This window comes from Pseudoalteromonas sp. L23 (genome assembly GCF_021728455.1).
In the GTDB taxonomy this organism is placed as follows: domain Bacteria; phylum Pseudomonadota; class Gammaproteobacteria; order Enterobacterales; family Alteromonadaceae; genus Pseudoalteromonas.
This window is the reverse complement of record NZ_JAKKCW010000011.1, coordinates 115,343-173,013: the sequence shown is the minus strand read 5'-3', so window position 1 is coordinate 173,013 and position 57,671 is coordinate 115,343. Positions and strand designations below refer to the sequence as shown.

Genomic DNA, 57,671 nt, shown 5'->3' with positions numbered 1-57,671 from the left:
CATCAAGCCCTGCAGGTGATCACAAACACTGAAATGTATCAACACTTACTACAAGGACTCGAGGTCGAAATCGCGAGCTTAAAAGAGGCATTTTTATATGTGTGATTTCTTAAAAAAACTGCCACATCAAGACAGTGATGTGATTTTACAACAAGGGCAAACTCGTCTCACTTTTGCTGAGGTAAAGTCTTACACGCAAGCATTGGCTGAGCGCTTTATTGTGATGAGTGGCGAGAGTGTTGCGGTCTCTCTAGACAACTCTATCGCTTGGTTATTGGTAGATTTTGCACTATTACAAGCGAATAAAGTGTCTATTCCAGTACCTCATTTCTTTACCACAGCGCAAGTTGAACACACCCTTGAGCAGTCAAAAGCAAACTGGTTGATCAGCGATACCAAGCTTGAAAATAGCGCTGAATATTCGGTGTTAGATGTCTATGGTCAAGCAATCTATGTATATCAAACTAGGTGTGAAAGCACGGGAGCCTATTTTCCTAAAACGCAAAAGATCACTTATACCTCAGGTTCAACAGGCGCACCAAAAGGCGTATGTCTGTCGGTTGAAAACCAGCTTGTTGTGGCGAGCAGTTTATGCGAAACCATCGCACTTAATCGGCCTAAGCACTTATGTTTATTGCCGCTACCAGTGTTGCTAGAAAACATCGCGGGTGTGTATGCGCCGCTACTCAGTGGTGGCATGGTTGAGGTAACCGAACTTGCGTCGCTAGGCTTTTCGGGGAGCCAGTTGCTATATCCACAAAAGTTGCTGCAAAAGATAAGTGAAGTACAACCAAATAGCTTAATTTTAGTGCCTGAGCTGCTGCGTTGCCTGATAAGCGCTGCACAGCAAGGGTGGCAACCCCCTGCAAGTTTACGCTTTATTGCGGTCGGTGGCGCTAAAGTTGACACTGAACTGCTACAGCAAGCTAAACGGCTGGGCTTACCTGTGTTTCAAGGGTATGGGCTTTCCGAGTCGGGCTCTGTTGTTGCATTGAATACTGGTGAGCAAGATGGCAGCGTTGGTAAGTTACTGCCTCATATTCAGGCACGTATTGTGGCAGATGAGTTAGAGATCAAAGGTAATAACTTTTTAGGTTACTTAGGCGGCGAAGCGATAGCCCAAGATGCGTGGTTAAAAACCGGCGATAGAGTGTCCAAGCGTGAGCAGCATTTTGTCATCGAAGGTCGGCTAAAAAATCTTCTGATCAATAGCTTTGGACGCAATATTTCTCCCGAGTGGCCGGAGTCCGTTTTGCTTGCTTATGTACCTTTACTGCAATGCGTGGTGGTGGGTGATGGCAAGCCATTTTTAACGGCGCTTATTTACACCCCGACACAACTAACAGCTGCTGTGATTGATAACGCCATTGAGCTTGCCAACCAGCAACTCCCTGATTACGCCCAAATAAAATGTTATGTGCGCGTAGAGGAAGCCTTTTCGGTAGGTAACGGCATGCTTACCGCGAACGGGAGACCTAAACGCGACGTGATTTTAGCTAATTTCGCGCAGCAAATTTCAGCGCTTTACTCCCAGAATCAATACGAAGCGGCAGAGCCCATAGCTTCGGTTTAAAAGGAAAACGACAATGAGTAACTTTTACCAAACCCTACAATCCGAAACGGAACAAGCGCGCCAATATCTTCTAAGCGCACCCATTATTCATGATGTTTTTCATGGTCAGATCACCAAAGGCCAATACGTTTCATTTTTACAGCAGGCGTTTCATCACGTAAAGCACACAGTACCACTCCTTATGGCGTGTGGCGCAAGACTAGATGACAGTAAAGAATGGTTGCGAGAAGCGATAGGGCATTACATCGAAGAAGAAATGGGACACCAAGAGTGGATCCTTAATGATATTGCCGCCTGTGGTGTGGATAAAGAAGTAATACGTCATAGCATGCCAAGCTTCGCAACTGAAATGATGGTGTCTTATGCGTACGACAGTATCGCTCGTAAACATCCATTGAGCTTTTTTGGCATGGTTAATGTGCTTGAGGGCACTTCCATCGCACTTGCCGATGATGCAGCTCGTCAAATTGCGAAGAAACTTGGTCTGCCTCGTAGCGCATTTTCCTATTTAACATCTCATGGCGCGTTAGATGTTGAGCATATTGACTTTTTTGCAGGGCTGATGAACAAGATCAGCTGTGAAAAAGAGCAAGCGGTCATTATTCACAGCGCTAAACAGTTTTATCGCTTGTACGGCGACATATTCCGCAATATTGAAGCGGTGCCTGCAGGTGTTGAATTTGCGGAGGTAGGTTGATGAAAGCAACAAAACTTGCCGTTATCACCGGGGGATCTCGGGGGATCGGTCGGGCCATTAGTAAACAGTTGGCCATGCATAATTGGCGTTGTTTGCTGATTGGTCGAGACAGCGAAAAATTAAAGCAGGTGATAGCGGGGTTATCCGGAGAACACGATTATCTTGCTTTGGATATCACCGCTGAGGACGCTGCGACACAAATCGCGAGAAAAGCGGCGACTATGGGTGGGGTTGACTTACTCGTCAACAACGCGGGCATTAACACCATGGCTGGGTTTGCTGAAATTTTACCAACTGACTTAAAAAAGCAGATGGAGACGAATTTATTGGCGCCCATGCTAGTTAGTCAAGCCTGTTTACCACAACTGATCTCAAGTCATGGCACCATAGTTAACCTAGGTTCAGCGTTTGGCTCTATCGGCTTTCCATATCAAAGCAGTTATTGCGCAAGCAAGTTCGGTTTGCGTGGTTTTACAGAGGCACTGACGCGGGAGCTCGATAACCAAGTAGCGGTTAAATATCTCGCGCCACGCGCAACCACAACTGAAATGAATGACGACCGCGCGACAGCTGTAAACCATGCACTCGGCAATCAGATGGACTCGCCAGAGGTCGTCGCACAAGCCTTTATGAAATTGCTCCATAGCAACACCAAACGTGCTGCCATTGGTTTTCCTGAACGATTTTTTGCGAGACTCAATGGCTTGCTACCAGAGCTTGTTGATAACGCATTAATCAAAAAAGTGAAAACCATCCAAACCATTTTTTCCACTAAGGAGTCATTACGATGAACGCACTAAAAACCTTGTTAGCTTCAGCAACATTACTGGTATTCAGTCAAGGTGCTTGGGCAGCATTTGACGATGATCTTAGCCAAGTCCAAACTAAATGGGCAACGGTAAATTATGAAACCGAAGGCGATGCCCAAGAAAAAGCATTTGAAGAGCTGGTTAAGCAGTGCGTGGCATTTGTTGAACAATATCCAGATCGCGCTGAAGCTTACATCTGGCGTGGTATTGTGCAGTCGAGCTTTGCAGGAGCGAAAGGTGGCTTGGGGGCGCTTGGTCTTGCCAAAGATGCAAAAGCCTCATTCGAAAAAGCCATTGAACTTGATAAAAACGCACTGTCTGGTTCTGCATTAACGAGTTTAGGCACGCTCTATGCTCAGGTCCCAGGCTGGCCAATTGGGTTTGGCAGCGATAAAAAGGCGAAAAAGCTGTTCCAAGAATCATTAGCGATCAATCCGGCAGGAATTGATGTAAACTATTTCTATGCACAGTTTTTATATGACGAACGTGATTATAGTGCCGCACTTGCGCACTTAAAAAAAGCGCAGAATGCGCCAAGCCGTCCGGGTAGAGAAAAAGCCGATGAATACCGTCAAGAAGAAGTGGCACAGCTACTGGCTAAAGTCGAAAAAAAGCTAAAAAGAAGGAATAAATGAGGCTATTACTTGTAGAGGACGATGAGCTACTGGCACAGGGGCTCATCGCATCACTCAAAAAAGAAGGGTATGCCATTGAGCATGCGTCGACGCAAAGACAAGCAATCAGTTTTGTTGAATCTGGTGAATTTGAGCTGGTGGTGCTTGACCTAGGTCTACCCGACGGAGATGGTTTAGCGGTACTCAGGGCGCTAAAAAAAACCAAATCGCAAACCGCTGTGCTCATTCTAACGGCGAGAAATAGTCTTGATGATAAAATTGCAGGGCTGGATTTAGGGGCTGATGACTATTTGGCTAAGCCGTTTGAGCCAAAAGAACTGTTTGCGCGTTTACGGGTGATTGGTCGACGCTTCACCAAACAAGTGAGCAGCACCTTGAGCTGCAACGATGTCGTGTTAGATCTTGCCAGTCACGAGGTGCTTGTAAGTGGTAGCGCTCAAGAATTACCTCGTAAAGAATATATGCTACTCAAGGCGCTGATGGAAAACAGCGGCCGTGTGCTGTCTAAAACTCAGTTAGAATCTAAGCTCTATGATTGGGGAGAAGCTTTGGGCTCTAATGCTATTGAGGTGCATATTCACCACCTCCGCAAGAAAATGCCCGACGGATTTATCAAAACGCTGCGTGGCATTGGCTACGTGGTTGGCAAGGGGGCTTAGTGGGCACGAGAAGCTCGCTTGGAGGTGCTTCAATAACGAGAAAGTTGACCCTAATTTTAGTGTCAGCTTTGGTGCTGACTGCATCCATGGCCCTGCTACGGGGTTATCATTCCAGCATGGCGATGGCACAAGCACAATTAGACAGCCATTTAGAGTCCATCGCAACACTCGTTAATACTCAAGTTACTGCGACTACCTTGCCCAGTAGTGTGGGTAACAACGCATTTTACTTTTTAGTGCTTGAGCACAATCAAGTTGTTGCGGGTAGTGAGCTACTTGCTAAGTACAAGAACAAGCTTAAATATCATGCTGGGTTTAGCACCCAAAATGTGGGGGCGACTAGACTCAGAACCTTCAGTGAAGCGTTTGGCGAAAGGCAAATACTGGTGGCTGAGCCGGTACAAAAGCGCTTTGCCCTTGCTGAAGGCATGATTGTCTCCGCAATGACGCCATTGGTGGTGATCATGCCGTTTCTTGCGGTGTTTATCGCATGGATTATTTATACGGCGTTAAAGCCTTTACGAGATCTTTCTAGAGAGCTTAGACGACGTAACCCCAAAGACTTTACGCAGCTGGCAGTGCAAAGCGACAAAGCGGAAGTGGCAATCGTTATCGCGACGCTAAATGACCTCTTTCAAAAAGTTGAAGTCGCGTATCTTAAAGAGCGTTATTTTGCTTCCGATGCCGCTCATGAGTTAAAAACGCCGATCGCAAGCTTAAAAATCCACCTGCATAATTTAACGCACGATACTAAGCATCCCAGTGCCATTGCTATGTCAAAAGGGCTTGAGCAGCTAAACCATGTGGTTGAGCAAATGCTGACGTTAGCGCGTACAGAGCCAGAACTGTGGCATAAGCAATTTGCGCAGCAAGACTTAGTGGTATTAACTCAAGACTTGATTGCTAACTGTTACCCGAGAATTGAACAAAAATCACAAAATATCAGCTTAGAAGCGTCAGAAGCGACCATAGAGGGCTGTGAGTTCACATTAACCACATTATTTTCTAATCTAATTGGTAATGCTATTAAATACACGCCAATTGAAGGTGACATAGAAGTAAAAATTCAGCAGCATGCGCAGCGGGTTGTATGGCAAATCGATGATTCGGGTTGTGGTATGTCGGATGCGGAAATAGAACGAATTTTTGACAGATTTTATCGCGTTGGTGGAGATAAACACCCTTCAGGGGAAAAAGGGGCAGGTTTAGGAATGGCGATAGTCAATCATATAATTGCAATTTACCATGCAGATATCTCTTTTGCTCGTAGTCATTTAGGCGGGCTTAGAGTTTGTGTAAATTTACCGAGGGGGCTGGATGCTAAGGACTAAGGTCTCTTCGCTGTCTTTCGCGCTTGGTTTGCCTTTGGCGACCTGTAGTTTCGCCTTGTGGGCGGAAGAAAGTTATACCGTTATTCTTAAAAATCATTTGTTTACACCTGCACAAGTTGAGGTTCCTGCAAATCGTAAAGTAAAGCTCATCATCGAAAATCAAGACCCTCAAGTTGAAGAGTTTGACAGTTTTGATCTTAATCGTGAAAAAGTGCTTTTTCCGAACCGTAAAAGTGTGATTTATATCGGCCCGCTAGCACCCGGTGAATATAGTTTTTTTGGTGAATTTTCACCAAATACAGCACAAGGTATCGTTATCGTGAAGGAGCCAGACAATGCTTCTTAATGCGGTGGTGGTGAGCGTGAACCAATTATTACCAGTAACTGTACTTTGGGTACTATTAGCACAATGTACCAATGCTGCTTTACCGCTTAAAACGACACTCATCGCGTTAAGTGCGGGGCTAATTGGTTGTTTTGGCATATGGTTTTTGGGTGGGGAAATAGCCTCGAGTTTTGATTATCGCGGGTTCGAGTTATTGCAAATAGGTCTGTTACTCAGTTTATTTTGCTTAATGATTGCAACAAAGCGCACCGGACATACGGCACTTGCTGCCTTGGCCTTTGGACTTGCTGTGGTACTGTATTTGCACCATTTGGCAAGCTTTGCGTTCTCTTATTCAAAGCCAGCGGATGGTCAAACCCTCGCTATTGGCACCTCGCTTGGTGTGGGGATCTGTTTGAGCTTTTCTATTCTACTCTTTTTTTTCCTTGATTGGTTGAAGAGTAAGCACTTACCTTGGTTGTTGCTGTTGTTATTGGCTTTACACGGTGCGAGTAAGGTGTCGATTGCATTGGACTTGGCGCTTCAAGTGGACTTAATTAGTGCCGCCAGACTTGAAATAGACTTGCGACAGATTGTGGACGAACACAGTGTTGTTGGTCGAGTGCTAAGAGTATTAGTGGGGTATGAAGCAACACCAAATGCTGCGACGCTTGCAGGGTTTGGAGGCGCGTTGATTACGTTCTTGGGATGTACATATTGGAGAACAGCGCATGCGAAATAATGTTTTACTCGCGCTGCTGGTGAGTTTCTTTGGGATTGTAGCGTTTAGTGCAAAAGCGGATGGTATGGTGGTGGACAAAGTTTATCATCCATACGTTTTACCGCTTGAACGTGAGTTGGAGTGGCGACTACTATCTCGCCAAACCGAGCAAGGGAATGTGTTGGCACAGCGTTTAGGACTTGGTTGGAGCCTCACCGAGACAATGACCATCGAAGGTTACGCAATAGGTGAGCGTGACGATGAGGGCAATTTTGACTTGGCAGCTTACGAGCTAGAGTCGCGGTGGCAATTTGTAGAGCAAGGGCGCTACTGGGCGGATATAGGCATGTTGTTCGAGCTTGAAAAACGCCATAAATTCGATGCCTATGAAGCAACCGCAGGGTTTTTATTTGAGAAGGAATTTGGCCGCACGAGCCTTACCATGAATGCATTTTTGGTGAGGGAGTGGGGTAAGGACATTGAGGATGAATGGGAATCTGAGTTTAGAGCGCAACTGCGCTACCGCTTGTATAGTGCTTTTCAGCCTGCAATTGAAGTCTATGTCGGAGAAGACTTTTTTGGTGTTGGTCCGGGGTTTATCGGATTGCATCGATTCGAAGGTCAAAAACAGCTGAAATGGGAAGCGGGTTTTATTTCGGAGATCAGCCAATCCGGCAAAGATCATAGCTTTAGACTCGCATTGGAATTTGAGTTTTAAGCGCCGCTTTTACTTTGTTTAAATAAAGGGGGAGATGCAGCAAAAATGTCATTAGCTTATGGTGCATCTAGCTGCTAACTTTAGAGTCGAACTATAGATATCAAGGAAACGATATGTATCGCACGCTAACTTTATTGGGGTTGTTGTTCGTTAATAGTGCTTATGCACAGATTGCACTTGAACGCGATATTCAAGAGCACATCGTGGTTGCGAACAAAGTATCTTTGCAGGTTTATCATGTTGCGGGCAATGAACCTGCCGTTGTTTTTGAAAGTGGCTCTGCAGCGCCTGCCATTTATTGGACACCAGTAATGATGGGTCTCGCGCAGCAAGTACCCAATGCATTGGTGGCCTATAACCGTGAAGGTTATGGCAAAAGCGAGCTTAGCCGCAGAGCTTATAGTATTGATACGGATAATCGTAATCTTCGTGAAGTGTTGAGAACGCTTGATATTCGGCCGCCATTTATTTATGTCGGTCATTCATACGCATACTATGTAATGCAAAACTACATCACCTATTATCCAGATCAAGTTGCAGGCTTGTTATATGTTGACCCTGTGACCGTTTACTTCATCGATAAAACCCATGCCTTAGCGCAGGATAAGCTACTAAAACCCTTGAGTACTCTGCCAGAAAATACCTTCGGTGAAGCTCTGCGCCGGGAAACTCAAGCGCTAAGTGAAACCGTTGCGAGTGTTCGGGCGCATCAAGCACCTGATCATATACCGTGTCGTGTTATCGTTGCCCAAAGACCATTTGATCCAACTCAGCGCGATGTTAAAGCATGGCGAGAAGGACAAGAAGCGTTGGCATCACATTGTGATTCTGAGCTAATTATAGCCAAGGGGAGTGACCACACGGTACCTATGAATGCCCCGCAAGTGGTTGTCGAGCAAGTGGTGCAATTAATTCGGGAATTAGAGTCAAAAAAGCCTCTCTAGCTTTATGAATATTTTATTGCAATCTCTATTATTTACACAGGGTTAGGGGAATAATGTGTTTAAAAAATAGGGTGTTGAAAAAGCCGTGAAAAAAATATTGATATTTGTCATTAGCAAGTCATATTGATGATTAAAAATACATTGACTTAGGGCGGAATCCCTATATGATGTTCATAGACAGAATTTGAGTCAGTGTTTTAAAATCTCCATTACGTTGTTGTATAAGTGTTTGCTTGTAGTAGTACCGTCCTGAAGTTTTATCCACTCTACAAATTTAGGTCTATGCGCCCACATGGGCATAGCTCATCAATGCGCAGCATTGGTTTTTGTTTTTATATCAGGATTAGTATTATGTCTAACACTCTTACAGGTACCGTTAAGTGGTTTAACGAGTCTAAAGGTTTTGGTTTCATCGCTCAAGAAAATGGCCCTGACGTGTTCGCACACTTCAGCGCAATCAAAGGTGACGGTTTCCGTACACTTGCTGAAGGCGAGAGAGTAGAATTCACAGTTACTGACGGCCAGAAAGGTCCTCAAGCTGAGAACATCGTTAAGCTTTAATCGCTTAATTGATGAAGAAAAAGCAAGCTAAGGCTTGCTTTTTTTGTGCCTAAAATTTTGCTATTTGCTCCCTCGGGTTGAGTGAATAATGAACAAGCTTGTATAGCGCGGCTAGACAGATTAACCCCTCAAATTAGCATTGTATTTCTGTGTGTCTTGGCGAGATGTTCAAGCGTATTGATCGCCGAAGCATAAATCTCTCGCGATGTTTTATTGAGCCCGCCGCTAGCTGCTGAGATTTCAAATGTACGCTTCATATCACCAAGTAAATTGATTTTTTCGTGAGGATTTTCAGTTATTGATATTGGCGCGCCGATAGCCATCATTTGGCCTGAATCAATAAATCCTCCTTCGAATAGTTCTCGGGACATAGCCCGTACTTCCGCAGCTGAAATGTTGTGAACGTTGTAGTTAGAGGCAATAGTTTGCCAATTATGTTCGGCACAGTTTGCGGTTTGGCTAATGGAGACTCGGGTGTCTTTCTGTACTGCCTGAGCCTCTTTTGGTTGATGCGGGCTATGGCTGCTATAAGTTTCTGGTGATCCAACCTCCTGGGTTTGGCTAACAAGCATAGGTAATCCTTTAGATGATGAAATGTAGATCAATAATTGAGCAATTATCGTGCCGCAACATTTTGGGTAGCTGTTCTTAATTCAATAGCGAGTTAAAGAAGAATATAGAGGACGCTCCACTCACTTTTACAGTATCATATGTCCATGATACACAGTCTTAAAAGTGATACGGTTAATTATGTCTTTACCACCTTGCCCCAAGTGCAATTCTGAATATGTTTATCAAGATCAAAGTCAGCTAATATGCCCTGAATGTGCTTACGAATGGGATCCAAACGCGACTGCTACCGAGGACGACATTCAAGTAAAAGATGCCAATGGCACACTATTAGTGGATGGCGATAAAGTCACTGTGATTAAAGATCTTAAGATTAAAGGCAGCTCACAAGTCATTAAGATTGGCACCAAGGCTTTGGTAAGGCGTGTGCTGGATAAAAAAGACCACGAACTTGACTGCAAGGTTGATGGTGTTGGTGAAATGATGGTGACAGCGAAGTTTGTTAAGAAAGCAAATACTTAAGTGGATAAGTGTTCAGAAGTTATGGAGTTTTAAAGTTGCTCCAGTGGGCTGAGGGTGGTGCCGAATCTTGTGCCAATAACATGAGTATATCTTTCAGTTGTACGAATATCAGTGTGGCCCAAAAGCTCCTGAACAGTTCTGATATCGGTTCCGTTGATTAATAGTTGTGTTGCAAACGTGTGTCGGAAAGTATGAGCTTTAACTTGTTTTGGGATATTGCATTGCTTAACGGCGCTCCTTAGCTGTTTTCTAAAAGCGGTTTCGTGTATGTGATGCCGGCAAATATAGCCATCATGGGGGTGCTGACAGCGAGTAGTGGAAGGAAAAAGGTACTGCCATGAAAGATCTTTAGCTGCATTTTTATATTTTTTGATAAGAGATACAGGCAAAGATGTAAAACCAAAGCCCGCTTTTATATCTTGCTGATGTACCATGGTTGCATATTCGATTTGCGTCGTTAATTGCGAATGCAATGACTTGGGCAGCAGCGTATATCGGTCTTTTTTGCCCTTTCCTCTAAATACAAATAGAGTGCTATTAGTAAAGTTGATATCTTTTATTCTCAGGTGTAAGGCTTCGTTTATTCTGAGCCCACAACCATAAAGAAGAGATGCGACTAATTGATACTTGCCATGTAGCTTAGAGATAATCATCATTGCCTCCTCATGAGTTAGTACACATGGGATTGCTTGCTCTTTTTTAGTTAGCGTGTATTTTAACCCTTGAATTTCCCGCTGTATCACATAGCGATATAAAAAAATAAGGGCACACAACGCTTGGTTTTGCGTTGCGCTACTAACTTGCTTGTTGACCGCAAGGTGGTTTAAAAAACGCTCAACTTCTTGATTGCCCATTTGCTCAGGGTGCTTTTTATCATTAAACAAAATGTAGGACTTAACCCAAAATAGGTAGGACTTCTCTGTTCTGATGCTATAGCGTTTTGTTCTAAGCTCTAGCCTAACAGACTCTAAAAATGGTGATCTAGGCATTTTGAATCCTTTGTTTACTGTTTATTTATACAGTTATAAGTGACAGGTAACAAAATTGCAAGGTAAGCTGCCTAATGTTTTAAGAAAAGATCAATAACGAGAAATAAAAAGGCTCGGATATCTCGTAAGTGCCATTTAAAACTGAGTATTTTTAATATGTTAGCTATTTGCAACTTGTTCTTAGCGAGCCAATTTGTGGCTCGGATAAGTCCCAACTCGTTTTTTCAGGTAGTTTGCATGTTGAAATGACAAAGTTTGGCTGGTAACTTACTAAAAATATTAAATAAAGTTAGCTTGAATGTTGTATTCATTTCTCTTGTGGATAAGTGAGATATTCAGGAATTCATGCTAATAAGCTGTTATATGAACTTTGAGGTCTGAGTGTACTTACCAGCTAGTGTTTATAAAAATACATTGCGCCTAATTGGTGTTTTATTTATATGTGTAGGAGTGCTCTTAGGTTACTCAGCTTTTGAAGCATTATTTGACCCTAATGTAACCATTAATTTAAATGGTGTTGAGAGGAGTGATGCTGAAGCCAAAATGTTCAGTTTGATTTTACCCATAGTATTAATATTAGCTGGATCAGGACTTTGTATTTCAAAAGGTGAAAATTTAACGAGTCTACATAAAGCCAGAGAAACCTTTTGGGCTATTTTTCACGGTAAATAGTTCATATAACAAGTGCCTAAACCAAAGGACGCAAAACAGCAGGCTTGCGCTCCTTCGTCGCTAATTTTAGCCTGCTATTTTGCGCCGGTTAGGCAAGCGTTATGTGCAAGGAGTAACATGACACAGCAGAACAAATTTGAGATACTCTTATCTGTTTCAAAGCATGAACTTGGTCACTGGATTTCTGCAAAATCATTTAATTTTAATGAAGACTACATAAGAATTCTTTATAGATCACATTGGAATGGAAATATTTACCCCGATGCATATTGTAAGAGCTTTCCGCAGGCTGATTGTCCCGATATTGAATCCGTATATCAATATTTAGAAAATAGAATAGTATGCCTTCAATCTGGGGTTGCTTCTGAGTTTATGATATCAAGTGACGGAAAGATAGATATCTCAAAAGTTGAAGAAGCATACAAAGATAGCGCGTCCAATGATAACAAACAGATAAACGAATTGATCAATATTGCTCGTGGAATAAGGTTTGCTGGAGAAATTGATTCAAAGTATGAGATGAACCAAAAGCAAACAATAGCTGATGAGTGCTGGAGAAAAACAGAAGAAATAATAGTAGAACATTATTTCTTCATTTCAGAAATGTCTAAATTGATGGCAGATGAACTTATCATGTCTACACATGGTGTTAAGTTTGAAAGAACGAGAATTGAGCATATCTATCTGCAGCACATAACAAGTCAATCCAGCCGACCGCCTTCGGCGGCGGCTGATTGAGGCGTTATGGTGCGGGAATGAAAATCCTAATAATTCTATCGCTTTTGTTATGTTCATTTACGGGTAAAGCATATGATTATATTTCAAATGTGGAATGCTCCAATAACCTTGAATTAGAAATCATAGCTAAAAATAAAGTGTCAACGTTCAGTTTTTGGGATAACTTTAAGTTTAATAATGATTTACCATTAGTTTTTGGCAGTCTAGTAGTTAATAATCCAACTAAAAATCACAATATATTTACTACTAAGTCCATAATATTGAATATAAATGGGGTAACAAGTAGAGCCTATGAGAAAACTAATGCATCTGTTGCAATTGATCATGCTGGGGTTACTATAGAACCTGGCGGTTTTTTAAGTTTGTCGGTTTATTGGCCTGTAAGCGAACCTATAGATAAAGTGCTTAACAAAATGAGTATTGAGTGCGTAGATGCACCATAACAAGCGCATTAAGTACGGGACTGCTAACAGTTTGCTCGGTTCCGCTTCGCTTCACATTTTAGCAAACTATTATCAGCCCCTTATGCGGGCGTTATGAATCACATGGAGTCATATGAAAACGGATAGATTTTTTAAATGGATTTGGAATTTTAATGGGTTAGTTTTATTCATTGGAATCGTTTTAGGGACACTTTTTATTTCCTATCAAATAGCCTCAGTCTTTTTTAAAGATGATGTTGTAGAACAGCCAACATTGAACTTGGCTCAGGACGATAAGAAAGAAGAAAAATGGAGTTTGGGTTACCCACGAAAAGTTGGTAATACTGATTTCCATTTTATCCCGCTAGAATCAGAGAAACTTTCTGTAGAGAAAAAAGAACGAGGCAGAATGTATGAAAATTTTAGTGGTGGCAGCTATACGCCTACTCGGTCTAAGAATGTTCTTCTAATAAATGGAAATACAAACCAAGCCGCATGGTTATTTGATTCAATTGAACAACTAATTATTGATATTAAGCCATTAGTTAATAATGAATTTAACAAAAACTCAATTACTCGTGGAATATCCTATGAGGTTATAAATAGCGATACAAATAAAGATAGTAAGTTGGACTATACAGATAAACGTACCTTTGCTTTAAGTAAAGTAGACGGCTCAGGATACACAGAAATTATTTCAGGGTATAACCGTATAGTTGAATCTAGCTTAAATTCTGAAGGTAATCTTTTTGTTGTATTCATCAACAATAATGAAGTGTATTCAATGGTTATAGATTTACTTACATTCAAGGTTGTAAACAAAAGCTCTTTGCCCAAAGTAGGTGATTCATAACAAGGCAATTATAAATGGGACGCCTAAAGCTTGGCTGGCGCTCATTCTTCGCTAATTTTAGCCAAGCTTAATGCGCCCCATATTGCGGCGTTATGTGTATAGTCGTCACTATGGAGAAAGGTTCTAGTGAAAGGAAAAGTTAAATGGTTTAGCTCTGAAAAAGGGTACGGTTTTATTACTTCTGAGCTCGGTGATGATCATTATTTTAATGTACAGGATATTATTGGGGCAGACCTTCCTGATAATGGTGACCAAGTTGACTTTGAATCAGCTAAATCGGCAAAAGGCTTTCGAGCAAAAAATACTAGAATAATATCAAAAGTTATAAAAGAAGAACGCAGAGACGATAGAATTGAATGCACGGAATGCTCTCGTAAAATAGTTCCTAGAATAATTACAGATAAAGGGAGCTTAGATCATTCTGTATGCCCATATTGCGGTACTTGGATTGAAGACTTTTCTATATTACGTAACCTTATTGGTGGTGTTTTTAATTTGGCAGTTAAATATCCCATACCTGCGTTAGTCATTGTAGTAATTGGTTTAATTGCTGGCAATTCATAAACACATAACAAAGCCATGAAGAGCGGAACCGTAATAGTTGGCTCGGTTTCGCTCCGCTTCACATTATAGCCAACAATTACTTTTCCGCTTATGGCGGCGTTATAAGCCAAGGAGGCATCTTGAGATATGTCATATTACTTTTAATTCTTTTTCTTTCTGGCTGTAAAAGTACAGCGCCTGAATTAAAAATTGAGGAAAGAACCTTATCTCAACATTTGGTTCAAATTGCTAAGGAGAATACCAATTTCATAGGCAAGATAAGAATGGATAATCGACCCCACTATCAGCATTTTGATAATTCAGGAATAGATCTAACAGAGTTATGGTTTGTAACTGGTGACGGCTTACTTAGTGATAGAAATGGTTACGCAAAGCTTAAGAAGTCCCTGTCTGAGTTTTGTGAAATTAATGGTGGTCGGTATTCCACATACGAAGTCAAAGGTGATTTTGAAGTGCTACACTTTAAGTTGCCTACAATGGTTTCCACCATTCATGCTTTTGCCTCAAGAGACGAGCGAGTATTTATTCATGAGTGCAACGGCAGTAAAGCTATAAAATATTCAATAGCACTTAATCATGGAGATTCTGAGACAACAGCAGCGGATACTGTCGTAGCAAAAGTTAGGGTTGCAGCATTCGAAAATAATGGAAATTTAAGCAATTCAGATTTTCGCAATTCATATGATTTTATACTGGGACAGGTTACTAAATCTTGGCTAAGTACATATTAAACCAAGGCTTATAACAAGCCACTAAAGCGGGACTCGTAATAGTTGGCTCGGTTTCGCTTCGCTACACATTTTAGCCAACTATTACTCGCTCCTTAGTGGAGCGTTAAGTTTCTAGGACGGTTAGTGAGCCTTTTAAAATTCATAATCTTTTTTTAGTATTGTTTCCAATTAGCAACGTACTAGCTTGTGTAAGCAACCTTGAAGAAATAGAGTTAAACTCTATCAAATACGAGTGGGAGCAGGTAGTTGACCGTGATGATACAGTTTTGATCTATGTTTCGGCTCCAGAACAATACAAAGACTGGAGCCTTTATGAAATAAGCATTAGCCGTGAGATCAAACCGTATTTGAAAATCCCATTGAGTATAAAGGTACATAAGAAAAAGGCATCAGCCTATGCTGAGTTACCGAGATCTATTGCAGACGGGTCTGAACTTAATGTGAAATATGGCTTTAGCAGGTGCACCCAAGCTAAAAAAGTAATGCAATTGAAACTTAACAAGCGCCTAAACTCCGACAATGATTAGTTGTCATGGTTTTGGCAAACAACGCAAAAAGCCATGCCAACACATTGCGTGTTAGGCGGGCGTTATGTGTAAATAATGAAATGGAATCCTTTTATGTCATCTAAAACAGAAAATGTGATTGTCGCTAGTGATGTAAACCCAAGAGATGGTATAGGCGTCGAGTTGTATGACGGTGACACGCTCTTAGTTGAAATATTTCGAGATGACACAGAAAGAACCAGAACTGTAACTGTCTTTCAAGAAAATGTTCCACTTGAGCGCATGGAACGAGCAATAGAGTTATTTAAAAAAGAAATTCCTTGGGACTTCATAGAATATGACGAAGAATAATTACAATACACATAACAAGCACATTAAAAATCGCCCGCAAAAAGCGCGGGCTGGACTCGCTAACGCTCGCCTTTTATGTGGGCGTTATGTGCTTTCGGAAAATGAGTAAATCTATGAACGAAAATTTAGATGTTTTGGCATTTCAGTTCTTTAAGCTGTTTTCCCAATATGAATTCTCTTTAAAAAAACACGGTTACTTTCAAGGAATACGTAATGGTAGGTCAATAATCGTTGACTGGGATAGATTTGTTAATGAGCAGATAGGAGCTAACTTTCTTAATCTTCTTGGTGAGAATAGAGCGTCTGCTGAGTACATTTTGGAAAATCCACCGAAAAGGCAAGTTGTAGATGAAAACAACAACATTGTTTGGGAGCCTGTACCTAACAATGAGAGGAACATACAAGCATTGTTTACTCATATATCGAGAATGCGGAATAATATGTTTCATGGTGCTAAATTTAATGGCACTTGGTTTGACCCTCAGAGAAGTAATTTACTGCTGTCACATGGTTTAATTGTCTTAGAGCATTTTAAGTACTTAGTCGATTTTGAGTAACGCACATAACAAGCAATTTAAGAGGAATTCACAACGCTTGGCACTTTTGCTTTTACTTCAAATTTAGTGTTTATAGCACAATGCTTTAGGTTTGAGTGTAGGCGTTGTTCACCCCTTAATTGGGCGTTAGCTGCTAAAGGGAGCCACATTGAAAACAGCATTTATCGAAAACAGCCCTTTGAGCTTTGAAGATTTTCATGATCGTGATTGGATCAAGGAACTATTTTCCCTGACAGAGAGCTCTGGTTTTAAGGATAATATTGATGACTTTGCTGCCCAGTGGTGGGGTTCTGCTCGAATGTTCACATTACCTTGGCTTCTTGTCAGCGGAGTCCATAGTCTTGCAGAAGAACATCGACCTGTTTCCTTAGACCAGGTATGGAATGAATACCTGAAAATTGATGGGTTTAATGGTGCGCTATGGAAGACAGCCGAAAACGCTTATTGCTCTTTATACTACGCGTACGAAAACTTGGTTGTCAGTATTTTAGCTAAATTGTCAGGAGACAAAGTACGTGTCACTGATAGGAATTTCCATAGAACATTTTCTAGCTGTTTATCCGAAAAATTACTTGGTAACGTGTGGTCTTCACCAAAGGTCGTTTTAGCTAAGGAAATTAGGAACTCAATTGTGCACAATGGCGGGAAATGTACTCCTAAACTGGAGCGACTTAAGTTTTCGTCATTGAGCGAAACTGGCGATGTTATGATTTCGGCAAGCGACACTAGAGAACTGTATAATTTTCTTAAACCACTAGTTATGATGGTCGTTAAAAGCGCGGTTGAACGTGAAAGCAGCTAACAAAACCATCCACCAGACGCCTTCCCGACGCGCCTTTTGTGCTTGGCGCGAGCGCCAGTTTAGCACAAAATGCACTCTGGTCAGTTACTGGTGATGGCAGCGTTGAGGCTGTAGAATTACTCTTTTCAGGTACTGGATTGTTGGTTTTGGATTGACTATTTCTTAACCTTGAATCGAGTTGGTTACTGTGATCTAATAGCTATTATTCACCCACGGTAATCTGTTATGGCCAACTATAAGCCAGACTTATCCCGCCAAAATAAATTCATTTCTATCAATTTCGCTGAGCAAATTTTGCCTGGTACATTTGAATATGCCCTTTGTTATATTGTCGAAAATAAACTCGACTTGTCGAGCTTTGACGCGTGGTATAACAATGATAAATCGGGCGCTGCGGCGTACCCGCCTGTTGTGGTTCAATAAATCCGGACACTACTTTAGGTGGTATCATTACCACCTGACACTGCTGCGTCAAATACGGCTGTCAAATTTGATCAATATCTAAAAACCAAATCTGACAGATTAACAGTTAGCCTTGTCTAAACTAGGCTTATATTTTTTTAGACTAGATTTCTGCAGCGACCACCGAAATCTCAACAAGTAATGCATCACGAGCCATGCTCGCTTCTACACAAGCGCGAGCTGGTGCATAACCTTCAGGCACCCATGCATCCCACACTTCGTTCATTTCTGCAAAATATTTCATGTCTTTAATATAAATTGTCGCAGAAAGAATGTGTTTGCGGTCGCTGCCTGCTTGAATAAGTAGCTCATCAACTTTCTCAAGCATGGTTTCAGTTTGTGCCCTAATTCCTTGCTCGGCGTCTTTACAGACTTGGCCACATAAATAAATAGTACCATTGTGTTTTACAATGCGGCTCATTCGTTGTTTGGTGTCAATTCGTTCAATCACTGTTTTTCCTTTCTAATCGTTACTGTAATCGGCAGGTTTAGGCTGAAATGTTATCTCTTTTTTATAAGATGAGCTACTTGCTTGGTATTGGTTTTGTGAAAAGCATCGACGGTTAATTGCTACCTACACAAATCAAGATACGTGAGAGTATTTTGAACTAAAGCAATTGGGTTTAGCTACAGCTCTAAAACGCGTCGGTAAGCTTCTGTTTTACTAATCTTAGTAAATGCACTACGTAGTCTCTCAACGATCGCTAAAGGTAACTGGTTGTTCGTTGCAAGGTAACCTTTTACCGAGAGTGCTTCCACATCGTATAAAAAGGTAAAGTGGTCAGCAGGAAGGTTAAGCTCTATGGCCATGGTTTTGATATAACGCGGGTCATCAATCACTAAATCAACCCTATTTGCGACGAGTAACTCATATGATTTTTCGATGTCGCTGGTTTGAACAAAGTTAAATCCAAGTGCTTTAAGTGTGCCTTCGGCGATATCACCACGCTGAACTGCTATTTTGTATTGCCTGGCATCCTCAAGTGATTGAATTTTTATGTCCTCACGATAGCGATTGGTAACAAACCCTAAATGAAACACAGCAACGGGGCCAATCCAATGAAAGCTGTCTTCTCTCGCGGGGGTCTTTGCGATGCTATAAATCAAGGTATGTTTGTCATGCTGCGCTAATTTAAAAGCTCTAGCCCAAGGGTAAATAGAAAACTGTCCCTCGAGTTCAGCTGTTTTTAAAATCGCTTTGACCAGATCGGTACTTGAACCTGCAACTTGGTGGTTTTCTATGGTTTGATTGGGTGGAGAAAGTTCCGTAACAACCTGCAATTTAGCCCATAAGGGCAACGGGCTATTCAGCAAAATAAAAAGTAGTAGACGTCCAACAACAGCATTCGTCATTACTAAACAACTCCACACGTTAATGCGTTAATCTATATTTAGCATAGATGGATTTTATTTTTCCGTCATTAACCATTCGTCGCAAGGCGATATTTATTTCCGTTTGTAGCTCAGTTAGATGAGGCTGCAAGCGCATATGTACGGGTAATCGGCTTATTTCATAGCAAGACTGAAATTTGCGATACTTTGGTTGTTGTGAAATATAGTAGTCTGCTGTCACCGAGCCAATCATGATGTAGTCTAAACGCTCATGTTCAAGCTGTGCGAGCAGTTCTTTCTCCGATACATTTTCATAAACTACGATCTTGTCTTCGCCCAAGTGCGCTTCAAAATTATCGTAACGATATCCTCTTACTTTGCCGACCAATGCGCCGTAAAACTGCTCAGGCCTATGCTTGCCTACACAGCGAGATTGATACCCAAGCAGTACTTCGGTTGAGAAGGCATAGTCGATGCTGTAAATCCCCGGAACGTCTGCTTCGGCCCGCCATACTTTATTGATCCCAGGTTCAATATCTATTTTTCCTTGGTCGAAATAGCGCTGTCCTCTGGCGACAGAGAGCGGCATAAACTCAAATTGGTGTGAAGTCAGTTTTGCCAACTCTTGAAAAATGTCGACAAAAATACCTTTGGGTTTTCCCTGTTCTTCAAAATAGTAAGGAGGATTAGCACCGTGATAGACCAGTACGGTATAGATCTTCGCCTGCGCTAAGCCGCTTATTAGCAGCAGGGAAAGTATTACTATTTGAAAACACCGCATCGTAATCTTCAGGCTAAAGTAAAGGTATCTTCATAATATGCATGATTTTTAAGCGATGCAATTAATCCTTTCCTGATACCGTATCGAGATAAATACACCAGACTGATTAGTTGTCACAAGCTATAAATATGGTGAATACTACTTATATTATAAATTGTCGACAATTTATAGTCTGGTTGGTTGACGTGCGCGTCAACCAGCACTATATTGTCTACAACTTAAATTACTAAGACTGGCTAACTAATGATGAGCTTTTTTGACGAGCAAGCGGTTACTTCTTCTGATAAAGCATTCTTTCGTATGCGTAAGGAAATTGTAGAAGGTGAAATAGCGGCAGGTTCTAAGCTCAGCGAAATGGAATTGTCGACAAAGTATGAAGTCAGCAGAGCGGTTGTTCGCGAGGCAATTAATCGCTTGGAGTCATGTCACTTAGTTGAACGTAAAGCCAATGTAGGGGCCCGGGTTGTTACTCTCACACCGGAAGGGTTAATGGAGCTTTATCAGATCCGTGAAGCACTAGAAGGGATGGCGGCAAGGCTTGCAGCACAAAACATGACTGACACTGAAATTCAAGACTTAGAAGGTTTGTTGTCGAGTCAATTCGATGAAGTCAAAAACCAACATTCTTATTATCAAGAAGCGGGCGATCTTGATTTTCATTACCGCATTATTCTTGGCAGTAAAAATGCGAGTCTTATCTCTATGCTAGTCAATGGACTGTACCACTTGGTACGTATGTATCGTGTGCAGTTAGGGATGGCCGGTCCCCGCGTCACCACGGCATTTGACGAGCATAAACATATCGTTCGTGCGATCAGTAACCGCGATCCTGAACTGGCAGAAATACTGATGCGTCGACATATTCAATATTCTAAAAATAATATCGCAACCAAGTTAGCAAGCAATCAATCACACTTTTAAGAGAGAACATCATCATGAGCGCAGGAAAAAAATTTCGTGAAGCATTAAAAGCCAATAAACCGCTTCAAATCGTCGGCACTATCAACGCATATAGCGCGACGATGGCAAAGAAAATCGGTCATCAAGCTATCTATCTTTCTGGTGGTGGCGTTGCTAATGCATCTTATGGTTTACCTGACTTAGGAATGACATCTCTAAATGATGTAATTGCAGATGTAAGTCGCATTACCTCGGCTTGTGATCTACCTTTAATGGTCGACATTGATACTGGATGGGGCGGCGCATTCAATATTGCAAAAACCATCCGAGATATGGAAAAAGCAGGTGCAGCTGCGGTACATATGGAAGATCAAGTAGCGCAAAAACGCTGTGGTCACCGTCCAAACAAAGAAATCGTGTCGACAGAAGAAATGGTTGACCGTATTAAAGCAGCAGTTGATGCGCGCACCGATCCTGACTTTTTCATTATGGCAAGAACAGATTCGTTTGCACAAGAAGGGCTAGAAGCGGCAATTGAACGTGCAAAAGCTTATGTTGCAGCAGGCGCTGATGGCATTTTTGCAGAAGCGGTACAAACTGAAGAACACTATCGCGCATTCAGCGAAGCACTTGATGTGCCCATCCTAGCGAATATCACTGAGTTTGGTAAGACAGAACTTTGGAACAAAGCTGAGCTAGGTGAGTGGGGCGTAGATATGGTGCTATACCCATTGAGTGCGTTCAGAGCGATGAACAAAGCGGCGGAGCTGGTGTATCAGTCTATTTTAGAAAATGGGGACCAGAAAGCGGTACTCGATACCATGCAAACCCGAATGGATTTGTATGATTACCTTGGCTATCACGATTATGAGCAAAAGCTCGATGCATTATTCGCCGAAGGTAAAAATAAGTAAAAATTAAAGCTGTTGAGGGTTGCTCAGCAGCACAAAATATCAATACCCAGCAGGTAAAAAATTCAGGAGACAATAATATGGCTAAAGTACTAAGTGGCGCGGGCCTTCGTGGTCAAGTAGCAGGAAAAACAGCACTATCAACGGTAGGTAAGTCGGGTTCAGGTTTGACTTATCGTGGCTACGATGTAAAGGATCTAGCTGAAAATTGTCAGTTTGAAGAGGTGGCTCACCTTATCCTTAAAGGTAACTTACCAAATCAAGCTGAACTAGACGCTTATAAAAGCGAGCTAAAAGCAATGCGCGGTTTGCCGCAGGCATTAAAAGAAGTATTAGAACGTATTCCTGCTGACGCACACCCAATGGACGTATTACGTACGGGTTGTTCAATGCTTGGTAACCTTGAAGGTGAAGCAAGTTTTGATGAACAAGGTAAAGTAACCGATCGCATGCTAGCAAGTTTCCCAAGCATTATTTGTTACTGGTATCGCTTTAGCCATGATGGCGTTCGTATCGATGTAGAGACGGATGACGACTCAATCGGTGCACACTTCTTACACTTATTGCACGGCGAAAAACCAAGTGAGCTACATGAGCGTGTGATGCACGTATCACTTATCCTTTATGCAGAGCACGAGTTTAACGCGTCGACCTTTACAGCTCGTGTTTGTGCCTCAACGCTTTCTGATATGCATTCATGTATTACTGGTGCAATTGGTTCTCTACGTGGTCCACTTCACGGTGGCGCAAACGAAGCGGCAATGGAAATGATTGAGCGCTTTGAATCTGCGGATCACGCAGAGCAAGAAATGATGGGTATGCTTGAGCATAAAGAAAAGATCATGGGCTTTGGTCACGCTATCTATTCAGAATGTGACCCTCGTAACGAAATCATCAAACGTTGGTCTGAAAAACTAGCGGCAGATGTGGGTGATACGGTACTTTACCCTGTATCTGTACGCTGTGAAGAAGTCATGTGGCGCGAGAAAAAACTATTCTGTAATGCTGATTTCTTCCATGCATCAGCTTATAACTTCATGAAGATCCCGACTAAATTGTTCACACCAATCTTTGTTATGTCACGCTTAACAGGTTGGGCTGCACACGTTATGGAGCAGCGCGCAGATAACCGTATCATTCGTCCATCGGCGGAATATACTGGCGAGGAGCTACGCCCAGTTCCAGCCATATCTGAGCGTTAATCGAACACTGTTCGAATCTATTCTGGCGGTCGCCATGGCCGCCTGTTCTCCGTCACCGATTGTTGGAAGTTGTTATGAATACTCAATTCCGTAAACGTTTACCTGATTCTGAGCTTTGCTATTACGATACAAAAGAAGCGGTAGAAGCCATCAAACCAGGTAGCTACGAGACTTTACCTTATACCTCACGCGTCCTTGCTGAAAACTTAGTACGCCGCGCTGAGCCTGAAAAACTCAATGATTATCTTGAACAAATTATCGAGCGTCGTCGCGATTTGGACTTTCCGTGGTTTCCGGCTCGTGTGGTTTGCCATGATATTTTGGGTCAAACTGCGCTAGTCGACCTTGCGGGTTTGCGTGATGCTATCGCTGAAAAAGGCGGCGATCCGGCTAAAGTCAACCCAGTCGTACCGACTCAACTGATTGTGGATCACAGCTTGGCAGTAGAGCACGCCGGTTATGAAGAAGATGCATTTGAGAAAAACCGCGCGATTGAAGACCGTCGAAATGACGACCGTTTTCACTTTATCAACTGGACCAAAACGGCATTTAAAAACGTTGATGTGATCCCGCCAGGCAACGGTATTTTGCACCAAATCAATTTGGAAAAAATGTCGCCAGTTATTCAAGCGCGCGACGGTGTTGCCTTCCCAGATACGCTTGTTGGCACCGACAGCCACACGCCACACGTTGATGCACTTGGTGTTATTGCCGTTGGTGTGGGTGGCCTTGAAGCAGAAAGCGTGATGCTTGGCCGTGCTTCATACATGCGATTGCCGGATATTGTTGGTGTTGAAATCATTGGCAAACGCCAACCGGGGATCACCGCAACGGATATCGTACTGGCGATCACTGAGTTTTTGCGTAAAGAGCGCGTAGTTTCTAGCTACTTAGAGTTCTTTGGTGAAGGTACGCAAGACCTTAATTTAGGTGACCGTGCGACAATTTCAAACATGACACCAGAGTATGGCGCAACCGCGGCCATGTTCTACATCGATGAGCAAACCATTGATTATTTGAAGCTCACAGGCCGTGATGACGAGCAAATCAAGTTGGTGGAAAAATACGCTAAGCTGACAGGGCTTTGGGCTGATTCTTTACAAAACGTGCAGTACGAGCGTGTACTTAAGTTTGATTTGTCGACGGTGACGCGTAATATTGCCGGTCCTTCAAATCCGCATCGCCGCGTTGCAACTAACGACCTTGCTAATCAAGGTATCGTTAAAGAGATTGAAGCGCCAAAAGATGGCTTGATGCCAGATGGCGCGGTGATCATCGCTGCTATCACCAGCTGTACGAATACCAGTAACCCACGCAACGTAGTTGCCGCAGGCTTGCTAGCACGTAATGCCAATAAATTAGGCCTTGCTCGTAAACCTTGGGTGAAAACGTCTTTTGCACCGGGGTCAAAAGCGGTACGTTCTTATATGGAAGAGGCAAAGCTTCTACCTGAGCTTGAGCAGCTCGGTTTTGGTGTCGTTGCTTTTGCTTGTACGACTTGTAATGGCATGAGTGGTGCACTTGATCCGAAAATTCAACAAGAAGTGATTGATCGTGATTTATACTCAACGGCAGTGTTATCGGGTAACCGTAACTTTGACGGTCGAATTCACCCTTACGCAAAACAAGCCTTCTTAGCTTCACCACCGTTGGTTGTGGCTTATGCAATTGCAGGCACCGTGCGCTTTGATATTGAAAATGGTGTCTTAGGTCGTGACCAAGAGGGCAATCCGGTCACGCTTAAAGATATCTGGCCAAGCGATGAAGAAATCGATGCGGTGATCAAAGAAAGCGTAAAACCAGAGCAGTTCCGCGCCGTTTATGAGCCAATGTTTGACCTCACGGTAGACTATGGTGAAGACAACGACCCACTTTATCAGTGGCGTCCAACGAGTACCTATATTCGTCGTCCTCCTTATTGGGAAGGGGCACTCGCGAGCGAGCGTACCATGAAAGGCATGCGTCCATTAGCGATTTTAGGCGACAACATCACGACGGATCATTTATCGCCATCGAATGCGATTTTAGCAAGCAGTGCGGCGGGTGAATATCTGGCCAAAATGGGCTTACCAGAGGAAGATTTCAACTCATACGCGACACATCGAGGTGATCACTTAACGGCGCAGCGTGCGACATTCGCCAACCCCAAACTGTTAAACGAAATGGTGGTAGAAAACGGTGAAGTAGTACAAGGTTCACTGGCGCGTGTTGAGCCTGAAGGCAAAGTCACCAGAATGTGGGAAGCCATCGAAACCTACATGGAGCGTAAACAGCCGCTGATCATCGTTGCTGGCGCAGATTATGGCCAAGGCTCGTCTCGTGACTGGGCTGCAAAAGGTGTGCGTTTAGCTGGGGTAGAAGTTATCGCAGCGGAAGGCTTTGAGCGTATTCACCGTACTAACTTAATCGGTATGGGTGTACTACCGCTTGAGTTTAAAGCGGGCACGACCCGAAAAACGCTTGAGCTCGATGGCACAGAAACCTATGACGTTGAGGGTGAACCGGCACCAGGTGCTACATTAACTCTCGTGATTAACCGTCAAAGTGGTGAGCGTCTAGAGGTGCCTGTGACTTGTCGATTAGATACCTTTGAAGAAGTGTCTATTTACTCTGCAGGTGGTGTACTGCAGCGCTTCGCTCAAGACTTCCTCGAAGCGGAAGGCGTATAACCATGAGTCAATTTAAGCCGCAAATTAAAATTCCCGCCACTTATATGCGTGGCGGCACCTCTAAAGGGGTGTTCTTTAATTTAACAGATTTACCCGAGTACGCGCAGCAACCTGGTGAAGCGCGAGATAACTTGCTGCTACGTGTGATTGGCAGCCCAGATCCCTATGGTAAACATACCGATGGCATGGGCGGTGCAACTTCCAGTACCAGCAAAACCGTGATCTTAAGTAAAAGCGACAAAGCCGACCATGACGTGGACTACTTATTTGGTCAGGTTGCTATCGACAAACCATTTATTGATTGGAGCGGAAACTGTGGCAATTTAACGGCTGCGGTGGGGGCATTTGCAATCAGCAATGGCTTAGTCGATGCGAATAAAGTGCCAGAGAATGGTGTTGCTGTCGTTAAAATCTGGCAGGCGAATATTAGCAAAACCATAGTAGCGCATGTTCCAATCAGCAATGGAGAAGTGCAAGAGACGGGCGACTTTGAACTGGATGGCGTAACTTTCCCAGCAGCAGAAGTGGTGGTTGAGTTTATGGATCCAAGCGACCCAGATGTTGATATGTTTCCGTCGGGCAATCTCGTCGATACGTTAACTGTGCCTGATGAAGGCACCTTTGAAGTGACCATGATAAGTGCCGGGATCCCAACGCTTTTCTTCCGTGCTTCCGATTTAGGTTATGAAGGTACAGAGTTACAAGAAGCAATTAATGGAGACCCAGCTGCACTAGAGCGATTTGAAAAGTTCCGTGCTTATGGCGCAGTTAAAATGGGTTTAATAGGTCATATTGACGAAGCGAAAGTTCGCCAACATACCCCAAAAATTGCCTTCGTTGCACCTGCTAAATCTTATGCTGCGTCGAGCGGTAAAGCGGTGGCAGCCAATACCATCGACTTAAACGTTCGCGCCTTATCTATGGGTAAGTTGCACCATGCGATGATGGGAACTGCCGCTGTGGCGATAGCAACCGCGGCGGCAATTCCTGGCACCCTAGTTAACGAAGCCGCTGGTGGTGGTGATCTTAACTCCGTGACCTTTGGACATCCGTCAGGCACCTTAAAGGTTGGCGCTGAAGCACTGCAAGAGTCTGGTCGTTGGCAAGCTAAAAAAGCCGTCATGAGCCGCAGCGCTCGCGTGCTAATGGAAGGCCGAGTTCGCGTCCCAGAGGCGTAGCTCCATACTAAATTAAAGGCTCTGTTCCCAAGAGCCTTATTCTCTACATAAGAAAACTCCCTAGTTGTTGCTTGGTCGTTAAGGTGTGCCTGTCATTCGGCTTCTTCTTTGATTTCCACCATGCAGACTTGAAATTCATAAGGACGATATGATGTTTGAAGCTTTACTTTCTGTGGCAATCACAACCGCGGTGTTACTTGGTTCACCCGGTCCTGCGCCACTTGCGCTGGCTGCAACGGGGGCGAGTCAAGGTGTTAAAAAAGGCTTCCCATTCTTAGCAGGTATTTTGGCAGGATTGCTTGTTGCGGTGATCTTTGCAGCCACTGGAATTGCAGGGTTACTGGTGAGTCAGCCTCAGGTGACGCTTGTACTCAAATGGCTTGCAGCCGCCTACTTAATTTATGTTGCCTACAAAATTGCAGCAAACAACGCGGCGCTTGGCAGTGCAGGTGCGCAGCTACCGAGCTTTAAAGATGGGTTTATTCTTAACCTCCTCAACCCCAAAGCCTACGCGGCTTGTATCGCTATTTTAGCGACGGCTTCGGTGCCGGCAAGCTCAAACCTAGTTGCTACGCTACTTGCCGCTAGCGTGTGCTACGTGGTGGCGATAGTGGTCGACACAATGTGGCTGGTATTAGGTGGTGTGATTTTTAAAACACTGAATGATGAGACCGTACTTAAACGGATCCGAATTGGTTTTGCGTTGACTTTGGTTGTGCTCGTTCTTTACTGGCTATTTGTCGTTTGAGGTTGATGGGAAGTCACAGGCATAGCTTTTAGACTTGAATAGATGTAATAATCTGAGTTATGCAACCGTCACTCAGAAAAGCCAATGATCGCCCCACCAGATGAAAACAACGTCCCCATAAGTGACATCCGTGTTGAATTTTCGGACTCGGCATTTGCTTTGAGAACGTTAAGAGCGGGTGAATATCAACGGTTGGAGCGTCTGTTTTCGCTTAGATATGGTGAAGAGTACGATGCCGAAGAGTTATTAAAGTTACGACAACAAAGAGTGCTAGTACCTTTTTTACAAGCAGCTGAAGATAAATCAAAGCACTGTATTTGTGTGCGGCAAACTCAAACGCGCGAAATGCTTGGCATGATCTTAATTACAGTCGATGACTCAGCGGCCAAAAAAGTGCTGGTAGAAGAGAGTTGGTTTATCCATGATACTCTGTTCGACAAGGTGTTTTGTTTATTCGTGACAGAGTATTTGAATACGCTAGGTTTCGCTTTGGTTGAATTTAGAGTCGACGAGCGTAATGATTTAGTACGCCGGTTGGTTGAGCAACTTGGTGGGAACTTTGATGGCATATTACGTCGTGCAGGTGTTTATCGGAACGAGTGCTTCAACCAAGCTGTGTACTCTATTTCTCAGGAAGAGTGGCAGTGCGTTGTTCCTCTGTATTCTATTTACAAAGCATTGCCACAATAATAATGAAGCTTAAAGTGTGCATTTATGTAAAGCAAAGTATCGGCTGGGTCCGTTAGCGCGACTAGCTCGGCAACTTGATAATGATGCATGTTCCGGAGTTAGATTCTGTTTCACACTCAATTACGCCATTAAAATACTGAGTGACAATAGCGAGCGCAACACTTAGCCCTAAGCCCAGGCCTTTTTGTGTGCGATTACCGACAACAAAAGGATCAAATACTTTATCTTTGATTTCATGTGGAATACCGCCGCCGTTGTCCGTGACTTTAATCGTATATCCAAGTTTTGAGGTTTGAGCCGATATAATCACACATGGGCTTTGCACTGAGTTATCAGCAAAGGCGTGGTAAAACGCATTTTCTATTACAGGTTGGAAAATCTGCTGTAACAATCTCTCTGGGGCGGTGATAGCAAGTGCTTCGGGAATATCTAAGGTAATATCAATATGTGGGTGTTGATTGGCAAGCTCACTCACACAGTGTGCGATAAGCGGTTGTAAGTAAACTGGCTTTACTTCTCCTTCAAATCCAGTATTGGTGATGATTTTGAGCTTGTCGATAATACCGGTTATCCGCTCGGTACTATTGACGACGAGCTTGGCACAGCTTTCGATATTTTCTATCGAATGCAATAAAGCAGACTTAGCTATTTCATTTTTATTTACCCTTTGTCTTACCCCTTCAACAAGCAATAGTTGGTTACTGGAAGCGGTCATGGCGACGCCAATCGGCGTGTTAATCTCATGGGCAAGTCCTGGGATCAATCGCACCAGCGTTGCTGACTTTTCGGCGTTTATCAGGCGTTTTTGAGTCTCACTGAGTTCACTGATCGCGTGATTAAGTGCTTTGTTTTTTTCTACTAACTCTTCGGTTTGGCTTTTTACCTCCGTATTTAGGTAATCAATAATACTTTTACGGATGGCCGAACGAGAGTTGTACAACGCGATGAGGCTAAGTAATAGCAAGATAAAGCAAACAAACGCGGCACCATAATAGGATTTTACCTTTTTATTGCTGCTTGCAAGGAGTGAGCTGAAATCCTGCTCTCTGCGTTCTAAAAAGGCATTGATGTGCGTCATTATATGTACTTTACTTTGGAGGTAAGCCTCGCTGTACAAAATCTTGAGGGCCTGTTGATTTTTCCCTGCTGCCACGAGTTCAAAGGCTTCACGCTCAAGCGACACGAGTGCTTCACTTTTATCCTCTGCATTTCGCAACATAGTTAATTCATCCGTAGATACCCCGTTTTCTAATAATAATGTCAGCAGAGCTTTTGGTGCTTCTTTTTCAAATGGTGCTTGACCCTCTTTGACCAGCAACATGTCCCAATAAACGCGGTGCAAATGCTTAGGGCGAGGGGAAGTGCCGTTACGGATAGTTAAGATCTCATCAAAAAATAGCTTAAACTTAGGGTTGCCTGTGGCGGCATAAGCCCGCGCCATCATGGTGAGTTGATCTGAGCTGAGTCTTAACTCTTGGGATAAACGAACAAGATTAAAATTTCTTTCTATTTCTTGCTCTTGCGCTTCTTTATTGACGAATGCTAAAAATGTGAACACCACAGAAAGAAAAAAAAGCAGCATGGAGAGCGCTGATATATGGTAGAAGTACTTAAAGCTAAACGACTGACTTGGGTGAAGTATGTTGCTTTGACTGGCTGCCATGTATTCAACGTTGCTAAGACTCGAATACACAAAGTATAGTTAACCTAAGCTCGGAATAACAATTTGTTCTCTGGCCGTTGTCATCCCTCGTTCTGGTTGGTCGTTCTAGGCTTTTGTCACTTTGCCGAAGTGAGAAAGCAGCCAAATGGCTATCAAGTATTTGGCTGCTCGATGGGTCTAGTCGAAAGTAAGTACGATCCTGCCGTTAATGTCGCTATTGAGCATATCGTCAAATATATCGTTGATTTGCTCAAGTGGCTTGGTTTCAATAATGGCCTTTACCTTGCCCTCAGCGGCAAACTGCAAGCATTCAGTGAGATCTTGACGGGTACCAACGATGCTGCCAACAACACTGATACCTTTAAGAACGGTATCAAATATAGGAATAGGCATTTCCTCTGGTGGTAAGCCAACGAGCACGCAAGTACCGCCTCGCTTCACGCTGTTAAATGATGTCGTAAAGGCAGGCTTTGAGACCGCTGTACAAACTACGGCTTGGACTCCTCCTAGCTTATTTTGCATCAACTCTGCGGGATCGCTCTGCTTAAAGTCGATACATAAATCGGCGCCAAGCTCTTTTGCTAGTGCTAACTTTGATTCGCCAGTGTCAACTGCAACTACATTCAGCCCCATTGCTTTGGCGTATTGCACTGCTAAGTGACCAAGGCCTCCTACACCAATAATGGCAACCCATTCACCGGGTTTAGCTTTCGATACTTTTAGTGCTTTATAGGTGGTGACGCCCGCGCAGAATAGAGGAGCGGCATCGACAAATGACAAGCCTTCGGGGATTTTTACCACGTAGTTGGCATCGGCTTTACAGTACTGTGCGTAACCGCCGTCGACGGAATAGCCACTATTTAACTGCTCTGGGCATAAGTTTTCGTCGCCTTTTAGGCAGTGTTCACAATGACCGCAGGCGCTATGAAGCCAAGGTACACCCACTCTATCACCAACGGCTAGGTGTTTAACATCGTCAGCTTTTGCGATAACGGTACCCACACCTTCGTGACCAGGCACTAGTGGTAATTTAGGCTTAACTGGCCAGTCACCATGACAGGCGTGTAAGTCGGTGTGACAAACACCACAGGCGGCTATTTCAACGATGACCGATCCTTGTGTAAGTTGCGGTTTCTCAATTTCTTGAATTTCTAACGGTTGTTTAAATTGGTGCACTAACGCTGCTTTCATCTTTTTGCTCCTTGATTGAGTCGATGGTAGCTTAGCAGCTATAACCAGAAACAACTTGATCCGAAACAATGAATGAGATGAGAGTAAACAAAAATGGCGAGCACAATGCTCGCCAATTCATTACTTAATTACAAAAAAGTAGGGTGTTATTTTCTTCTACGTAGCAGCGCCAGTGGTGCAGCTAGTAGTATCCAAGATAGTGAGTCACTTGAAGGTTTTGATGTTGGATCAGATGTAGGTGCTGTCGAAATGATGAATTAAGCGCTACTTTTATATTGTTGATTCAAACTAGAAAACCGATCACGGTGAGTTGATTTAAGGTTTTTATTGCAAATATATACACTCTATCTTTAAATGATACTTTAATAAGAATAAGTACTTAATACAACAGCGTTTTATATCAAGGGAAAGCATATGGATCTAAATAGCTTTAAAAGCAGGTGTTTAACAGGAATTTTCGCTGCAAATAAGGAGTCTCCTGAACTGACAACTTTGTTTGACGAGTTTATCAAATTCTTTGGTAAACTGAGTGGAGTTGATACTCAGTTTGATATGAATGATTGGAGTAGTGTTCATACTGAATATGGTGTTGCTATTTCTCCTGTTCAGGCAGCTAAATGCTCTCAAGAACTGCTGCGCAGTTTGATTTTTATGCAAGGTGTAAAAGCGGCTATCGAAGATAAACAGCGAGAAGGGTTATCTGAAGTTCATATTTTATACGCAGGCACTGGTCCTTACGCCACGTTGCTGCTTCCATTGTTAGCACTACATCCCAACCTTCCTGTTAGGGCAACCCTGATTGACATACATCCAGAAAATATAGCTGCGGTAAAAAAGTTAATTGATGCTTTTGATGTAGAGCACCGTATCGAACGCTTGGTTTGTTGTGATGCGTTAAAATGGCAGGATGAAGAAAAATGCAGCTTTGATATCGTGATTTCAGAAACGATGACAGCATTACTAAAAAGAGAGCCACAAGTTTGGATCTTCAAGCACTTATTTCCCTACCTAAAAGAAGACGGTATTTTGATCCCTGAGTCTATCGCGTTGTCGGCAATGTTAAATAGAAAAGGGGAGCAAATACACGTTGGAGAATTTTTTAACTTACAGAAGTCTTCGGTACAGAAGCTCAGCCGTGGTGACGATACGTTATTACGTGGGGAGTTGATTATCCCGGATAGCCACCAGCCTGGAGATGGCTTTAAGTTGCAAACGGATATTATAGTCTATGGCCATTATGTCCTTGGTGAAAATGAATGCAGCCTCAATATTCCTTTTACTATTCCATGTGAGGCGACAAATTTATCTGCTGGCGCTATTGTTAAATATGAGTACACCAATTATGAATCTCCTGAGTTCGTATTCAACTTCCCAGCATCGCCGCGTTTTGTGCAAGATAATCACCTTGCACCAATAGATGAACAGGGGAAGCTTGGCCTTGTCGGAATAAAAAGTGCTTTTCAGCATTCTCAGCTCATCAAGTATGGTAAGAATGTGGCGATGCCTGAAAATATTTGGTTATGTCAGCAAGCTTTATGTGAGGCTTGTGATATATCACTCCAAGATTGGCTATCGCAACTTTATCAGTCAGCTACATTAGAAGTTTTTGAAGCATGGTTGATCGAGCAAGAATCGAGGTTACAGGATAGCCTTTTCATTAATGAACTTAATTCAAAACTCTTACTTAACTATAAAAGCGAATGAGATGCTCACATTAGTTCAAGGGGTTTTTTACACAACTTCCAGCTTTGAGCAAAATGGAGAATGCGGATGATTATAAGGAATTTATCTTGAGCAATTCGCTGCTTGTTCATCAGCAGTTATTTTCTGAGCCCAACATACACTATTTAACAATCCACTCAGATAGTGAAATAGTTGGCTTTATAATTTTAGCCGTTGAACCAGAACTGAAAAGTGTTGAATTTTGCCGGATTGTGGTTGCTAAAAAGGGATTGGGAATAGGGCAAGAAGCGATAAATCAGATGGAAAAATACGTGTTAGAGGAGTTGCGTACAACGCGAGTTTGGCTAGATGTTTTTGCAGATAATACGCGAGCGCAGCACATATACCAAAAGCTTGGATATCAGCAGTTCGATACGATACCTTACGACAATAAAATCCTGTTAATATTCGAAAAGCACTTACACTAATGTCTAAATCAAGTAACGAAAATTATCAAAAATGGTTAGCTGTATATGGGCGGTTGGTGGACTTCTCACTTGAGGATTGGCTTCTTATGGCTCCGTATATAAAAATCGGTCATATCACAGCCGATACGATGCTATTCGAACAAGGTGAGAAAATCTCGAGTGTTTATTTCTTATTAGATGGTTATGGACGTTATTTCTACCTAGATGAAAAGGGTAATGAACGGAACAAATCTCTGCTACAGAAGGGCGGGGCATTCTCTTGTTTATCTTGTTATCTAGAAGAACAGCCGAGTCCATTTTCAACGCAAACGCTAACAGACTGTGTTATTGCCGAAATTCGCTATGCTGACTTAGTCACTGTATCTGAGCAAAACCTCAACTGGGGACGGTTTGTGCGCAAAATTTATGAACAGTTAGTGCTTAAAAAAGAGAAACGCGAAGCGGCGTTACTCCAGTTAAGTGCAAAGGAAAGGTACTTACGCTTTATCACAGAAAATCAAGCATTAAGCCGCTCGGTTGCTTTGCGCCATATCGCAATGTACCTTGGGATCACGGATGTATCGCTGTCGAGAATTAGAAAAGAGCTTGGCTTAACATAGGTTAAGGCATAGCAACAAAATTCGCATTACCTTATCTCTAATTATTGTTCTAAAGGTAAGGAATAACATCATGAAAAAGCTACTGCCTCCTATTTTACTGTTTTTATTTGTCATATTGATGCCTGTGGTGTGTTGGTTGACTGGTGCACCACATTTTATTTATTACCCTTTCAATCTGTTAGGGTTAATACCGATTGCTTTGGGGTTTGCACTGGCAAAGTCGGGCAGCATGATATTCGCGAGGGAAGAAACCGATATTATGACTTTCAATAAGCCTGATAAATTAGTGGAGGCTGGGGTATTTCAATATACCCGCAATCCCATGTACCTAGGTTTTGTCATTGCATTACTAGGCTATGCCGTATTAATCGGTGGTGCACTCGTGTCATTTTTGTTTGTGACTGCTTTTTTACTTATTGCCGACAGATGGTACATTCGATTTGAAGAAAAAATGATGGAACAAACTTTTGGAGATGCCTATTTACGCTATCAAAGGAGAGTGCGTCGTTGGCTTTAAACATCCAGCATAAATAAGGGTTAAATGGTGCAAGATATTGATTATTCAAAATCCCTACAAACAATCGTTGGAAAAGTGGTTAGGGTGTATCAATCTGGAGATATGCTTACCCAAGATCATCAACCTCAGCGACTTAATATTGAGTTAAACGACGCGCAACAGGTCGTGCGTATGTGGTGGGGATAGCCCCACCCAGTTTGTATATTGATTGATGAAGATGATGTATTTCGTCCAATAAAATGACTAAAGGTAACAAGATGCATATTGGCCTAGTTAAGGTATTTTTTGTTTTAGCCACGTTCATGAGCCTAACTATTTATGCCGCTAGCTACGATGAAATAACAGATATTGATGCGCTAGCGGCGCATTTTGATGAGCCCACTTTTGAACAACACTTCTTAGAAGAAGACATGGAGTTCATTTGGTTTTACTTTAAGGATATTGACCATTCCTTTTTAGTTAATATCGAAACGGGAGAGGTCTGCCATCATTTTAAAGGCAAAAAGAGAGAGTCTTGTTTTCCGGCAAGTTATTTTGAGTAAATCTATTTAAAGGAGCTGCGATGTCACACTCAAGTTGTAATTTGGTCCAATCTCCTTGCATCAGAAAGTGTTGTTTGGATGATAAAGATGTGTGCTTAGGTTGCTTTAGAACGTTGGACGAAATCACCAGCTGGACAAGTTACAGCGAAGATGAAAAGCTCAAAGTCTTAGCGCGTTGTACGAGGCGCAAACAGCAACATGCTCAGAAATATAATAGGAATTGACCTCTCTATAATGACAAAGCAAAAATAGCTCAGCTTTTGTCTCGCTTTTGGCACAGTCATTACTGTAGTCGTGTCTCATTTTCGAGACATGCTTTATCGGGTATTATCTTAATTTATTTTTATGTTATTGATTTATAATTAGAAAAAGTTTGGCCTGAAATTTGATTCATCAACTGTATTCTCAAAGTGGAGTACAAAGTATGGATATAAAACTGGCGAAAACAAAGCGCATGCCGATTAAGAAGCTCGCGTTGCTTGTAATTGTGCTACTTGTGGTCGGTTTGGTGTTTTTTGCCAAGGCGTATACCCAAAGTGCATCAAACGTGGTTTTCCAAGAAGAGTTAATCGTTGCTACAGTCCAACAGGGCGAGTTTGAACTCAGTGTTAAGGGACTTGGTAGTCTTGCATTGGAGAAGCGCCATTTGGTTACTAGTAGTAGTGGCGGCAAAGTAGTTGAAGTGCTGGTTAAACCGGGTGAAATGGTCACTCAAGGTACGCTACTTGCTCGGCTTGAAAACCCATCACTGCGCGAAGCGCTCATTCAAAAACATAGCCAACTTACCAAAATTTCAGCACAACATGAGGCCGAACTTGCAGAGTTAAAGGCCAAAGTGCAAGAGGCCCACACCGCACATCATGATGCTTTGTTGGGTTATAAAGCAGACAAAATTCAGTGGCAGGCGCAAAAAACCTTAATAGAAAAGGGCAATAGCACTATCTCTATGCTTGATCATCAACGCAGCGAGTTTGCAATGCAGCGTAGTCAAAAGCAAGTGGAGTTACAGCAAGCTAGGGTTACCACTCAGCAACAAGTACAGCAGGCAAAAGCCAAAGCGCAGCTGGCTGAGCAAGCAAGCCTACGATCCGAAATTAAGCTACTTGAAGAGAATATCGCAGCGCTTGATGTGCGCTCGCCAATCACTGGACAAATTCAGGATGTGCTGATTGAAGTGGGCATGCAATTGTCTAATACCAGTTCAGTTGCAGAGGTGGCAGATCCGCGTTTGCTGGTTGCTAAGATAAACATCGCGGAACTAGATGCGCCACATGTACAAGTTGGGCAGTCGGCTACAATCGATACTTACACTTCGCGTTTTAACGCCATCGTAAAACGTGTTTCCCCAAAGGTCACCAATAGCCAAGTTGAAGTGGAGCTGAGCATTGAAGACGCTTTGCCAAGAGAAGCCAGAGATAAACTCAACATTGAAGGGGTTATTGTAACGAGCTATAAACCCGAGGCTATATTCGTCGCAATACCGGCCAATGCCATTGCAAATAATCAAGCGAGCGTGTTTGTTGTTAATAAACATCTCGCGACGAAAAAAACGGTTAAATTTGGTCAGCGTTCGGTAAACTACATCGAAGTGCTTGAAGGCCTTAATAAAAATCAAACTATCATTATTTCCGATATGGAAAAGTATACTCAAGATAGCCAAGTGCTAGTGCGTTAACAGGACACTATTATGAACTCAGTCATTCAACTTAATAACATCAAAAAGCGGTTTCAGACGGATGAAATTGCAACTCAAGCACTAGACGGTATTAATCTCGTGGTAGAGCCCGGCGAGTTTGTGGCTATCACGGGACCTTCGGGGTGCGGCAAGTCTACGTTACTGTCAATTTTGGGCCTGATTGATGAGCCAAGTAACGGCGAGTATTTTATCAGCGGTAACCAAGCATTTAATTTGAGCTCAGACGAGCGTGCTCATATTCGCGCTAACCATATAGGCTTTATTTTTCAGGCATTTAATCTTATCAGTGATTTAAATGTACTTGAAAATGTCATGTTACCGCTGACTTATATCGGCGGCATTAGCCAAAAAGAAATGGAGCAAAAAGCCAAAGATGCACTGGCGATGGTGGGGTTAGAAAACCGAGTCAATCATTTTCCCTCTCAACTTTCAGGTGGTCAGCAACAGCGGGCCGCAGTTGCAAGAGCGTTGATTAACAGCCCCGACCTCATTCTCGCCGATGAGCCGACTGGTAACTTAGACTCAAACAATGCCCAGCAAGTGCTAGGGTTGTTGAGCGAGCTTCATGCTGCTGGCAAAACGATATGTATGGTAACGCATGATATTGAATCAACGACCTACGCCAGCCGGGTGATCTCAATGCTTGATGGCAATATTTTACGAGATAAAAAGCAGCTTGACCGTGTAAGTAAAGTCGTTGGAGCTTAGTATGGGATTACTTTTAGATTTTCGCTATGCGCTGAGAAACATCGCAAAATCAATGCGATTTACGTTATTGATGATGTTTATTATGGTTGGTAGTTTGACCATATCATTGATTGGCTTTAATTATATTTATACCGTGGCATTCTCACATAGCCAAGTAGGGAATGGCAGCTCTGAAATCAGGATCTTCAAGGTTCGCAACCCTATCAGCACGCAAAATCGATTTGAATATAGCATGCTGCCACAACTACGAGAACTTGATGAAGTTAAGCAACTTGAGGAGTGGCTTTATATTGCACCTGTGAGTGTTTGGGTAAGTGACGCTGAGCGAGGAAATCATTATCGAGGCTCCTATGTTGATGAGCGCTTTTTCCAGTTTATGGATATTAAGCCTGAGCTCGGGCGATTTTATACCGCTGAGGACTTTGTGGGCTCAGCTCAAGATGTAGTCGTGATTTCAGACTATCTATGGTCGCATTTATTCCAAGGTAGCGAAGATGTTATTGGGCGTACGATGATCGTTGATCAAAAGCCCTACGAGATAATCGGCGTGATGCCCAAACGTAATAACTTCCCGATATTTTCTAAACTCTGGCTACCGCTTAAAGGTAATAACGCAGCACCTGCTGATGCTATTGATATTATTTATAAGATGCCAAACGAGGTGGTAGAGTCAAAGCTGGAGCAACGCTTAAGTTTATTCTTCACTGACTATGCAAAGCAACGCGCTAGTCAGTCAGAGCTCGAGGTGGATAAAACAGTTCGAGTTGAATCAATGACTTTAGTAGAATACAACACTGATGGTGAGGCGATATTTGTATTTACCCTATTTATGATAGGTATCGTACTCATTTTGCTTATTTCCTCAATCAACATTAGTAACTTACTCTTTGCCAAAATAATCGAGAGACAAAAAGAATCGGCTATTCGTGCCGCGATTGGTGCGAAAAAATTAAGAGTTGTTCAGCAGCATGCCTGTGAGGGCTTTATTTACTGCTTTAGCAGTTGGGTAGTGGCGCTATTGCTAACGGATCTCGGTTTGCGGGCACTGAACTTTGTTATTAATATGATGATTGGTGGCAAAATGCCGTACTGGTGGTATTGGCAATTAAATACCATCACTATCTTGGTGTCATTGTTGTTGATAAGCTTTGTATTTACTATTGCTGTGCTGTTACCTGCAGTGAAAACCGCTAACTTTAACATCAATGATGTACTGCGAGACGGCACGCGAGGTGCAACCGGCAAACAGGCTGGATTGATGTCAAAACGGCTATTGTCTTTGCAGGTGACTTTAGTGAGCTTTATGTTGATGGCGTCGAGCACCATAGGTTATGTGATGTACTCTATGGCGGGAAACATCGACGGAGAGACTCTCAAAGGGGTGCATTCCACTGAGCTGCAATTTCAAGCTGAAAACGAATTTTCGAGTGATAAAGCGGTCGAAATGGCAAGCGCGTTGGTTGTGGGTATGACACTGGATCCTGCTTTTAAAGAAGGGCGCGTGTATCAGCGTGAGATTGAACTTGATGTGCAAACAAGCGAAGGCGAAGTCTACACCGATAAAATCATAAATATTGAAGCTGTAACTCATCTTTTCAAGCGCGAACTGCAAAGCGGCAGAAACTTTACCGCACAAGACAACACAGAAGCGGCACCCGTGGTGATCATTAGTCAGTCTCTCGCAAAGGCTTTGTTTGGCAGTGAGGAAGTATTGGGGCGCTCACTGATGTTACGTGATGCAAAATGGCCAAGTGCTAAAATAATTGGCATAGCAGTGGATGAAATGAGCGTTGTCGCCAGTGAACGTCGTCATGAGGTCTATTTTAGTTTTCGTCAATATGCGCCAAAGGATAACGCAATGGCGGTTAAATTCGTCACTGAACTGCCGCCAAGCCAAAGTTACGAAGCGTTCTATCGCGTGTTAGGTAGGCTTTCAAGTAAGCTCGAAACTAGCTATGTTTTTGATCACTACGACAACCATCGCTCTATGATGGGGGCATTCACTAGCATCATTTATGTGTTTTTGATTGTGGGTGGATTTGCCTTAACGCTTTCTTTAATCGGCATTTATGCCATGGGCCTTAGTAATATTAATAAATCTAGCTATGAAATAGGCATCCGCCGTGCGCTTGGCTCCAAAGATCGCCAGATCATGTTGTTATTTATCAAGAAAAATCTAACCCATACCGTTACAGGGCTGACTATTTCTGCATTAATTTTCTATATCTTGTGTTATCTTGCTGTAGACTTTTTCCGTGGTATTGTGCCGTTTAGTGTTATGTTTGGTGCGGGTAGCATTACTTTGCTACTGGTATTTGTTGCGGTATGCCTTGCGCTTTATATCCCGGTGAAACGCAGCATAAAAGTCCAACCTGCGGTTAGCTTAAGAATGGAATAATAATTTGAAAAAGGTGTTAATAGTAGACGACTCGCTTGATATTCAGGCGAGTCTGAAGTTTTTACTTGAGGATGAAGGCTATGCTTGCCATGGTGTGGTGACACCAGACGCAGCATTTGATTATGTCAGTACACAGGAAGTGGACTTGGTGCTATTGGATATGAACTTTACCCATGACACCACCAGTGGCAAAGAAGGGTTGGCGGCGATTGCTAAGCTCATTCAAATAGATCCGCTTTTACCCATTGTGGTGATGACTGGTTGGGCGACATTAGACCTTGCCGTTACTGCCCTAAAGCAAGGAGCGGCCGATTTCATTGAAAAGCCATGGGATGATGAGCGCCTTGCTCATAGCATCAAAGTACAAATCGAGAAGCGAGCTGACAGACAACATTTAGCGCGGCTATCTGCTGAAAACGAACGCCTTAAACAGCCCCAACAAACGATCAACTTTGTTACGCAAAGTGAGAAAAAACAGCGTGTGCTGACACAGCTCACCCAGTTGGCACAAAGCGATATGAACATCTTGCTGACCGGTGAAAATGGCACAGGAAAGAGCTATTACGCACAGTATGTACACGAGCATTCAAGTCGTGCTGGTGGCAGTTTTATTTCGATTAATATGGGGGCAGTGAGCGACGAGCTATTTAACTCTGAGTTATTTGGCCATAAAAAGGGGGCATTTACTGATGCGAAAGCAGATCGAGTGGGTGCATTTACACTCGCAAGTAATGGCTCGTTGTTTTTAGATGAAATTGCCAATTTATCTTTGCAATCTCAAGCAAAGTTGCTTCAAGTGCTAGAAGAGCGGAAGTACGCGGCGGTTGGCAGTCACAAAGTTTTGGATAATACTGCGAGAATAATTTCTGCCACCAACTGCCAACTCAATGAAGCGATTGCCAATAACCAGTTTCGCCAAGATTTATATTATCGATTAAATACTATAGAAGTAGAAATACCGCCTTTAAGAGCGTGCCCAGAGGATATCTTGCCATTAGCAGAGCGTTTTTTAATGCGCTTTAGTCAAGATTACAAAAAACCACCACCAATCATTATGCCTTGTGCTGCTAAAGCACTGAGTGCTTATGACTTTCCTGGCAATGTAAGAGAGCTTAAACATATGATGGAGCGCGTGGTATTTACATGTTCAAACGCCCGAGTATTTGCCAGCGATTTGGCGCTCAGTCCCACACCGCACTCAGCGTTGCAATCGGTGAATACTGCTACTGTGAGCACATCAGAAAATCACGATTTAACGCTGGATGAAATTATTGAGCAAGCACTATTTAAAAGACTGGAATTTCACGGTGGTAATGTATCAAAAGCGGCGAAGAGCTTGGGACTATCGCGCAGTGCGTGGTATCGCAAAATGGATAAATATGAGTAGGAGATAAGCAAGCTTGTTTTATCGATTTGGACACTGGTTGTTAAGTGCATTACTACTCGTTATTGCTAACGTTCTGCTCCTTGTGCACAATTACCCGGTTGCACTCGTTATGTTGCTAGATTTGGTATTTGCGCTGTGTTTTGCACTGCTCACTTATAAATATAGCTCTACAAGACAAAACACTATTAATCTCATTGATACCTTGTTGATATCGCTTCGCCAAGGCGATTATGCCCTAAGAGCAGCACATGGCAAAGACGCACAATTATATTCAACGGTGGAACACTTAAACGCGCTTGCACAAACCATGCAAGCCGATCAGCGAGCGCTGGCAGAGCAAAGCGACCTGCTAAAGCAAATCATTGAAAAGCTTGATTGTGCACTTATCGTGTTTGACAAACAAAGCGTTGCATTTGCCAACAGCTACGCTGAGCGCACCTTTTTTGACTGTTACAAAGACGATGCTTGGCGCTGGTTTCAGTCATTACAAGCTCAGCAAAAACAAGGAAAGGTTTCGGTGATGCTTGACGGTACCGAGCATGCTTTTTTGCTTGAACACGACAGCTGCTACATTGCCAATAAACCTCACACTCTACTGGTTTTAAAACAGCTCGATAGTATTTTATATCAACAAGAAAAAGACGCCTTACAGCGGTTTGTCCGTATTTTAAGTCACGAGATCAATAACACCATAGCGCCGATTGGTACGATAGCTCGCAGCCTAACCAAGCGCCTAGACCGTGAGTTAGATTTAGAAAGGTTTACTAGTGGGCTGTCACTCATCAACGAGCGCGCCAATTACCTTAAATCTTTTATGGGCAACTATGCCTCACTTGCCAAATTACCTCCTGCGCATAAGCAGATTGTTGCACTCAGTGAGTTTTGCACTCAGCTACAAAGTATCTACCCTCAGCTAAAGGTAGAAAGCACAGCGGACCTGCTCGGTTTTTTTGATACGAGTCAAATCAAACAGGTGCTTTGCCATCTTATTAACAATGCCGAAGAAGCGTGCACACCTTCGCCAGAAGTCACACTCAACATCACCCCCGATGCAGACAAGTTAGCGTTTACGGTCACAGATACAGGCCCCGGTTTTTCCAACCTAAACGAAGCTGCTGAAGCATTTTACACCACCAAAGCTGATGGCAACGGCATAGGCCTTATGCTCTCTCGCATTATTATTGAAAACCACGGTGGACAACTCAAACTAGGCAATAACTCAAGCGGTGGTGCAAAAGTCAGTTTTAGCGTAGAGCGTGGTGGAGGTTGAGTGCTGAAAGTAACAAGCAAAAAACGAAGACACCCAGTGTAATGTATTCAAAATAATTAGTGAAAGAGTACAAGTATGAAGCGGGTCGCAGGGTGAAAAATTTGAAAGACTTTAATAAAAAAGCAACATTAATAAGGATTGTTTATGACATCACGATGCATTTTATTGGCACTTGCACTGGTTAGTACAATTGTGTTTGCAACTCCACATAATAGCTCGCTTGACCCAACTAAGGGAACTTGGCAAAACAAAGATGAAGATGGTGATGGTGTGTTAGACGAGCATGATGAGTTTCCATTTGACAGTCAACGCGCTCGTTATCCCGAAATTGTCGAGATTGAACCTAATGATAACCCCAGCAATGCGGTAAAAGTTGCGCATCAACTTCCGTTTAAAGTAAAAGGGGTTATTTCAAATGCGGGTGATAATGGTGATTTGTACCAATTTAGTGCAAACAAGGGCGACTATATCTCAGCTCGCATTACCTATAGCTCCGATAATTTTAAGCCTAAAGTGTATTTTTCCGAGCAAGGTGGTTTTGTGATCAACTCATCGCAGATCCATACCCATAGCGCACTCAAAATGGCGCATATCCTGACTAAAATACCCCATGACGGAAAATTCAATTTGAGCGTCATTGATGATTTTTCGGGTGGCGCGCCGGACTATTCCTATGAAATTTACGTATTTAAAGATAAGGACACCGACGGTATTGATGATCATGCAGAATATGCAATTGGTGTTGAACCAACTCGTATTGATACCGATAGAGACTCTATCCATGACTTCTATGAATATTATGTAAAGCAAGGCGCTACACTCGATGAGGACAATAACGGGGTAATTAACTTATTAGACTTAGACAGTGATGGCGACGGCATTAGTGATGAGCGCGAAGGCTCAGGAAATGCAGATCAAGATGATAAATTAAACTTTTTGGATCTTGATTCTGATAATGACGGCATAGCGGATGCCGACGAAAAACTCAACGCGAAAGGGTGGCCTGAAGACTCTGACAAAGACGGGGTTGAGGATTTTATCGATCTCGATAATGATGGCGACAAAGTGTTAGATATTTATGACGCCGAGCCGTATGAGCGAGTGCGAGGCTTTAGATTAAGCGATTCACCGAGTGTACAAATATCCTCTCAAGCCGGTTATTACAATGGCTATTCATTACCTCGAATTTATCGTATCGGCGATAGTGTTGTATTTACTGGTGATGACTTTGCCGGGCTGGAGAACCCAAAAGTGGTTATCTATAACGGTGAAGAAATTTATAATATCGCGCCAACATCGCACACTAACTCAGAGCTAATCTTTGAGCTCAATCTACCATTTCGCAAATATAAGGCATTTATTTACACTCGAAATAAGCGTTCTAATGAAGTGCGATTAAGCCCATACAAAGCGGGTTCACCGTTAATATTTGGATATGCCTCAATCAAAGTTCAAGAAGGTGAGCAATATGAGCTTAAGGGAGTGGGGTTTGATGATAAAACCCGCATCATAATGGGAAATAAAACACTTGTTCCTTCAACTCATACACCATCTAGTCTTACATTTACTATACCAACTGGTATAACAAAAGGCATATTACAATTAACGAATAATGTTGGAACGAGCAATAAGGTTCGGTATCGGGTGCAAGCACGCTAAAAAGTAAAGAACGATAGTAGACCAAAGAAGATTAAGAAAGAAGATTAAGAAAGAAGATTAAGACACCCACCTCAAAGATACAGCACATAACGGTTCAAGTTTGTCGTGGGTGTCAGCCATTATCTCTCAGCCATTATCATTTCACCTACTCATTTATTATTTAACTATCCAAGGCACTATGACATGGTCATAACCAATGCTTAAAGACACGTAGACTAATAGCGCAGCCATTACTAAGTTAAAAGCTTTAAAATACTTGGGATCGGAGATCTGTTTACCCATCATTGAACCCACTATCGAATAGCTAGTGGGGGCTCCGAATGCAAGTACAGCAAGGAGCATTGACCATATGACAACGGCAATGCCGGTAATGCCAACGCTTGGAAACTGAATGGTAGAAACCGGCAACGTTGCGATTAGCGCTTTGGGGTTGAGTAGCTGCATGAAAAGTCCGTCTCGAAAGCTCAACGATTTGGCCGCACTTCGCTTATCACAGAGCTCAACGTTAGCATGTGCCACTTTCCAAGCAATATATAGAATATAAAGGCACCCAGCCAAGCTGATAAAAGGCAGTAGCTGTGGATTAATAAACTTGAGCCCGACAATCCCTAAGATAACGAACAAGATGAACATTGCCATTCCAACACCGGCGAAAAAACCGAGATGAACACGCGTCTGTTTGTTTAGACCACTATGTAGACCAAGCAAGTTGATAGGCCCAGGGGTATACATTACCCCGATAGCATAGGCGAAAATTTCTGACATAATTTACTACTCCGATATAAGCAGTCGACGAGCTAAGCTAACGGCCCAACTGCAACTGAAATTGTTTTGGTGTCATGCCAAATACGCGTTTAAAGTTACGATTTAAGTGACTGGCATCAGCAAAGCCGGACTCTACCGCTGCGGTGGTGGCGCTACGGCCTACAAGTAGCTGTTTGCGAGCATAGTTGATACGACAATTCAAAACATACTGGTGTGGAGTTATGCAAAAGTGTTCTCGAAAAGCTCGAATAAAGTGATATTTAGACATATTGGCGACATCAGCGATGTCATCAACCGAAATATCGTTGGCAAGATTAGCCAATATATAGTCTTTAGCTCTTAGTACTAAAATTTCAGCCCTTGTTTTACGAAGTGGTAACTCTAAACAGCCATGCAAACGAACCAATGATTGAGCCAACTGAAACAAGGCGGCTTCGTGCTCAATTTTGGAGTAGGATCGTCCCAAAAGTTGCTGAGATATGGTAAGAACTTGATAGCGCAACAGTGGGTCATTGAACAAGGTGTCGTTAAGTCTTAGTACTGTTTCTTGTTTATAACCAAGAGAGCGAAACAGTGGTTGCAATTCTCTTGGGTGCACATAAAGCATCACATATTCTAAGCTGTGTTCTCCCCCAGAATGACCGTCATGGATATCTTCGGGATTGAAAAGCATTACGCAGCCAGGCTGACTTTTATAAAAAGCACTGCGACAGAAAAAGTCTTGTCTGCCTTTTAGAGTGAGCCCGATCGAGTACTCTTCATGAGCATGTTTGGTGTAGGTGAAATCACTCATGGTTGCGCTCAGCATGGACACATCATCCTGCTGAGCACTATGGGTATATATAAAGTGATTATTTTTACTCACACTCCCTCCTTCTGTTTGAGCACTTTTGCAAAACTACCAAGTCAATATATTCAAGCTATCAATAAAAAACTTGAACGAAATTGCTGATGTATCCACTACAGAGTTTGCTTAATACTCTTCACAAGGAAACTTAGTTAACCCAGGCTTTGGTCATTAAACCTATCAAATAAATCACAATCGATGCAAAGCCAAAGAACAGAGGTGATTCAACTGCTTACCCATTACGGGAAAATATTTGATACCATAGCTGCCAACGAAGGTTAGCATGTCGTTAACCGAATATATATTGAAGGTCGGAAATTTGCCCCTAATGAAACATTTTAAAATATTTGCCGTAATAATCGCAGTGCTTATTTTCAGTGGCTGCGCCGCCCACATTCAAGAGACAAGTAAAACAGCGAATAGAGCTGTAGGGAACACGCCACAAAATGTATTTTTGGATATTACTTCATCGCACTCAGTTTCTAAAAGTAAGTCACTTTCTAACAGCATTAATGAGCTAAAAGCGCTAATAGCCAAAGACTTTAATGGCAGTATTGTTGAGTCTGGAAGTGCAGATCAAGCACCTTTATCAGTCGAGATCACCATCGAGCACTTTCGTTATGTGTCTGGATTTGGCCGCTTTATGGTAGGTGTAATGGCGGGTGATGCCGAGCTGAAGCTCAATGTAAAGCTAATAAACACCGACACTAACGAGGTGGTTGGTGAGTCGATACTAGATACTCGATCTGAGTTTATCGAAGGCATTTTTGGTGCAACTACTTCTAGGCAGCTTGAAGCAGTATCTAAGAAAGTGGTGAGTATGATTGGCACGGTGGAGCGCGAAGGTAAAACTGATAATACCGCTAACTCTTAGTCGATATTGAAATTCCAAATACTCAAAGAAACCTAGTTTTTGACGATGGGGCTCCTGTATACCTTTTTGAGCCCCACTGATACGCATTACAAACAAAGGGACGGAGAAATAACAAAGACACCCACCACATTAATTTTATGCGGAGCAAGCATACAAGATGAGACTAAGTGCTTTTATGTCTCTCTAAAATAGTGTCATTTTTCAGAGGGAGGGGTCTACAGGACACATGAGTAATGTGGCCTGTAGACCTCAAGCTAGATTATCGAAATAAGCAAATGACGTTTACTTCTTATATTTTTCAAACCAAGCTAGGGTATGTTCAATCTTACTGATCATCCGAGAAGGACGGCCTGCAATTCCATGTGGCGCACCTGGAATTTTGACCAGTACAGAATCAATTTTACGCAGCTTAAGTGCTTGGTAGAACTGTTCGGTTTCGGCCATTGGCGTGCGCAAGTCTTCTTCACCCGTCATTAGCATGGTTGGGGTGGTTACGTTGCCAACGAGCGAAAGCGGTGAGCGTTGCCAATAGTGTTCCATATGCTCCCATGGCATACCTGGGAATTGCGTTGGAATTTGACCAAGGCCACTGTCAGCGGTAAGCACTTTACTCAGCCAGTTGATCACAGGCTTTACGACAACAGCAGCGTTGAAACGGTTAGTTAAGCCAATTGCGTAGGCTGTTGCGATACCACCTGCAGAACCGCCAGCAATAAACAGATTATCTTTGTCGATAAAGCCTTTCTCAAGCATAGCGTCTACCCCTGAGTTATGATCGGCAAAGTCTTCTTTCGAGCTGTATTTGTACTTGAGCAACATCGCAAAGCGTTCGCCGTAAGAGCTGCTGCCTCTGTGGTTGTCGTAAAATACCACATAACCTTCGGCGGCATAACGCTGTAATTCTGCTGAGAAATGGGGGCCGTAGGCTAAGTGTGGACCACCGTGAATTTCTAGTAGTAATGGATATTTTTTGTTTGGGTCAAAATTTGGTGGCGTAATATACCAGCCCTGAATTTTCTCCCCGTCGAACGACGAGCTATACGTGATCTCATGCACTTTACCAAGGGTTTTATGTGCAAGTAGGTCTTCGTTAAGGCGGGTTAATTGCGCTACTTTGCCTTTTCTTGTCGTGATTGCGATGTCAGCAGGGCGCTCACTCGAACCCTGAGTAAAGGCAATTTCTCCATCAAAGTTAGCACTAAATTCACCGCTTAGATAAGGGCGACCAAGGGTTGTGCCTGAGAGCGTATCTGTGATGTCGGTAATTTTGCCTTTTGTGGTGATGCTCGCGAGCTTTCGCTTGCCGTGGTCATCGTACGTCATCGCCAGTCTATCACTGCTAATCCAAGTTGGGTTTTGGATTGAGCGGTCGAAGTCTTTGGCAATCATGTGGGAGGTTTTGTCCTGCCAATCCATAATATTCAGTTTGCTATTACGGTAAGGGTTTAGCGCGTTCGATGCACTAAGATAAGCCAGTTGTTTACCATTTTTGGAAAAACTAGGTGCGTACTCACGACCAGAAGCCGACGTAAGCTGGGTGATATTACGGTTAAAATCAACTTCGAATAAGTCGCCCTCTAGGCGCTTGTATTCCCAGTCTGCAATGCGGTTTGCTGAAAATACAATGGCCTTAGCATCTGCTCGCCACGCGAGTTTCCCACTATGGTGATAATTACCAGAGGTTAATTGGCGTGGCGTGCCGCCTTCACTCGGTAACACGAAGATCTGGCGATAGCCCGGTTTGATAAGGCCTCGGCCATCTGCTTGGTAGTAGGCTTTGTCGATAACAATGGCAGAGTCGGACCACTTCGCGCCTTTTGGTTTTTCTGGCATCTTGGCAATGACTGCTGGCTTTTCAGCAACCTTTTGGCTAAAAGCCAGCCATTTGCCATCTGGTGACCAAGTTAAGCCACTGATCCCAGATTGCAACTGTGTAAGTAGTGCCGTACGGTTTTGAGCAAGATAATGCACATGAATTTGTGTGCTGCCAGATACATTGCTCACAAAGGCGATTTTGCTACCATCCGGCGACCAGCGAGGTTGACTGTAATTGTTTTCATCAGAGAAGAGTGGTGATTGTGCGCCTGATTTCGTATCGACCAGCCACAGGTTTTGTCGCTTAGCATCTTTCATCACGTCATTATTGTTACGCACATAGACAACTTGAGTACCATCTGGGGATATTTGTGGGTCGTTTGCATATTCCAGTTCAAAAATGTCTTTAGCCTGTAATCCCACCTCAGTTTGTGCTAGTGCTGGCAATGCAGCGCAAGCCAGTAAAGTGCAAATAAGCGTCCGTTTCAATTCAAAAGGCATATCGCCACCTTCAATATAATTTTTATGTGGGCTTCATAGTTATTCAGGTGTAATTCAATGTCACCTAATACGCGATAGAATGAAATAAAAACTCGGTGTATCAAATGAAGGGGAGTGTAAGAAGGTTGTTTACGAGAGACAAAGAATAGTTCTGCTGGATACAATGCGTACCTGTGAATTATCCGTCGTTCATTAACTTGATTTTGGTAGGATCTACGTGGCGCTCTGGTCATGACGCAACAATAACGTAAAACTGTCATATGAGTGACGTACCTAACATAAGGATTTTTCAGGTTAAATAGCGTCAATAACCGTATTAAGTATGCATTTGCGCTATTCAGGCTCTACTCGTATGCAGTTTCTACCTGCTTTTTTCGCTTGGTATAGGGCTGAGTCAACTCGCTTTAGCATCTCTGATAAGTCTTGACCATCTTGTAAACTACCTACGCCAAAACTGGCTGTGATCTTGTGTGGGCAGGATAATTGAATGGCTTCAATCGCTTTACGGATCCGCTCTGCTACTTTCTGTGCATCGTTGAGATAGGTGTTGGGGCACAAGATAAGAAACTCTTCACCTCCCCAACGAGATGCGATGTCCGTTGACCTTAGACTATTTTGAATTTCCTGCGACACGAGCACCAACACTTCATCGCCGATATGGTGGCCAAACCTATCGTTCACTTGTTTAAATAGATCTAAGTCTAGAATAATCGTGCTAAGGGGAAGGCCTTTAGTTAAGCACTCTGTCGTTTCCTCGTGTAGTGCCTGATTCATTTTTCTACGATTGTATAAATTGGTTAGTTCATCCTTATTCGATAGCACTTCCAATTGTGCAGCCTTGACTTTATCTTGTGTGACATCCTGCATCAGGCCAATTGAATTAAGTGGCTGACCAATGCCGTTTAGTAGCGTTTCACAGTGGTGTCTTACATAAAGTGTTGAGCCGTCAGCTCTAGTTACAACATGCTCAAATGTGGTGCTTCCACCGTGAACAAAAACATTGTGAAGTTGTTGTTTTATTGCAAGCTCGGCACTTGGATCTAGTGCATTGATAAAATCGTCCCACTGTGTAACGGATCCGCCATCAATACCGAGCATGGCAGCAAGTTTATCGCTCATTTTAACGCTGTAGGTTAGGTGGTTAAGCCGCCACGTACCGACATTAGCAAGCTTTTGAATATCCAGCAGAGCTTTTCTGTCGTATTCGTTCTCACGTAACCTTTGTTGCAGCTTGTGGTTTTCTATTTCTAACGCCAGAACTTCATCTTCAAGTTTAGTAATTAGATCTGCGTCATCCGATTTAGATGGAAATACTTCGCTCATACATAGTCCATTGGCTAATTCAATTTTTCTACGAACGTGTATTGAGTGCTTCTTCGGCCATTTGTGTGCCGACTAGTCGCGATTTTATTTTTTCATATACTATTTCTCTGGTTGTTGAACTATCATCGGCGAATGGCGAAAAACCACAATCATCACAAGTGCCTAGCTGTGGAATAGGAATAAATTCACTCGCCAGTAACACGAGATCTCGTACGGATCTTGGGCTCTCAATTTCGCGACTATTCGGGTTAATCACGCCAATAAATACACGTTGGAAGGGCTTGAGGATGCTGCCTATCAGCTTCAGGGTTTTCTTGGGGTTCTCTTCACCTCTAAGTGCAACGTAGAAGCTTCCTGCATTAATGTCGAAAAGCGTAGGCAGCAGGTATTTATAGTCAATGTCGGCGCTATGAGTTGCATCAATATCAGCACCCGGACAGGTATGAATACCAATTCGTTGCCTTTCGCTATCACTAAATTGGGCGAGACATTTATTGATTAGCTCAACAAAGGACTTGAGGGTCTGACCTGACGGGTCTAGTTTTAAAGACAGCCTAGCTTCCGTAAAGTCAATTTGTACTTTGTGTGCACCCAGTGCTAAGCAGCGTTTTACTTCGCCAACATGCTCAGTTATCAAATCACTGATAAAACTTTCGTGATCGTAATTTTCAATTCCGTGAGAAGGATAAACTAAGCTCAACATTGAAGGAGAAATAACGGCTTGTTTGACGGGCACAGTTGCATGTTTGAGTGCGAAAGCGAGAAACTCATCCGCCGTATGTTGATAGCGAAATGGCGGTACTTTAAGGTGTGGCGCAAAGACCCGAGAGTGACCATCGTTAAAATCAACGAGCAAGCCCTGATCTGAGTAGCAAGGTGAATCGTGTAAGCAATAGTGAGCAAAACCATCAAACTTTCTTTGCTCGCCATCACTGACGATCTGACAACCAATCGCTTCGAGCTCTTTTATCACTTGTTGTGTTTCACGCTCTGCAATTTCGTTTAAAACTGCGTAACTTATCTTTCCTTGCTTATAGTCCCTGTAAGCGCTTATTAAACAGGGGTTTCGAGGAATTGATCCGATTTGTTCGCTGGGGATCTGGAACCGCGCCATCGTAGTCTACCTTCTCGAGTTGCTTATTCTAAGTAAAACGATAAAAAGCCATAAATAATCAAATAAATGTGCGCTTATAGCAATCCAGTTACTTTGTCTGTTTTAAAAACGCACAAGCGCCAATGTGAGTATAGGATCAAATAGATATAATCGCCTTGATTACATGGGATTTTACCTGATGAGATAATCTTTGGTGGGTGCTTTTGAGTGAGGCAAGGAGGTGATTTGAGGCTAACTTTAAAAATAATGAGTTAGCTTCTCTTTTATCTAAATTTCAGATTGAAAACAAACTGACTTATGAGAAGGCCATTTTATCCGTACTTTTCAAGTCAAAAAAGCGTGTTAGGTGAAGGGGGAAATAGCGGATTTATTAAGTGTATGAAAGCAAATGAAAATTGATAATATTTTTAGTAGATGTTCGTAAGCAATGAGAGTATTTCTTGCCCTTTAGAGTTTCAAATGCTCTTTCTGGGTTTATATAGCACCTTTACTTCCCAGCCGTTAATTAACGGTAAGCTACTTAAGATTATCGTATTATCTCCTGAGCTTGGTCGGGTAAGAAGTCACCTACTTCCATTACGTCATTGCCCAAAAACGGACGTCTTTTTTGTAGTGTTTCAATTGCTTTAATGATTTGCCAATCTTTTGAGAGCTCCATGTATATTGCTTTTCCTTCCGTTTTAATAACAAGCTCATAATAGAGTTGAGTGGGTGCAGATTTCCCGCCATCTTCCAAAAATAAGATTAGTCTGGCTTTGGTTCTGGCTCTTTTCTCTTGTGATTCAAAACTGATTGACCTTAAAATTAAATCACTACGATAGGCTAAATAAGTTGGTTTTAAGGTGAAGCTCTCAGAATTCATTTCATTATTTATTGTTATGTGAAGTATTTCATTGCCCGTGTAGGGGATTGACCGGCTTGTATCTCCGATAGCGTATTTAGCACCATCCTCGTATTCAGCATCTATTCTTTTGTCTAGTTCTGCGTTCTGGATTATGGCACGTAATGTACTTTTTTGTACGTCATCCAGACTAAACGCTTCTAGAGTTGTAGTTTGAACATACAAATTTCTTTCGGTATCTAGATCCCGCGCTTTACTCTGGGCGTAATGTACACAGAGTAAAAGTAATAGGAGGGCAGTAGTTTTCATACAAATGATATCCTTATTGCGTCATTAGTTTGTAGATACTAACACCTGTTTAGCAAGTATAAACCTTATTTCTTGGTTGCATTAGGCTTGATGGTTTAACTTATAAATTAGAGAATAAATTATATGGATGCTCCAATGATAACAAGAGCGAGTAGAAGTTACCTGGTGAGTTTAAGTAATAAACCGTCGTACTGAACACTGATTAAGGTTGTAAAGCCGCACCACCTATCATTCCTTGAAGGCGGCACATAATTTAGGTTTTATTTAGCAGCTAAAACTATTGTTAATTCAGTATTTATCAAGCTGATTTTTTGGCTAATAGCTCTTGGCGCACAAGTTCAGCCCCTGCGCTCAATGCAGCGAGCTTACCTCTTGCCACTTCACGAGAAAGTGGTGCCATACCGCAGTTAGTGCATGGGTAGAGTTTGTCGGCGTCAACAAACTCAAGCGCTTTGCGTAGTGTGTTGGCAACTTCTTCTGGCGTTTCGATGGTGTTGGTTGCAACATCAATCGCACCAACCATCACTTTTTTACCACGGATCAACGCTAACAAGTCGATTGGCACGTGAGAGTTATGGCACTCTAAAGAGATGATATCGATATTGGATTTTTGTAGCTTAGGAAATGCCTCTTCATATTGACGCCATTCTGATCCTAAGGTCTTTTTCCAATCGGTGTTAGCTTTAATGCCGTAACCGTAACAGATATGCACAGCGGTTTCGCATTTGAGTCCTTCAATAGCACGTTCAAGCGCCGCAATGCCCCAGTCGTTGACCTCATCAAAAAAGACATTAAACGCCGGTTCGTCGAATTGAATGATATCGACTCCAGCAGCTTCCAGCTCTTTGGCTTCTTGATTAAGGATCTTAGCAAATTCCCACGCTAGCTTTTCACGGCTTTTGTAGTGGTCATCATACAGCGTATCTATCATCGTCATCGGACCTGGCAATGCCCATTTGATAGGTTTGTCTGTTTGGCTGCGTAAAAACTTGGCATCTTCAACAAAAACCGGCTTTTGGCGAGATACAGGGCCCACCACGGTTGGAACACTGGCATCATAGCGGTCGCGAATTTTTACGGTTTGACGCTTCTCAAAGTCCACACCGCTTAGGTGTTCAATAAAAGTGGTTACAAAGTGTTGACGGGTTTGCTCGCCATCACTCACGATATCAATTCCGGCAAGTTGTTGCTCTTGCAAAGCAATGCGTAGCGCATCGTTTTTGCCATCAATAAGCTCGTCGCCCTCTAGTTTCCAAGGTGACCATAGGGTTTCTGGCTGAGCAAGCCAAGCGGGCTTAGGTAAACTGCCAGCAGTAGACGTTGGTAATAGTGTTTTCATAATAAATGCTGTTCCATATTCCCGTTGATTATAAAGCGTAATTTGCAGACCACTGCTCAAGTACGGTTTGGTAAGGCTTGATGAAATGCTCTTCTGCAAATCGACCTTGTGCAATCGCCAACTGGCTGCGCTCTTCGCGGTCATAAACAATCTGCGTTAATGAGTGATCTAGGTTTTTCAAGTTTGGCTGATAGCACTTGCCTGCAACCGCATTGGCGTTGTAAATCTCAGGGCGGTAGATCTTTTGGAATGTTTCCATAGTGCTGATGGTGCTGATCAACTCCAGATTGGTGTAGTCATTCAGTAAGTCACCAAAGAAGTAAAAAGCCAAAGGTGCAACGCTATTTGGTGGCATAAAGTAGCGCACCTGTAAGCCCATCTTTTTAAAATATTGCTCAGTTAATGATGACTCATTTGGCTGATATTCAAAGCCAAGCACCGGGTGCTGATTTTCAGTGCGGTGATAGGTTTTGTTATCCGATACACTTAGGCAAATCACCGGTGGCTTACTAAAGTGACTCTTGTAAGCTTCTGAATCGACAAAGTATTTAAATAGCTTACCGTGTAAGTCGCCAAAGTTAGCTGGGATGCTGAATTTAGGTTGATCTTTATTATGATCAAGCAATAGCACGCTAAAATCATAGTCACGTACGTAAGATGAGAAGTTGTTACCAACAATTCCCTCAATGCGTTCATTGGTTTTGTGGTCAACAATATTGGTTTTTAACACCTCAATTGACGGAAAAGTTTGCCCACTGCCTGCAATATCCATATCAACCGAGACTATCTCAAGCTCAACAGAATAACGGTCGCCTGTTGGGTTATCCCAGTTAGCCAATGCGTTAAAGCGATTATCAATCATCTTTAAGGCATTGCGTAAGTTTTGCTGGCGGCTTTCGCCTCTTGCCAAGTTAGCAAAGTTAGTGGTGATCCGCGTGCTGTTTGACGGATGGTAATTCTCGTCAAGACGAATGCTCTTAATAGTGAAAGTAAACTCGTTATTCATGTTCTTCAGGTATCCAATTCTAATGCTGACGCGCTCGGCAATTACGTTTCACTGCGATAAACAGATATCCACGGGGAAGCAGTGAGAGTGCCGAACATTAAGTGATGTGAGATTTATACGTGGATCACAAGATGAAGAAAAACGGTTTTATTTCACATAAAACATGAGTCTGATTCATGAGTTACAAAAATAGATGCCGCTTATTGAGTCACATGTGCAGAAAATATGAGCAATTGTAGAGTAAAACCCTTTGGAAATCCGAAAGTCTAGACTGCTAAATGTCTAAGTTGCATTTGTTTCAAGTAAAACGTGAGGAATATTCAAGGCTTATCTAAGTCAAAAGCACCAATGGCAAAGCGTTATGTTGTTATACTCGCCAGCGCTTAGGTGGCAGAAAGGCTAAAAGCAACGGCCATATTGCTCACTTAGGTGATTGCGCCTCAATTAAAAGAAGAGATAAGTGGAATGAGTGAGTTGATATTGTTGTTTGTGTATTGTGCACTACTCGGTAGTGTTGTCGGCTTTTTAGCCGGATTGTTAGGTATTGGCGGTGGGCTGGTTATTGTTCCGGTGCTTAGCAGTATTTTACTGTATTTTAACGTGTTACCACCGGAGCAAGTGGTGATAGCCGCTGTAGCGACATCGCTGGCATCCATTTTATTTACTTCTACCTCATCGGCAATCGCGCATCATAAAAATGGCAATGTACCGTGGGATTTAGCGCCGTGGATAATGACGGGCGTTGCACTAGGCGCGCTTATCAGTGGTTTTTTGGCAGCGCTATTACCCGAAAACGCAGTGCGCATTGTATTTGCAGTAAGTGTGGTATTGATAGCAATAAAAATGTTTTATAGCAGCAAAAATGAGAGCACAACCCAAAGGCAGCTGCCAAATAAAGGCATACTTACGGTATTAACGACGATCACCGGTGGTTTATCTGCCATGATAGGCATTGGCGGTGGAGCGCTTTTGGTACCGCTGTTGACGTTTTTCTCTGTTGATATGAAAAAGGCCATAGGATGTGCTTCTGCATGTGGCATTGTTATCGCGCTCTTTGGTTCCGTTGGCTACATTAGCTCGGGCAGTGCGCACTTTGCACTTTCGGATGGTTTCGCCGGATTTGTTTATTTGCCAGCCCTGTTAGGAATTGTGTGCACGTCTTGGTTCACTGCTCCAATGGGGGCTAAAGCCACGCATCATTTGCCTGTTGCCACGATTAAAAAGGTATTTGCTGTGCTACTGTTAGTGATGGCTGTGAATATGGCGGTGAATTAAGTACTTCTGAGCCAAAACGAGCTATGGCGTGTTTGGCTCAGAAGCTCTGCTAATCTTACTTTTTGAACGGATCTTCGGTTGGTTCAAAATGCTTGTTTAACTTGCCATTTCTGGTGCTATTGATGTATTCCCCAGATGGATCTTCGCTTATCAGTGTGAAGGCACTGACTGGCGATTCAAAGTTAAAGTTTGCCAATTCCACCCAAGCAACATGAGGCGTGCGAGCATTGCAAAAGTAATAGGTTTGGCTCCTATGTGCTGCAACGGTTGTCCACAAGGTATTAGATATATTTGGGCTGGCACTGCTTGTAAAATTATAGCCAAGGGGTACTGATGCACTTGCAGCAACCGAGCGAGCCTGTGCAAGGGCATCATGCTCATCGTTTGGTAAATCTAAGTGATTAAGATAAAACGCAGCGCGCTCGAATCTATCGGTTGAGTATGGACCGCCAGGGATCGTATGGCTCGGCTGACTGTTTTTATCACTCCATTGCCACAGCCAATAATCATTAATCCTTAGCTGATCTTCATAACTTGGTTCATTGGTAACAACGCGATAGTCAGCGCTGTGATGGATCTTAAAAACCCCATTCTCAACTTCGATAATGGCTGAATCGCCACTGATATCCGACACTATCAAATGCAATGCTGCGGTTTTACCTTCGCTGTTAGGTACTTCTGCACCAACGATCTGAATTTCTTGTTTGCTGAATACGTCAACGACTTCCTTGACGAGTACAAATTTGTCTAACACATACTGCAACCATCTCAGTACGCTCAGCTGCTTTTTATTTTTGCATGCTGATTTACCGTACGTCGCGCCTGAGTCGTACAATACATTTGCGACAAGCCCCATAGAGTTCATGCCATCGGAGGCTGCCCAGCCGCTGCAATCATCTCCTACCATAGCGACCACACTACTATAGGAAGATGTCCACGTAAGTGGGTTGCGAGTTTTCTCGCTTGCTATTGCCTCTAGCTCACAAACTGGCTCAAGCCCCGATTTTTTTAGTCCTTTTTCAAGTACAAACAAGCTGGTAGGTAATATAAACATCCAGTCCATATTTCTGGCAGTAGCCAAATATGCTCTATTCCAGTTATTAAAAGCTCTAGTACACATAACAACCTCACAAGAAAATTAAATATCCTTTTGATGAGTGGTTTCTCATCAATCTACTGATTCATACTAGGCTTTGAAAAAGGCTAAATAAATTACAGAAAGTTACAGTGCATTACAGGAGTGGTAAGTCAGTAACTATTAGCGTGAAAAACTAATGATTCGACAAGTATTCGTCTCGGGTTCCCTAAAACAAAAGTGGTGTGAGGTTAGTAGAATGAGTATATTTGCAAGAATTGGGTTAATTGCTATCAGGTATGACGTTTAGAGGAAATGGGATGATAAGAGAGATAACTCGGGAAGATTTTGAGTCGTTTTGGCCAACGTTTTCAGAAGTGATCCAAGCGCAAGAAACGTATGCATTTGACTCAAATATGAGTATAGATCAGGCATTTTTACTTTGGTGTGAAACGCCGCTCAAAGCTTTTGCATATGTTGAAAATGGGCAAGTACTTGGCAGCTATTATTTGCGACAAAATGCGATGGGTCCGAGTAGCCACATATGTAACTGTGGTTACATGGTGTCGAGTTTGGCTCGTGGTAAAGGAATTGCACGGCTGATGTGCGAACATTCCCAGCAGCAAGCGTTAGCGCTGGGGTTCGAAGCCATGCAATTTAATAGTGTGGTATCGACCAATGAAC

At 42.8% G+C, this 57,671-nt stretch carries 63 protein-coding genes (2 of these 63 running past the window's edge); 47 read left to right on the top strand and 16 right to left on the bottom strand.

The annotated features are described in order from the left end of the window. From L3V43_RS17810 to L3V43_RS17755, 12 genes are all read left to right on the top strand, one after another. Positions 1–105 carry the end of a thermostable hemolysin gene (locus tag L3V43_RS17810; protein ID WP_237117026.1) on the top strand. It extends 534 nt beyond the left edge of the window, so the window shows 105 of its 639 coding nt (coding positions 535–639); its start codon lies off the left edge, out of view; it ends in the stop codon at positions 103–105. Beyond that, positions 98–1,573 carry an AMP-binding protein gene (locus tag L3V43_RS17805; RefSeq protein ID WP_237117027.1) on the top strand — a complete coding sequence of 492 codons (1,476 nt, stop codon included), beginning with the start codon at positions 98–100 and terminating at the stop codon, positions 1,571–1,573. The genes L3V43_RS17810 and L3V43_RS17805 overlap by 8 nt, the downstream gene beginning before the upstream one ends. Positions 1,574–1,586: 13 nt before the next feature. Further along, on the top strand, positions 1,587–2,270 hold the full coding sequence (locus L3V43_RS17800; RefSeq protein WP_237117028.1) for an iron-containing redox enzyme family protein: 684 nt from the start codon (positions 1,587–1,589) through the stop codon (positions 2,268–2,270). Then, complete coding sequence (locus L3V43_RS17795; protein ID WP_102058321.1) at positions 2,270–3,061, top strand: SDR family oxidoreductase; 792 nt, start codon at positions 2,270–2,272, stop codon at positions 3,059–3,061. Before L3V43_RS17800 ends, L3V43_RS17795 begins: the two co-directional genes overlap by 1 nt. Then, a complete protein-coding gene (locus tag L3V43_RS17790; protein ID WP_010603827.1) occupies positions 3,058–3,714 on the top strand; it encodes a hypothetical protein in 657 nt (218 codons plus the stop codon). Before L3V43_RS17795 ends, L3V43_RS17790 begins: the two co-directional genes overlap by 4 nt. Then, positions 3,711–4,373, top strand: coding sequence for a response regulator (locus L3V43_RS17785; protein ID WP_235368825.1), 663 nt, complete (start codon positions 3,711–3,713; stop codon positions 4,371–4,373). Before L3V43_RS17790 ends, L3V43_RS17785 begins: the two co-directional genes overlap by 4 nt. Further along, a complete protein-coding gene (locus L3V43_RS17780; RefSeq protein WP_237117029.1) occupies positions 4,373–5,704 on the top strand; it encodes an ATP-binding protein in 1,332 nt (443 codons plus the stop codon). Before L3V43_RS17785 ends, L3V43_RS17780 begins: the two co-directional genes overlap by 1 nt. Continuing rightward, on the top strand, positions 5,691–6,050 hold the full coding sequence (locus tag L3V43_RS17775; protein WP_237117030.1) for a cupredoxin domain-containing protein: 360 nt from the start codon (positions 5,691–5,693) through the stop codon (positions 6,048–6,050). The genes L3V43_RS17780 and L3V43_RS17775 overlap by 14 nt, the downstream gene beginning before the upstream one ends. After that, positions 6,040–6,771, top strand: a complete 732-nt coding sequence (locus L3V43_RS17770) for a hypothetical protein (protein WP_237117031.1) — start codon at positions 6,040–6,042, stop codon at positions 6,769–6,771. Before L3V43_RS17775 ends, L3V43_RS17770 begins: the two co-directional genes overlap by 11 nt. Further along, positions 6,761–7,468 carry a hypothetical protein gene (locus L3V43_RS17765; protein ID WP_174169585.1) on the top strand — a complete coding sequence of 236 codons (708 nt, stop codon included), beginning with the start codon at positions 6,761–6,763 and terminating at the stop codon, positions 7,466–7,468. Before L3V43_RS17770 ends, L3V43_RS17765 begins: the two co-directional genes overlap by 11 nt. Positions 7,469–7,581: 113 nt before the next feature. Beyond that, positions 7,582–8,412, top strand: coding sequence for an alpha/beta hydrolase (locus L3V43_RS17760; protein WP_102058327.1), 831 nt, complete (start codon positions 7,582–7,584; stop codon positions 8,410–8,412). A 351-nt stretch (positions 8,413–8,763) separates the two neighbouring features. After that, positions 8,764–8,973 carry a cold shock domain-containing protein gene (locus L3V43_RS17755; RefSeq protein WP_010603820.1) on the top strand — a complete coding sequence of 70 codons (210 nt, stop codon included), beginning with the start codon at positions 8,764–8,766 and terminating at the stop codon, positions 8,971–8,973. 128 nt (positions 8,974–9,101) lie between these two features. Here L3V43_RS17755 and L3V43_RS17750 read toward each other — a convergent pair whose 3' ends face one another. Continuing rightward, entirely contained in the window at positions 9,102–9,545 is a 444-nt protein-coding gene (locus L3V43_RS17750; RefSeq protein WP_237117032.1) for a hypothetical protein, read from the bottom strand. 178 nt (positions 9,546–9,723) lie between these two features. Between L3V43_RS17750 and L3V43_RS17745 the strand changes: the two genes are divergently transcribed. Continuing rightward, positions 9,724–10,065 carry a zinc ribbon domain-containing protein YjdM gene (locus L3V43_RS17745; RefSeq protein ID WP_010603818.1) on the top strand — a complete coding sequence of 114 codons (342 nt, stop codon included), beginning with the start codon at positions 9,724–9,726 and terminating at the stop codon, positions 10,063–10,065. Between the two features lie 29 nt (positions 10,066–10,094). On the opposite strand, the gene L3V43_RS17740 is transcribed toward L3V43_RS17745, so the two are convergent. Next, positions 10,095–11,054 (bottom strand): integron integrase, encoded by a 960-nt coding sequence (locus L3V43_RS17740; RefSeq protein ID WP_237117033.1) that lies wholly within the window; start codon positions 11,052–11,054, stop codon positions 10,095–10,097. A gap of 381 nt (positions 11,055–11,435) precedes the next feature. Here L3V43_RS17740 and L3V43_RS17735 point away from each other — a divergent pair, with 381 nt between their 5' ends. The 10 genes from L3V43_RS17735 to L3V43_RS17690 all read left to right on the top strand — a co-directional run bounded on the left by L3V43_RS17735 (position 11,436) and on the right by L3V43_RS17690 (position 17,673). Further along, positions 11,436–11,726: a hypothetical protein gene (locus tag L3V43_RS17735; RefSeq protein WP_211868879.1), complete on the top strand. Its 291-nt coding sequence runs from the start codon at positions 11,436–11,438 to the stop codon at positions 11,724–11,726. A gap of 117 nt (positions 11,727–11,843) precedes the next feature. Beyond that, complete coding sequence (locus tag L3V43_RS17730; RefSeq protein WP_237117034.1) at positions 11,844–12,464, top strand: hypothetical protein; 621 nt, start codon at positions 11,844–11,846, stop codon at positions 12,462–12,464. Between the two features lie 17 nt (positions 12,465–12,481). Next, positions 12,482–12,907, top strand: a complete 426-nt coding sequence (locus L3V43_RS17725) for a hypothetical protein (protein ID WP_237117035.1) — start codon at positions 12,482–12,484, stop codon at positions 12,905–12,907. 112 nt (positions 12,908–13,019) lie between these two features. After that, a complete protein-coding gene (locus L3V43_RS17720) occupies positions 13,020–13,739 on the top strand; it encodes a hypothetical protein (RefSeq protein WP_237117036.1) in 720 nt (239 codons plus the stop codon). Between the two features lie 126 nt (positions 13,740–13,865). Next, on the top strand, positions 13,866–14,303 hold the full coding sequence (locus L3V43_RS17715) for a cold shock domain-containing protein (RefSeq protein ID WP_235367418.1): 438 nt from the start codon (positions 13,866–13,868) through the stop codon (positions 14,301–14,303). A gap of 119 nt (positions 14,304–14,422) precedes the next feature. Next, positions 14,423–15,034 (top strand): hypothetical protein, encoded by a 612-nt coding sequence (locus tag L3V43_RS17710; protein ID WP_237117037.1) that lies wholly within the window; start codon positions 14,423–14,425, stop codon positions 15,032–15,034. 620 nt (positions 15,035–15,654) lie between these two features. Continuing rightward, entirely contained in the window at positions 15,655–15,891 is a 237-nt protein-coding gene (locus L3V43_RS17705; RefSeq protein WP_237117038.1) for a hypothetical protein, read from the top strand. A 113-nt stretch (positions 15,892–16,004) separates the two neighbouring features. Then, positions 16,005–16,448 carry a hypothetical protein gene (locus L3V43_RS17700; protein WP_229604058.1) on the top strand — a complete coding sequence of 148 codons (444 nt, stop codon included), beginning with the start codon at positions 16,005–16,007 and terminating at the stop codon, positions 16,446–16,448. A gap of 148 nt (positions 16,449–16,596) precedes the next feature. Next, a complete protein-coding gene (locus tag L3V43_RS17695; protein WP_237117039.1) occupies positions 16,597–17,250 on the top strand; it encodes a hypothetical protein in 654 nt (217 codons plus the stop codon). A gap of 225 nt (positions 17,251–17,475) precedes the next feature. Further along, entirely contained in the window at positions 17,476–17,673 is a 198-nt protein-coding gene (locus tag L3V43_RS17690; protein ID WP_237117040.1) for a transposase, read from the top strand. Between the two features lie 142 nt (positions 17,674–17,815). On the opposite strand, the gene L3V43_RS17685 is transcribed toward L3V43_RS17690, so the two are convergent. From L3V43_RS17685 to L3V43_RS17675, 3 genes are all read right to left on the bottom strand, one after another. Continuing rightward, entirely contained in the window at positions 17,816–18,163 is a 348-nt protein-coding gene (locus L3V43_RS17685; RefSeq protein ID WP_010603817.1) for a RidA family protein, read from the bottom strand. A 176-nt stretch (positions 18,164–18,339) separates the two neighbouring features. Continuing rightward, positions 18,340–19,065: a transporter substrate-binding domain-containing protein gene (locus L3V43_RS17680; RefSeq protein ID WP_237117041.1), complete on the bottom strand. Its 726-nt coding sequence runs from the start codon at positions 19,063–19,065 to the stop codon at positions 18,340–18,342. 19 nt (positions 19,066–19,084) lie between these two features. Beyond that, positions 19,085–19,825 carry a transporter substrate-binding domain-containing protein gene (locus L3V43_RS17675; protein ID WP_217448611.1) on the bottom strand — a complete coding sequence of 247 codons (741 nt, stop codon included), beginning with the start codon at positions 19,823–19,825 and terminating at the stop codon, positions 19,085–19,087. Between the two features lie 246 nt (positions 19,826–20,071). Here L3V43_RS17675 and L3V43_RS17670 point away from each other — a divergent pair, with 246 nt between their 5' ends. The 7 genes from L3V43_RS17670 to L3V43_RS17640 all read left to right on the top strand — a co-directional run bounded on the left by L3V43_RS17670 (position 20,072) and on the right by L3V43_RS17640 (position 28,123). Continuing rightward, positions 20,072–20,746, top strand: a complete 675-nt coding sequence (locus tag L3V43_RS17670; protein ID WP_237117111.1) for a GntR family transcriptional regulator — start codon at positions 20,072–20,074, stop codon at positions 20,744–20,746. A 14-nt stretch (positions 20,747–20,760) separates the two neighbouring features. Next, positions 20,761–21,639 (top strand): methylisocitrate lyase, encoded by an 879-nt coding sequence (gene prpB / locus L3V43_RS17665; RefSeq protein ID WP_237117042.1) that lies wholly within the window; start codon positions 20,761–20,763, stop codon positions 21,637–21,639. Positions 21,640–21,716: 77 nt separating this feature from the next. Then, entirely contained in the window at positions 21,717–22,838 is a 1,122-nt protein-coding gene (prpC, locus tag L3V43_RS17660; RefSeq protein ID WP_237117043.1) for a 2-methylcitrate synthase, read from the top strand. A 74-nt stretch (positions 22,839–22,912) separates the two neighbouring features. Then, positions 22,913–25,507: a Fe/S-dependent 2-methylisocitrate dehydratase AcnD gene (gene acnD, locus L3V43_RS17655; protein ID WP_237117044.1), complete on the top strand. Its 2,595-nt coding sequence runs from the start codon at positions 22,913–22,915 to the stop codon at positions 25,505–25,507. Between the two features lie 2 nt (positions 25,508–25,509). Continuing rightward, the gene (gene prpF, locus L3V43_RS17650) at positions 25,510–26,685 is read left to right on the top strand and encodes a 2-methylaconitate cis-trans isomerase PrpF (protein WP_102058338.1); all 1,176 of its coding nucleotides are present in this window, start codon (positions 25,510–25,512) and stop codon (positions 26,683–26,685) included. 148 nt (positions 26,686–26,833) lie between these two features. After that, entirely contained in the window at positions 26,834–27,433 is a 600-nt protein-coding gene (locus L3V43_RS17645; RefSeq protein ID WP_237117045.1) for a LysE family translocator, read from the top strand. A gap of 84 nt (positions 27,434–27,517) precedes the next feature. Continuing rightward, the gene (locus L3V43_RS17640) at positions 27,518–28,123 is read left to right on the top strand and encodes a GNAT family protein (protein ID WP_237117046.1); all 606 of its coding nucleotides are present in this window, start codon (positions 27,518–27,520) and stop codon (positions 28,121–28,123) included. A 61-nt stretch (positions 28,124–28,184) separates the two neighbouring features. On the opposite strand, the gene L3V43_RS17635 is transcribed toward L3V43_RS17640, so the two are convergent. After that, positions 28,185–29,786, bottom strand: a complete 1,602-nt coding sequence (locus L3V43_RS17635; RefSeq protein ID WP_237117047.1) for a HAMP domain-containing sensor histidine kinase — start codon at positions 29,784–29,786, stop codon at positions 28,185–28,187. A 177-nt stretch (positions 29,787–29,963) separates the two neighbouring features. Further along, a complete protein-coding gene (gene adhP / locus L3V43_RS17630; RefSeq protein ID WP_102058341.1) occupies positions 29,964–30,977 on the bottom strand; it encodes an alcohol dehydrogenase AdhP in 1,014 nt (337 codons plus the stop codon). A 93-nt stretch (positions 30,978–31,070) separates the two neighbouring features. On the opposite strand from adhP, the gene L3V43_RS17625 reads away from it, so the two are divergent. The 14 genes from L3V43_RS17625 (at position 31,071) to L3V43_RS17560 (ending at position 43,903) form a co-directional block, all read left to right on the top strand. Continuing rightward, positions 31,071–31,238 carry a hypothetical protein gene (locus tag L3V43_RS17625; protein ID WP_237117048.1) on the top strand — a complete coding sequence of 56 codons (168 nt, stop codon included), beginning with the start codon at positions 31,071–31,073 and terminating at the stop codon, positions 31,236–31,238. 153 nt (positions 31,239–31,391) lie between these two features. After that, the gene (locus tag L3V43_RS17620; protein WP_237117049.1) at positions 31,392–32,681 is read left to right on the top strand and encodes a class I SAM-dependent methyltransferase; all 1,290 of its coding nucleotides are present in this window, start codon (positions 31,392–31,394) and stop codon (positions 32,679–32,681) included. Positions 32,682–32,767: 86 nt separating this feature from the next. After that, positions 32,768–33,127: a GNAT family N-acetyltransferase gene (locus tag L3V43_RS17615; protein WP_233525264.1), complete on the top strand. Its 360-nt coding sequence runs from the start codon at positions 32,768–32,770 to the stop codon at positions 33,125–33,127. A gap of 86 nt (positions 33,128–33,213) precedes the next feature. Next, positions 33,214–33,726 (top strand): Crp/Fnr family transcriptional regulator, encoded by a 513-nt coding sequence (locus tag L3V43_RS17610; protein ID WP_237117050.1) that lies wholly within the window; start codon positions 33,214–33,216, stop codon positions 33,724–33,726. A 70-nt stretch (positions 33,727–33,796) separates the two neighbouring features. Next, the gene (locus L3V43_RS17605; RefSeq protein ID WP_237117051.1) at positions 33,797–34,243 is read left to right on the top strand and encodes an isoprenylcysteine carboxylmethyltransferase family protein; all 447 of its coding nucleotides are present in this window, start codon (positions 33,797–33,799) and stop codon (positions 34,241–34,243) included. Positions 34,244–34,267: 24 nt separating this feature from the next. Further along, entirely contained in the window at positions 34,268–34,429 is a 162-nt protein-coding gene (locus tag L3V43_RS17600; protein ID WP_010603803.1) for an I78 family peptidase inhibitor, read from the top strand. A 71-nt stretch (positions 34,430–34,500) separates the two neighbouring features. Next, entirely contained in the window at positions 34,501–34,785 is a 285-nt protein-coding gene (locus L3V43_RS17595) for a hypothetical protein (protein ID WP_102058346.1), read from the top strand. 20 nt (positions 34,786–34,805) lie between these two features. Then, positions 34,806–35,009, top strand: coding sequence for a DUF1289 domain-containing protein (locus L3V43_RS17590; protein WP_227388092.1), 204 nt, complete (start codon positions 34,806–34,808; stop codon positions 35,007–35,009). Positions 35,010–35,209: 200 nt separating this feature from the next. After that, complete coding sequence (locus tag L3V43_RS17585) at positions 35,210–36,460, top strand: HlyD family efflux transporter periplasmic adaptor subunit (RefSeq protein WP_237117052.1); 1,251 nt, start codon at positions 35,210–35,212, stop codon at positions 36,458–36,460. A 12-nt stretch (positions 36,461–36,472) separates the two neighbouring features. Next, positions 36,473–37,189, top strand: a complete 717-nt coding sequence (locus tag L3V43_RS17580) for an ABC transporter ATP-binding protein (RefSeq protein WP_010603799.1) — start codon at positions 36,473–36,475, stop codon at positions 37,187–37,189. 1 nt (position 37,190) lies between these two features. After that, the gene (locus tag L3V43_RS17575) at positions 37,191–39,587 is read left to right on the top strand and encodes an ABC transporter permease (protein WP_237117053.1); all 2,397 of its coding nucleotides are present in this window, start codon (positions 37,191–37,193) and stop codon (positions 39,585–39,587) included. A 4-nt stretch (positions 39,588–39,591) separates the two neighbouring features. Continuing rightward, positions 39,592–40,974: a sigma-54 dependent transcriptional regulator gene (locus L3V43_RS17570; protein ID WP_235368840.1), complete on the top strand. Its 1,383-nt coding sequence runs from the start codon at positions 39,592–39,594 to the stop codon at positions 40,972–40,974. Positions 40,975–40,987: 13 nt separating this feature from the next. After that, positions 40,988–42,244, top strand: a complete 1,257-nt coding sequence (locus L3V43_RS17565) for a HAMP domain-containing sensor histidine kinase (protein WP_235368841.1) — start codon at positions 40,988–40,990, stop codon at positions 42,242–42,244. 144 nt (positions 42,245–42,388) lie between these two features. Beyond that, positions 42,389–43,903 carry an MSCRAMM family adhesin SdrC gene (locus L3V43_RS17560; protein ID WP_235368842.1) on the top strand — a complete coding sequence of 505 codons (1,515 nt, stop codon included), beginning with the start codon at positions 42,389–42,391 and terminating at the stop codon, positions 43,901–43,903. Between the two features lie 156 nt (positions 43,904–44,059). On the opposite strand, the gene L3V43_RS17555 is transcribed toward L3V43_RS17560, so the two are convergent. Beyond that, positions 44,060–44,668 (bottom strand): LysE family transporter, encoded by a 609-nt coding sequence (locus L3V43_RS17555; protein WP_102058354.1) that lies wholly within the window; start codon positions 44,666–44,668, stop codon positions 44,060–44,062. Positions 44,669–44,705: 37 nt separating this feature from the next. Further along, entirely contained in the window at positions 44,706–45,533 is an 828-nt protein-coding gene (locus L3V43_RS17550) for an AraC family transcriptional regulator (RefSeq protein WP_039496419.1), read from the bottom strand. A gap of 310 nt (positions 45,534–45,843) precedes the next feature. Between L3V43_RS17550 and L3V43_RS17545 the strand changes: the two genes are divergently transcribed. Then, positions 45,844–46,389, top strand: coding sequence for a DUF4410 domain-containing protein (locus L3V43_RS17545; protein WP_237117054.1), 546 nt, complete (start codon positions 45,844–45,846; stop codon positions 46,387–46,389). Between the two features lie 282 nt (positions 46,390–46,671). On the opposite strand, the gene L3V43_RS17540 is transcribed toward L3V43_RS17545, so the two are convergent. The 6 genes from L3V43_RS17540 to L3V43_RS17515 all read right to left on the bottom strand — a co-directional run bounded on the left by L3V43_RS17540 (position 46,672) and on the right by L3V43_RS17515 (position 54,637). Then, positions 46,672–48,705 (bottom strand): S9 family peptidase, encoded by a 2,034-nt coding sequence (locus L3V43_RS17540; protein ID WP_237117055.1) that lies wholly within the window; start codon positions 48,703–48,705, stop codon positions 46,672–46,674. A 333-nt stretch (positions 48,706–49,038) separates the two neighbouring features. Continuing rightward, positions 49,039–50,028, bottom strand: coding sequence for a GGDEF domain-containing protein (locus L3V43_RS17535; protein WP_237117056.1), 990 nt, complete (start codon positions 50,026–50,028; stop codon positions 49,039–49,041). Positions 50,029–50,056: 28 nt separating this feature from the next. Continuing rightward, positions 50,057–51,142, bottom strand: coding sequence for a 5-methyltetrahydropteroyltriglutamate--homocysteine methyltransferase (locus L3V43_RS17530; protein WP_237117057.1), 1,086 nt, complete (start codon positions 51,140–51,142; stop codon positions 50,057–50,059). A gap of 526 nt (positions 51,143–51,668) precedes the next feature. Next, positions 51,669–52,292 carry a hypothetical protein gene (locus tag L3V43_RS17525; protein ID WP_237117058.1) on the bottom strand — a complete coding sequence of 208 codons (624 nt, stop codon included), beginning with the start codon at positions 52,290–52,292 and terminating at the stop codon, positions 51,669–51,671. A 298-nt stretch (positions 52,293–52,590) separates the two neighbouring features. Beyond that, complete coding sequence (locus L3V43_RS17520; RefSeq protein WP_010370114.1) at positions 52,591–53,631, bottom strand: methionine synthase; 1,041 nt, start codon at positions 53,629–53,631, stop codon at positions 52,591–52,593. A 28-nt stretch (positions 53,632–53,659) separates the two neighbouring features. Beyond that, entirely contained in the window at positions 53,660–54,637 is a 978-nt protein-coding gene (locus L3V43_RS17515; protein ID WP_237117059.1) for a DUF1852 domain-containing protein, read from the bottom strand. Positions 54,638–55,102: 465 nt separating this feature from the next. Here L3V43_RS17515 and L3V43_RS17510 point away from each other — a divergent pair, with 465 nt between their 5' ends. Then, positions 55,103–55,912 (top strand): sulfite exporter TauE/SafE family protein, encoded by an 810-nt coding sequence (locus tag L3V43_RS17510; RefSeq protein WP_045963740.1) that lies wholly within the window; start codon positions 55,103–55,105, stop codon positions 55,910–55,912. Between the two features lie 55 nt (positions 55,913–55,967). On the opposite strand, the gene L3V43_RS17505 is transcribed toward L3V43_RS17510, so the two are convergent. Then, positions 55,968–57,032 (bottom strand): linear amide C-N hydrolase, encoded by a 1,065-nt coding sequence (locus tag L3V43_RS17505; RefSeq protein WP_237117060.1) that lies wholly within the window; start codon positions 57,030–57,032, stop codon positions 55,968–55,970. 275 nt (positions 57,033–57,307) lie between these two features. Between L3V43_RS17505 and L3V43_RS17500 the strand changes: the two genes are divergently transcribed. After that, on the top strand, positions 57,308–57,671 hold the 5' portion of the coding sequence (locus L3V43_RS17500; protein ID WP_010603786.1) for a GNAT family N-acetyltransferase. It continues 122 nt past the right edge of the window; 364 of the gene's 486 nt are visible here — the first part of the coding sequence; the start codon lies at positions 57,308–57,310; its stop codon lies beyond the right edge, outside the window.

Coding starts and splice junctions, on each gene's coding strand:
- prpC (WP_237117043.1), top strand. CDS start 21,717: ATGGCTAAAGTACTAAGTGGCGCGGGCCTTCGTGGTCAAGTAGCAGGA.
- L3V43_RS17700 (WP_229604058.1), top strand. CDS start 16,005: ATGAACGAAAATTTAGATGTTTTGGCATTTCAGTTCTTTAAGCTGTTT.
- L3V43_RS17755 (WP_010603820.1), top strand. CDS start 8,764: ATGTCTAACACTCTTACAGGTACCGTTAAGTGGTTTAACGAGTCTAAA.
- L3V43_RS17575 (WP_237117053.1), top strand. CDS start 37,191: ATGGGATTACTTTTAGATTTTCGCTATGCGCTGAGAAACATCGCAAAA.
- L3V43_RS17555 (WP_102058354.1), bottom strand. CDS start 44,668: ATGTCAGAAATTTTCGCCTATGCTATCGGGGTAATGTATACCCCTGGG.
- L3V43_RS17745 (WP_010603818.1), top strand. CDS start 9,724: ATGTCTTTACCACCTTGCCCCAAGTGCAATTCTGAATATGTTTATCAA.
- L3V43_RS17605 (WP_237117051.1), top strand. CDS start 33,797: ATGAAAAAGCTACTGCCTCCTATTTTACTGTTTTTATTTGTCATATTG.
- L3V43_RS17765 (WP_174169585.1), top strand. CDS start 6,761: ATGCGAAATAATGTTTTACTCGCGCTGCTGGTGAGTTTCTTTGGGATT.
- L3V43_RS17620 (WP_237117049.1), top strand. CDS start 31,392: ATGGATCTAAATAGCTTTAAAAGCAGGTGTTTAACAGGAATTTTCGCT.
- L3V43_RS17675 (WP_217448611.1), bottom strand. CDS start 19,825: ATGCGGTGTTTTCAAATAGTAATACTTTCCCTGCTGCTAATAAGCGGC.
- L3V43_RS17535 (WP_237117056.1), bottom strand. CDS start 50,028: ATGAGCGAAGTATTTCCATCTAAATCGGATGACGCAGATCTAATTACT.
- L3V43_RS17690 (WP_237117040.1), top strand. CDS start 17,476: ATGGCCAACTATAAGCCAGACTTATCCCGCCAAAATAAATTCATTTCT.
- L3V43_RS17645 (WP_237117045.1), top strand. CDS start 26,834: ATGATGTTTGAAGCTTTACTTTCTGTGGCAATCACAACCGCGGTGTTA.
- prpF (WP_102058338.1), top strand. CDS start 25,510: ATGAGTCAATTTAAGCCGCAAATTAAAATTCCCGCCACTTATATGCGT.
- L3V43_RS17595 (WP_102058346.1), top strand. CDS start 34,501: ATGCATATTGGCCTAGTTAAGGTATTTTTTGTTTTAGCCACGTTCATG.
- L3V43_RS17580 (WP_010603799.1), top strand. CDS start 36,473: ATGAACTCAGTCATTCAACTTAATAACATCAAAAAGCGGTTTCAGACG.
- L3V43_RS17610 (WP_237117050.1), top strand. CDS start 33,214: ATGGCTCCGTATATAAAAATCGGTCATATCACAGCCGATACGATGCTA.
- L3V43_RS17785 (WP_235368825.1), top strand. CDS start 3,711: ATGAGGCTATTACTTGTAGAGGACGATGAGCTACTGGCACAGGGGCTC.
- L3V43_RS17805 (WP_237117027.1), top strand. CDS start 98: ATGTGTGATTTCTTAAAAAAACTGCCACATCAAGACAGTGATGTGATT.
- L3V43_RS17800 (WP_237117028.1), top strand. CDS start 1,587: ATGAGTAACTTTTACCAAACCCTACAATCCGAAACGGAACAAGCGCGC.
- prpB (WP_237117042.1), top strand. CDS start 20,761: ATGAGCGCAGGAAAAAAATTTCGTGAAGCATTAAAAGCCAATAAACCG.
- L3V43_RS17520 (WP_010370114.1), bottom strand. CDS start 53,631: ATGAAAACACTATTACCAACGTCTACTGCTGGCAGTTTACCTAAGCCC.
- L3V43_RS17585 (WP_237117052.1), top strand. CDS start 35,210: ATGGATATAAAACTGGCGAAAACAAAGCGCATGCCGATTAAGAAGCTC.
- L3V43_RS17720 (WP_237117036.1), top strand. CDS start 13,020: ATGAAAACGGATAGATTTTTTAAATGGATTTGGAATTTTAATGGGTTA.
- L3V43_RS17795 (WP_102058321.1), top strand. CDS start 2,270: ATGAAAGCAACAAAACTTGCCGTTATCACCGGGGGATCTCGGGGGATC.
- L3V43_RS17790 (WP_010603827.1), top strand. CDS start 3,058: ATGAACGCACTAAAAACCTTGTTAGCTTCAGCAACATTACTGGTATTC.
- L3V43_RS17680 (WP_237117041.1), bottom strand. CDS start 19,065: ATGACGAATGCTGTTGTTGGACGTCTACTACTTTTTATTTTGCTGAAT.
- L3V43_RS17625 (WP_237117048.1), top strand. CDS start 31,071: ATGGCGAGCACAATGCTCGCCAATTCATTACTTAATTACAAAAAAGTA.
- L3V43_RS17740 (WP_237117033.1), bottom strand. CDS start 11,054: ATGCCTAGATCACCATTTTTAGAGTCTGTTAGGCTAGAGCTTAGAACA.
- L3V43_RS17640 (WP_237117046.1), top strand. CDS start 27,518: ATGATCGCCCCACCAGATGAAAACAACGTCCCCATAAGTGACATCCGT.
- L3V43_RS17775 (WP_237117030.1), top strand. CDS start 5,691: ATGCTAAGGACTAAGGTCTCTTCGCTGTCTTTCGCGCTTGGTTTGCCT.
- L3V43_RS17670 (WP_237117111.1), top strand. CDS start 20,072: ATGAGCTTTTTTGACGAGCAAGCGGTTACTTCTTCTGATAAAGCATTC.
- L3V43_RS17560 (WP_235368842.1), top strand. CDS start 42,389: ATGACATCACGATGCATTTTATTGGCACTTGCACTGGTTAGTACAATT.
- L3V43_RS17600 (WP_010603803.1), top strand. CDS start 34,268: ATGGTGCAAGATATTGATTATTCAAAATCCCTACAAACAATCGTTGGA.
- L3V43_RS17770 (WP_237117031.1), top strand. CDS start 6,040: ATGCTTCTTAATGCGGTGGTGGTGAGCGTGAACCAATTATTACCAGTA.
- L3V43_RS17505 (WP_237117060.1), bottom strand. CDS start 57,032: ATGTGTACTAGAGCTTTTAATAACTGGAATAGAGCATATTTGGCTACT.
- acnD (WP_237117044.1), top strand. CDS start 22,913: ATGAATACTCAATTCCGTAAACGTTTACCTGATTCTGAGCTTTGCTAT.
- L3V43_RS17730 (WP_237117034.1), top strand. CDS start 11,844: ATGACACAGCAGAACAAATTTGAGATACTCTTATCTGTTTCAAAGCAT.
- L3V43_RS17540 (WP_237117055.1), bottom strand. CDS start 48,705: ATGCCTTTTGAATTGAAACGGACGCTTATTTGCACTTTACTGGCTTGC.
- L3V43_RS17590 (WP_227388092.1), top strand. CDS start 34,806: ATGTCACACTCAAGTTGTAATTTGGTCCAATCTCCTTGCATCAGAAAG.
- L3V43_RS17750 (WP_237117032.1), bottom strand. CDS start 9,545: ATGCTTGTTAGCCAAACCCAGGAGGTTGGATCACCAGAAACTTATAGC.
- L3V43_RS17510 (WP_045963740.1), top strand. CDS start 55,103: ATGAGTGAGTTGATATTGTTGTTTGTGTATTGTGCACTACTCGGTAGT.
- L3V43_RS17530 (WP_237117057.1), bottom strand. CDS start 51,142: ATGGCGCGGTTCCAGATCCCCAGCGAACAAATCGGATCAATTCCTCGA.
- adhP (WP_102058341.1), bottom strand. CDS start 30,977: ATGAAAGCAGCGTTAGTGCACCAATTTAAACAACCGTTAGAAATTCAA.
- L3V43_RS17760 (WP_102058327.1), top strand. CDS start 7,582: ATGTATCGCACGCTAACTTTATTGGGGTTGTTGTTCGTTAATAGTGCT.
- L3V43_RS17525 (WP_237117058.1), bottom strand. CDS start 52,292: ATGAAAACTACTGCCCTCCTATTACTTTTACTCTGTGTACATTACGCC.
- L3V43_RS17545 (WP_237117054.1), top strand. CDS start 45,844: ATGAAACATTTTAAAATATTTGCCGTAATAATCGCAGTGCTTATTTTC.
- L3V43_RS17515 (WP_237117059.1), bottom strand. CDS start 54,637: ATGAATAACGAGTTTACTTTCACTATTAAGAGCATTCGTCTTGACGAG.
- L3V43_RS17725 (WP_237117035.1), top strand. CDS start 12,482: ATGAAAATCCTAATAATTCTATCGCTTTTGTTATGTTCATTTACGGGT.
- L3V43_RS17635 (WP_237117047.1), bottom strand. CDS start 29,786: ATGGCAGCCAGTCAAAGCAACATACTTCACCCAAGTCAGTCGTTTAGC.
- L3V43_RS17705 (WP_237117038.1), top strand. CDS start 15,655: ATGTCATCTAAAACAGAAAATGTGATTGTCGCTAGTGATGTAAACCCA.